This window comes from Nonomuraea sp. NPDC050478 (genome assembly GCF_044458265.1).
GTDB lineage: Bacteria > Actinomycetota > Actinomycetes > Streptosporangiales > Streptosporangiaceae > Nonomuraea > Nonomuraea ferruginea.
Map to the genome: position 1 here is coordinate 974,445 of NZ_JBITHT010000004.1, position 55,221 is coordinate 1,029,665.

Sequence of the window (55,221 nt, forward strand, 5' to 3'; positions counted from 1 at the left end):
CATAGTCACATAGTGTCATCTCTCCTTGCTCTGAGTGGGGAGATCATGGCTCGTTCCGGAACGGCACCCACCAGGACCGCCGGAGGGACGAACTGCCCGATACAGGAGCCATAGCAGCACTGCCAAAGGCATGACCACGAACACGATCGCCAGAAGAATCAGCGAAATTCCAATCTCCACGTCAATCCCTGTCAGCCGTACGACTTGTAGCTGGTCCTTGCCATAAGCTCCGACCTCCGGACCAAAAGTGGTTTCCGGATCAGGCCGTTCATGAATAGACCCTGGAAAAGGCGTCCGTCAAGATCAAGGGCGTCCCGGCGATGAGCAGGGACGCCCTTGTCGGCGTCATAGCGCGCCTGGGGACGCGGTGGTCAGTTGAAGGGGTTGTCGTACGTGATGCTGCTCCTGGTGCGCATCATGTATCCGCTGCTGCTGAACCAGCCTCCGGTCACGTCGAAGCGGACGTTGCTCACGGTGCCGCCGAACTGCACCTCGGCGTTGTACAGGAAGACCCGCTGGCACCCGGGAGCGGTCGTGGTGCCGGACTCCACGGGCCATGTCGAGTTCGCGCCGTTGACGATGATCTGGAAGTAGGGCGCGGGGTAGGCGCTCTGCCAGCACAGGCGCAGCGCGTAGCGGTACTTCGTGTTCCCGTCGTCGAACGCCACCGTGCCGTCCAGCAGGGCCAGCGCCCCGTAGCCGCCGGTCGCGTTGAGCTGCACGTAGACTGGCTGGTCCGGGCCGTATGCCGCGTGTGCGGGGCTGATCGGCAGGAGTGCGACGGCCAGGGCCGCGAGGGCGGCGGCGATCGACGCCGCCAGACGACGTCCTTTCGAGCGTACGGTCAATTCACACCTCTCCGTTTCGGAAGTGCCAGGTGCCCGGAGATTAGGAGGGCGTCGCAGGCCGGTCCAGCACGGCGCGTCGATGCGGCCGATCCGGTCAGCCGCTAAATGCCACTTCAAGGGCGTCCTTGGGAACGCTGTTCATGGTCACCTGGGAAGAGAGGCAGGGCTTCCGGTCGAAATTTGCGACATTACGGTGAAAGTTTCACAGGCCACCCGAGTCCTTCTTCAGCCGTAAAGCTGGTCGTCGTCCTTGGGCCAGGCGGCGGGAACGCATTCGCCGTGTTCATCGTCTTCGCAGTGATCCCGGGTCCGCACGATGTACATGGTCTTGACATGGTTCAGCTTCAGCAGCTTACGCAGAAGAACCGGGTTCGCGTCCTGCTCGATGTAGCCGTACGACTTTCCACTGGCCGCCTTTCTGAGCCGGTCGAGGCTCAAGCCGAAGTGACGCAGCGCCGGCTCGTCAGATGGCTCCAGGCGGTTCACCCAGGCCTCGAAGCTCTGCGTCATCCTGTCGGAGCTACCCTGACAGCTCTGGCAGTACGGCCTCGGGCTGTAGTCCCAGTAGACGATCGGGTCGCGCCGAGTGGGAGGCGCGAGAATCGCGTTGTCGAAATGCAGATGTTTCCTGCTCCGGACGTCCTCAGCGGTCATAGGTTTCTTCCATTCGACGACCGCGGTCACATCCTTTGTCCGGCCGATCTCTTTCAGCACCTCGTCGACTTCCTTCTTCGCCGGTACGGTCTCGGCTCCGGACCTTCCGAGGCGGCGAAGCGTCATGGTCAACGCGGTGGTGTCAGGCAGCGTGTCGAGTTCATGAAGAACGTTCTCGACCTGCAGATGCGCGCGGCCATAGGGTTCCGTGTAGTAGAGGCGTCCTGAGTCGCTGTCCTGGCGGATGAGGAAATTCGCGGAGGCGCCGGTTTCGGGGCCGAGGAGCGGCTCGATGCCCAGTTCGACGGCCATCTCGCCCTCCTCGCGTTCCCATGCCCAGTCGGCGCGCGTCAGCGAATATTCGGGGTGGGTGATCCGGAAGGCGTTGGCGACGACGTGGCCGAACTCCGTGATGTCGGAGTAGCGGTGCCGAGGTTCACCTCGGTCCTGGTCGAGGAAGCCGCACGACATCAGGGTCGCGCAGCATAATCCGGCCAGTACCGGCCGGCTCCATCTTGTGAACATCACGCTCCTGAACGGCCGTTCCTGGATTTCCGGCACCTTCCAAGAAAGGTAGGCGGTGCGGATGACGGGGATTTCCATCAGGCCGAGCAGTTCGTCCCGTCCGGCCACCGTCCTGAGCCGGGACAATAGATGCTTACGGCCGCAGCGGAAAGCCCCCGACTCCGAGTGCCTTGAGAGCCAGGGGCATAGCTGTGCGCGTTACCGGCCGCTCGTCAGTTCGCGGGGCTTGGGGCCGCCGTAGAGGGGGTTGAGGGGCACGCGTTCCTCCGACACGATGAGCCGGACCACGCCGTCGGCGTGCGGTTCGGCGTCCCAGACGATCCAGTCGTCGCCGACGGGAAGCGACTGGTCGTCAGGATCGAGGCCGAATCCCTGGCCGCCCCGGTTCGGCTCGATGATCTGGTAGACCACCTGGAGACCGCGCCGCTCCGCTTCCTTCCGCACCACGCTCACGGGCCGCTCGTCCACCCGGAAGCCGCTCAGCATCCCGCCCGCCTTGGTGGCGGTGCCGTGCGACTTGTACACCTCACCGGGCTTGGCCGCCCGGCCGAGCCTGATGTAGGCGCGGCCGCTCAGGTTCTCGTCCACCTTGATGACCAGATGGCAGCCTTCCTCCCCGATCAGGCAGCCGTCCGGCTCGATGCCGGTGACCAGGGTGTTGGGACCTCCCGACGTCATTACGGACCTTCCCCCACCGAGGTGATGGCCCACGTGGTCGGGTGCGGCCGGCACGATCTCCAGCGTCACGTCGACCCCCACCGCGCGGAACGCCTCCTCGTACAGAGCCCAGTCGGCGTGCGGGTCCTTCACCCTGGCGACCCAGAGGCCGTCCCGCAGTTCGATGTGCATCGCCGCGTTGGCGTACGAGGTCGCGCCGTGCTGGCCGGCCACCAGGGTGGGGCCGACGACGAGGGCCGACGTGAACGCGGCGGCGACCGCGAGCCCGAGGAGCAGGCGGCGCCTCGGCCGGCGCGTCCTCGCCGGGGACGGAGGCTCGGCGGTGAGGATCGCGTCGAAGAGGGCTCGGGCCGCCGGCCCGGTGGATCGGCCCGCCAGGTCCTCGTCACGGACGCGGGCGAGCCCTTGCAGTTCGTTCATGTCGGCTCCACGGCGAATCGGTTGGCGGTGATTCCGTCGTCTTCCAGCGCTTGGGAAAGGCGCTTGCGTGCCCGGTGCAGGCGGATCCGGACGGCGTTGCGGGAGATGTCCAGGACGGTGGCGATCTGGCCGTGGTCCAGCCCTTCCCAGGCGACCAGCGCCAGCAGTTCACGGTCGGCGTCGGGCAGGCCGGCGAACGCCCGCGCGATCACGTCCCGTTCGGCGGCGCCCTCCGGTGAGCGGGTGTAGACGTCGGCGATGTCGGCGGTCAGCGTCGCCAGTCTCGACTGCCGGTGCGCCTGGCCCCGGCGGTGGTTGGCGAGCACGTTCCTGGCGACCCCGTACAGCCACAACCTGGCCTCGTCGCCGCGCGGCAGGGAGTCGACGCGCCGCCAGGCGGTGGCGAACGTCTCGGCCACCACGTCGGCGGCGTCCTCGGGAGTGGCGCAGCGCCGTACGGCGTAGCCGAGTATCTGCTCGTAGGTCTGCTGGTACACGGCCTCGAACCGGCGCCTCCGGTCGTCATCCACGGGCGGTCCCCATGGTCGGCCCCCTCATCTCCAGGAATTGTCAGGACATCCCCTACATGTCGGCGAGCGAGGCACCATTTCACCCTTCCGCAATCGACTCCGGGTCTTCACACCCGCTGCCGGGTTCTGTAAGACAGAGGTGCGATCATCTGACTGGCGAGGTGTCCGGTGACTCCTCCGTTCCCTGAAGGGAGCGGCTTCTCGCTAAGCCGCTTCCGCAGCCTGGCGAAGGGCAAGCCCTGCCCTCACGATGTTGACCGCCGCGTTCACGTCGGCGTGCGCGGCATGCCCGCACGCCGTACAAGCGAACGCGGCCTGGGTGACGCGGTTCTCCTTCGCCACGTGCCCGCAACGCGAGCACGTGCGGGAGGTGCCGGCGGGGTTCACCGCGATCAGCTCTCGACCGGCGCTTTCAGCCTTGTGCGACAGGATCGTCAGGAACACCCCCCAACCCGCATCCAGAATCGAACGGTTGAGACCGGCCTTCTGAGCGACGTTCCGGCCGGGAGCCTCGATCGTGCCGGACGCCGACCGGGTCATGTTCGCGATCCGCAGGTCCTCGTGCACGATCACGTCGTAGGCGCGGACCAGGACGAGCGCGGCCTTGTGCGCGTGATCGAGGCGCTGACGGCGGACCTTGCCGTGCAGCGCCGCGACGCGGGCCACGGCCTTATGCCGCCGCCGGGAGCCCCGCTTCTTGCGGGCGAGGTCCCGCTGCGCCGTCGCGAGGCGTCCGGCGGTGACGGCCAGGTGACGCGGGTTGGCGACGTGCTCCCCGTCGGATGTGGTCACGAGCGAGGTCACGCCCATGTCGATCCCGGCCGCCGCGCCCGTGGCGGGCAGCGGTCCGGCGGGCACGTCGTCACACGACAGCACCACGTACCAGCGGTTGCCTTCCCGCTTCACCGCGATCGTCTTCACCCGGCCCTTGACCGGGCGGTGCTGATGCACCCGGACGTGTCCGATGCCCTGCAGCCGGACGTAGGTCGCGGTGGGGTGCCCGGGCTGGGAGTCCCAGCGGCAGCCGTCGCCGTCCTTCGGCCACTGCGCCGTGTCGAACCGTCCGCGCCCCTTGAACCGGGGGAAGCCCGGCGTCCGTCCCGTCTTGACGCGGTCGAAGAACGCGCGGAACGCCTTGTCGAGGCGTCGCAGCGTGGCCTGCTGGGAGGAGAACGACCAGCGGCCCTGCCCGCCGATGTCGTCACCCCGGATGTGCTTCAGCTCGGCGGACTGGTCGCCGTAGCGGACGCTCACTCCTGCTTTGGCGTAGGCGGTGCGGCGGTGCTCCAGCGCGGCGTTGTAGAGCTGCCGGTGGTCTTCCAGGCACGCCGCCAGCGCTGCCGTCTGCTTGGTGGTGGGGCGGAGCAGGAATTCGAACGACCTGCGCACACCCCACCCCTCGTCACGTTCGGTAACGACAGCACCACGATAGCGGCTGGCGCCGACAAAGCCCGGGAAGGAGAACGGTGATGCACGGGCCTGGCAGGTCAGGGCACGCTCGGGCCCTGGCGGCCCTCCCGCTCCCGATTCCCCCGTCGCCTGAAGGCGCCGGTCCCCTCGGGAAGATCTGATGGATCTGCGGCACATCAGGTACGCGATCACGATCGCCCGCGCCGGGAGCCTGCGCCGGGCCGCGGCCGTCCTGCACATCGCCCAGCCCACGCTGTCGGAGCAGCTCAGGACGCTGGAGAAGGAGATCGGGGTGGAGCTGTTCACCCGGTCCTCCAGCGGGGTCCGGCTCACCGTGGCCGGGGAGGCGTTCCTGGCGCAGGCGACGGTGGCGGTGGCGGCGTTCGAGCGGGCGGTGGCGGCCGCGCGGCGCACGGATCAGTGCACCCGGCTGGGGGTGGCGGACGGGCTGGGCGACGTGGTGGCGCGGCTGCTGTCGCCGCTGCCGGACGCGCCGCTGCGGGTCGCGCCGATGGGCACGGCGGAGCAGCTCGTCTCGCTGATGGATGGAACGCTTCAGGCGGGGCTCGGGTACGCGCCGGGCTCGCTGCCGCGTGGGGTGGCGCGCATGCTCGTGCATCGCTCCCCCGTGCGCGCCCTGCTTCCCCGCGACCATCGGCTCGCGTCGCGTGGGCGGCTGCCGCTGGCCGCGCTGGCGGCGGAGCCGCTGGTGATGCCGGAGTCGGAGGCGGTGGCGGGGGCGCGGCGGTTCCTGGAGGCGTTCGTGCGGCACCGGCTGCATCCCCGGCTGGGAGCTTCGGGTTCGACGCACGAGCTGGTGATCGCCATGGTGGCCGACGGCGCCGGATACACGTTGTGTGTGCGGGAAGGGACGCCGGTGCCGGAGTCGCTGGCGTTCGTGCCGATCGCGGAGGATGTGCCGCCGATCGAGATCGTGCTGTTGTGGAACCGGCAGGCGGAGGTGCACGATCTACTGGGAGCGGCCCGGCATCTAGCACGGCATGGATAGTGCTACTATCCAACAGATGCGGATGTCCGAGCTGAGCGCCAGGTCCGGCGTCGCCATACCCACGATCAAGTACTACCTGCGCGAGGGGCTGCTCCACCAGGGCGAGCAGGTGGCCGCCACCCGCGCCGAATACGACGAGTCCCACCTGCGCAGGCTCCGCCTGATCAGGGCCATGGTGGAGGTCGGCAGGCTGCCGATCGCGGCCGTCAAGAAGGTGGTGGCCGCGATCGAGGACGAGTCGCTGCCCTTCCACCACATGCTGGGCACCGCCCACTACGCGCTGAGCCCTCAGGTCGAGCCGGAGCCGACGCCCGAGTGGGAGGCCGCGAAGGCCGAGGTGGACGCGCTCATCACCGACCTCGGCTGGCAGGTGAACGCCGAGGCGCCGGGCAGGAACGAACTGACCCAGACCATGGCCAGGATGCGCCGGCTCGGCATGGGCGACGACATCCGCAGGTACGCCGAGATGGCGGAGCGGCTGGTGCGGGAGGTGGAGCTCGACGCCATCCCGGCGAGCGACGACCGTGACACCGCCGTCGAGGCGCTGGTGCTCGGCACGGTCCTGTACGGGCGGGCACTGGAGGCGCTGCGCCGCCTCGCACAGGAGTCGGAGTCGGCCCGCCGCTTCACGCCCGAGGGGCCCGATCAGCCCACGTGAGGCGCGCGGGCGGCCGACGACCCCTCGCGGACCAGCTCGCCCGTCAGGTTGCCGTTGGCCGCCGAGCCGAGGAAGACCACGAGCCTGGCCACGTCCTCCGGATCCGACAGCCGCCGCGTCGGCACGCCGGCCGCCAGCTCGTCGATGATCTTCCGGGGGAATCCGGAAGCCTTCTCGGTCAGCGTGAAGCCGGGCGCGACCACGTTGACCAGGATGCCGTCGCGCCCGCCCTCCCACGCCAGCGCGCGGGCCATCCCGTGCAGCCCCGCCTTGGCGGTCCCGTACGGACCGGGACCGGGCAGGCCCTCCTCCGCGACACCCGAGGAGATCAGCACAATCCGCCCCCAGCCGCGGGCGCGCATGCCGGGCAGCACGCCCCGCACGGCGGCCGCGGCGCCCACCAGGTTGGCGCCGACCATGGCCAGCCACTCCTCGACCGGCACGTCCTCGAACCGGACCGTCGGGTCGGGCGCGTCGCCGCCCCAGCGGACGGCGTTGGCCACGAGCACGTCCACCCGCCCCCAGCGCGCCAGCACGGCGTCCACGGCGCGCCGCGCCGACGGCAGGTCCTCCAGGTCCATCGGGGTGACGAACGGCTCGCCGCCCGCCTCCGTGATCGCCGCCGCGACCGCGCGGGCCGCCTCTTCCCCCTTCCGGTACGTGATCGCGACCTTCGCGCCTTCACGGGCGAAGGCCACGGCGGTGGCGGCGCCGATGCCGGACGACCCTCCGGTCACCAGGACGACGCGCTCTCGCAGGCCGGTGTCCATGCCTGCTCCTCTCGTTCGGACCGATTCGTTGGCGTACGAGATAGATGCAATCATAAATCGTCTCAAAGGCAAATTATTTGCCGCTGATACGCTTTGCGGTATGTGTGGTCAGATGGGCAGCCCGCTCCGGCGAGACCTGCACTGGCTGGCCGCCCGGCTCAAGATCGGCCTGCACGGCATCGAGGAGCGGATCGCCGCCCGCCACGGCATGAGCCTGTGGGGCTACACGGTCCTGGTCGAGGTCGTGAGCGGCCCGGCCCGCACCCAGCTCGCGCTGGCCGCCGCCGTGCCGGTGGACAAGACGAAGCTGGTGGCCATCCTGGACGAGCTGGAGTCGTCGGGCCTGGTGCGCCGCCGCCCCGACCCGCGCGACCGGCGGGCTCGGCTGGTCGACCCGACCGACGCCGGCCGCGAGGCCTGCGAGGCCGCCTCCGCCGAGATCAGGGCGGTCGAGGACGACCTGCTCTCCGACCTCGAACCCGGCGAGCGTGAGCGGTTCGTCGACGCGCTCCAGCGCATCGTGCTGACCCGGTTGGAGGACCTGTCCGGCCACGTGCCGGGTGGGCAGGGCTGTCCCTGACGCATCCCGGGCCCGCCGCCGGGTAGAGCGGGCCGGATGTTCGACGGATTCGCGGAGAGCCGCGTGGACACCGGCGAGGCGGAGCTGTACGTCAGGCACGGCGGCGACGGGCCGCCGCTGCTGCTCCTGCACGGCCACCCCAGGACGCACGCCACCTGGCACCGGACGGCTCCCCTGCTCGCCGCCCGCCACACGGTGGTCTGTCCTGATCTGCGGGGGTACGGGCGCTCGTCCAAGCCGCAGACCACTCCGGGCCACGAGCCCTACTCCAAGCGCGCCATGGCACGGGACCTGGTCGCCCTCATGCGCGCGCTGGGCCACGACCGGTTCGCCGTGGCCGGCCACGACCGGGGCGCCTACGTGGCGCACCGGCTGGCCGCCGACCACCCGGACGCGGTGACGCACCTGGTGATCATGGACGCAGTCCCCATCGGCGAGGCGCTGGCCCGCTGCGACGCGGAGTTCGCGGCGCGCTGGTGGCACTGGTTCTTCCTCGGTCAGACGGCCAAGCCCGCCGAGCGGGTGATCAACGCCGACCCGGACGCGTGGTACGGCTCCGGTCCCGAGCAGATGGGCGCGGAGGCGTACGAGGACTATCGCCGCGCCATCCACGACCCCGCGACCGTGCACGCGATGTGTGAGGACTACCGGGCCGGGCTCGGCCCGGACCGCGCCGCCGACGACGCCGACCGGGCGGCGGGCCGCAGGATCGGCTGCCCGGTGCTGGTGCTCTGGGCGACCCGCGACGACATGGAGGAGTTGTACGGCGACCCGGTCGGGGTGTGGCGCTCGTGGGCGGACGACGTGCGGGGCCACGCCGTGGAGGGCGGGCACCACCTGGCCGAGGACGCGCCCGCCGAGCTGGCGGCGGCCCTCGCGGGCTTCCTGAAGGAGTCAGCGGCGGGCTAGGGCGAGATAGCGGGTGAAGGCGTCCTGGCCGTCGGGGGTGAACGGCCAGCGCCAGACGGCCAGCCGCAGCTCGCCCTCGCTCATCCACCCGTGCCACGGCACCCGCTCGGGGTCGGGCCGCGGCTCCCCCGCCAGGACGGCCTCGTGCACCCCCAGCCAGTAGGAGCCGGACACGCCCCGGCACAGGAACCTGACCACGGGCCGCACCGGCACCCGCGCGCCCAGCTGCTCGGCCAGCCCGCGCGCCGCCGCCTGCTCGTAGGACTCCCCTGGGGTGACGGCCCCGCCCACCGTCACGTCGTAGTAGCCGGGGAAGCGGTCGGCGCGGTCGGAGCGGCGGAAGACGAGGATCCGGCCCTCCTCGTCACGGCAGATCGAGGTGGCGACGCGGTGCAGCCAGCCCCGCCTGGCGGCCTCCGCGCGGTCGGCCACGCCGAGCACATCGTCCTGTTCGTCGACGCGTTCCACGAGTTGGTTCACCCGCCCACGATCGCAGGCGGGTGTGACGTTTTTAGTCTCGGACCGTGACCGGCCGTTTCAGCAGCCAGAGCGCGGCACGTTGCAGCAGTGTCCGGTGGACCTCGTTGTCGTAGGCGCGGGTGTCGTGGCCGAGCGCGTCGTAGAAGACCCGGCCGCGCCGGACCGGGCGGGCCCACATGAGCGGCTGGCCGTTGGACGAGGCCAGCGGCCGCACGTCGGGCAGCAGGTCGAGGTCGCTGTAGACCTCGTCCACGACGTCGAAGTCGCGCAGGCCCTCCACGACCGGGTGGCCGCCGTGGACGCGCACGCCGGTCCAGCCGAGCGGCGGGTGGTGGGACTTGGGCCAGGCCCAGCAGCCTCCCAGGACGCGCGGCCAGCCCTGCCAGTCGTCGAAGCAGATGGCCGCGGCGTGCATGCACAGCAGGCCGCCGCCCTGCTCCAGGTGGTCGAGCAGGGTGGTGCGGGCCTGGGCGGGGAGCGTGAAGCGCCACCGGTCGCGCAGATCGGCGAACCGGTCGAGGTCCATCTGCCAGCGCAGCGCGTTGACGGTGATGAGCTGGACCTCCGGCGGCTCGCTCAGCGCGCCGGCGATGTCTTCGGTGACCTCCGACTCGACCCCCACCTCCGCGAGCACCTCGGCGAGCGCCGCCGAGGTCGCGTCGAAGTCGTGGAACGGGCCTCCTGACAGGATCAGATTGCGTGCCACCCGCCAAGCTCATCACGCCCGCCCCGGGTTTTCCACCCGGTGCCCCGCCACATCCGGCTCCGCTCGCCGGCGAAGCGGATGCGCCCGGCGGAGGAGCGGCGGTCCATGACGGGTACGCTGCGCGGCATGACGGTGGACGACTTCGAGGCCTACCGTCCCATGCTGATCGGGCTGGCCTACCGCCTGCTGGGCAGCATGTGGGACGCCGAGGACGTGGTCCAGGACGCGTGGTTGCGCTGGTCGGCGACGGACCGGGAGGACGTGCGTGAGCCGCGGGCGTTCCTGATCACCGTGGTGTCACGGCTGGCGCTCGACCAGTTGCGCTCGGCCCGGGTGAAGCGGGAGGCCTACACCGGCCCGTGGCTCCCCGAGCCGGTCGCGGACGGCGACGCCGGGCCGATGGACACGGCCGAGCTACGCGACACGGTGTCATTCGCGACCCTGCACATGATGGAGCGCCTGTCGCCGCCCGAGCGCGCGGTGTTCGTGCTGCGGGAGGCGTTCGAGCTGCCGTACGACCAGATCCGCGAGATCATCGGCGTGTCCGTCGCGAACGCGCGCCAGCTGCACCACCGCGCCACCCGCCGGCTGGCCGAGGGGCGCGACCGGTTCCGGCCGTCGCCGGAGGAGCACGCCGAGCTGTTCAACCGGTTCATCGCGGCGGCCGCGGAAGGCGAGCTGGAAGCGCTCGCGGAGCTGCTCCACGACGACGTGGTGTTCTACGGCGACGGCGGCGGCAAGGTCCGCTCCGCGCTGCGCCCGGTGGTCGGCCGCGACAAGGTGGTGCGCTTCCTGGCCGGGCTGTGGACGCGCTACCCGTACGGCAGGGCCGCGATCGGCTCGGCCAACGGCCAGCCCGTGCTCTGGAGCCTGCTGGGCGACCACATGCAGCTGCTCGCGGTGGACGTGCGCGACGGCCGGGTCCGCACGATGTACGGAGTGCTCAATCCGGACAAACTCACCCGCGTGCGCCCGCCGATGTGAGAGTCCGTCCGGCTCTATAGTCCAGTCATGGATCTCGGTATCTCAGGCAAGGTCGCACTCGTCACGGGCGGCAGCGCGGGCATCGGGCTCGCCGCCGCCAAGAGCCTCGCGCGGGAGGGCTGTGACGTGTGCGTCGCCGCGCGCAACCCGGAACGCCTCGCCGACGCGGTGGTGGAGCTGCAGGAGTACGGCAAGGTGGTGCACGCCGTGCTCGCCGACGTGGAGGACCCGCAGTCGGCCGAGCGGCTGGTACGCGAGACGCGCGACGTCCTCGGGCCGATCGACATCCTGGTCGCCAACGCGGGCGGGCCGCCCCCGGGCCGGTTCGTGGACGTGACCGCGGCCGAATGGGACGTGGCGGTGCAGCGCAACCTGCTCGGCACCGTACGGCTGATGCGGGCCGCGCTGCCGGAGATGCGCGCCCGCGGCTGGGGCCGGATCGTCACCGTGACCAGCAGGTCGGCCAGGGAGGCCATCGACGGGCTGGCCCTGTCGAACGCCACCCGCTCGGCCGTGGCCGGCATGGTGCGCACCCTCGCCCGCGAGGTGGGCGGCGACGGCGTGCTGGTCAACAACGTGATGCCGGGGCCCATCGACACCGACCGGCTGCGTGACCTGTCCGGCGGCGTGGAAGGGCTGGCGGAGCGGGGGGCGAACGTGCCGCTGGGGCGCGTCGGCCGGGCCGAGGAGGTCGGCGACGTGGTGGCGTTCCTCGCCAGCGAGCGCGCCTCGTTCGTCAACGGGATCTCGCTGCTGGTGGACGGCGGCGAAAGCCGCGTCATCGCTTGACCCGACGGGCGGGAAAGAAGGCATCCTGCACATAGGGGACAAATGGAAGGCAGGGGCATGGACAAGCCGGTCATCGTGACGGTCGACGACGACCCGGGGGTGTCGAGGGCCGTCGCTCGCGACCTCCGGCGCCGTTACGGGCAGCACTACAGGATCGTCCGCGCCGAGACGGCCGTGCAGGGGCTGGAAGCGGTCCGTGAGATGCGGCTGCGGGGTGACGAGGTCTGCGCCATCCTCGCCGACTACCGCATGCCGCAGATGAACGGGGTGGAGTTCCTCGAAGCGGCGATGGACATGTACCCGTACGCCCGGCGGGTGCTGCTGACGGCCTACGCCGACACCGACGCGGCGATCCAGGCCATCAACGTGGTCGACCTCGATCACTACCTGCTCAAGCCGTGGGACCCGCCCGAGGAGAAGTTCTACCCGGTGATCGACGGCCAGCTCGACGCCTGGCAGCGCACCGACCGGGTGGAGGTGGCGGAGCTGCGGGTGGTGGGCGACCGCTGGTCCCGGCCGTCCTACAAGGTGCGTGAGTTCCTCGCCCGCAACCACGTGCCCTACCAGTGGATGCTGGCCGAGGACCCGGAGGGCGCGCAGCTCGTCGCGGCGGCCGGCGACGACTGCCACCTGCCGCTGGTGGTCACCGCCGACGGGTCGATGCTGCAGGCGCCCGACCAGTCCACACTGGCCTCGACGGTCGGCCTGTCGACCACGCCGGCCACCGACTTCTACGACCTGATCGTGGTAGGCGGCGGCCCGGCCGGGCTGGGCGCGGCCGTCTACGGCGCCTCCGAAGGGCTGCGCACGGTGCTGGTGGAGGCGCACGCCTCGGGCGGGCAGGCGGGCCAGAGCTCGCGCATCGAGAACTACCTGGGCTTCCCCGACGGGGTGTCCGGGCAGCAGCTCGCCGACCGGGCCCGCAGGCAGGCGCTGCGGTTCGGCGCCGAGCTGCTGACCACGCGCAGGGTGACCCGCCTGGAGCCGCGCGGGCAGGCGCGGGTGGTCGGCTTCGAGGACGGCGGCGAGATCGCCGCGCACGCGGTCATCCTGGCCACCGGCGTCGCCTACCGCCGCCTCGACGCGCCCGGCCTGGACGACTTCGTCGGCCGGGGCGTCTTCTACGGGGCGGCGCTGACGGAGGCGCCGTCGTGCCGCGGTCAGGACGTCTACATCGTGGGCGCCGCCAACTCGGCCGGCCAGGCGGCCGTCTACCTGTCGGGATTCGCCAGGACCGTGCATCTGTTGGTGAGAGGTGACGGTCTGGAGAAGTCCATGTCCCACTACCTCATCGAGCAGATCCAGGCGGTCCCCAACATCGAGGTCCACCTGGAGACGCGGGTGACCGGCGGCAAGGGCGACGGGCACCTGCAGCACCTGACCCTGTCGAGCGGGGGCCAGGAGCGCGTCGTCGACGCGCAGTGGCTGTTCGTGTTCATCGGCGCGCAGCCGTACACCTCGTGGCTGGACGACACGGTCGAGCGTGACGAGAAGGGGTTCGTGCTCACCGGGCCCGACCTGGTGCAGGGCGGGCAGCGGCCGCGCAACTGGACGCTGCGCCGCCAGCCCTACTTCCTGGAGACGAACGTGCCGGGGGTGCTCGCGGCCGGTGACGTGCGCGCCGAGTCGATCAAGAGGGTGGCCTCCGCCGTCGGGGAGGGCGCGATGGCCGTCGCGCTCGTACACCGCTATTTGGAGAAGCAGTGACAGACACAGTCGACATCGACGAACTGCGCAAGCTCTTCCTGTTCGAGCGGCTGACCGACGAGCAGCTCACCAAGCTCGCCACCAGCGGCCGGATGACGACCGCCGAGCAGGACGAGGACGTCGTGTGCCAGGGCGAGCCGGCCGACTGCTTCGTGGTGCTGATGGAGGGCGAGGTGCAGATGATCTCCGAGACCGTCAGCGCCGGCACCGTCGCCATGCCCCGCACCTCGCAGCCCGGCGTCTACGGCGGCGCCACCTCCGCCTACCTGGGCGACCGGGCGCCGCAGACCTACCAGCACACGCTGCGGGCCACCGCGCCGTCGCGGCTGTTCGTGCTCCCGGCCAAGAAGTTCGCCTACATCGTGACCGAGTGGTTCCCGATGGCGATGCACCTGCTCGACGGGCTGCAGTCCGGCGGGCGCATGCAGCGCGAGATGATCGACAGGCGGCAGCGGCTCACCGCGCTCGGCACCATCACGGCCGGGCTCACCCACGAGCTGAACAACCCGGCGGCGGCCGCGGTCCGCGCGGTGAGCGAGCTGCGCTCACTCGTCAGGTCGTCGCGGGTGGAGCTGGCCCAGCTCGCCGAGAACGGCATCCCGCCCGAGCGGCTGCGCGCGCTCATCGAGATGCAGGAGGCGTGCATGGAGGCGGTCGGCAAGCTGCCCTCCCGCAGCCCGCTGGAGATCTCCGACGCCGAGGACGAGCTGGGCGACGCGCTGGACGAACTCGGCGTCGAGGACGCGTGGGACCTGGCTCCCGCCCTGGTCAGCGCCGGGTTCGGCACCGAACACCTCGACAAGGTGCGGCGCGAGGCCGGCGCGGAGCACGCGCCGGCGGCGCTGCGCTGGCTGTCGGAGGCGGTGGAGATCTCGCAGATGCTCAACGAGGTCACCGAGGCCACCGAGCGGATCACCACGCTGATCCGCTCGGCCAAGGAGTACTCCCAGATGGACCGGGCCCCGTTCCAGGTGCTCGACCTGCACGACCTGCTCGACAGCACGATCGCGATCTTCCGCGGCAAGCTGCCGCCGGGCATCACCGTGGTCACCGACTACGACCGGACGCTGCCGCCGGTGCCCTGCTACGGCGGCGAGCTCAACCAGGTGTGGACCAACCTGATCCACAACGCCCTCGACGCCATGGACGACGAGGGCACGCTGACCATCCGCACCGCGTACGACGAGGACGAGGCGATCGTGGAGATCGGCGACACCGGCCACGGCGTGCCGGAGGAGATCAAGGATCGGATCTTCGAGCCGTTCTTCACCACCAAGTCCGTCGGCCAGGGCACCGGGCTGGGGCTCGACATCTCGTACCGGATCGTGGCGGGGCGGCACGGCGGCGAGATCAAGGTGCGTTCGGTGCCGGGCGAGACCTGGTTCGAGGTGCGGCTGCCGCTGCGTGAGGCTAACGGGGGTCGATCACCATCCGCATGAGCCGGGGCACGATCTGATCCGCGGCGACGCGGAACCCGTCGTGCTCGAACTCGTTGGTCACCCACACGCGCAGGTTGCCGACCCTCCCGGCGGTCTCCAGCGACAGCCCGGCGTCCACGAACATGTCGTCGTGGTAGACGACGGCGGCGACCGGCACCTCGTTGGCGGCCAGCCGGTCCAGGTCGTAGAGCGGCGGCCAGTCGCCGGCGGCGGCGAGCAGCTCGGCGGCGCCCTTGAACGGCCGCAGGGACCGGATCGCGTCGAACATCCAGGGATAGACCATCTCGCCGGTGAACATGCCGAACGTGCCGAAGTCGGCGGGGAACAACCGCTCGGCCGCCCAGCGGGTGGCGGCGCCCTGGGCGTAGATGATCTCCTGCAGCACGGCGTAGAGCGGGTTGCCGACGAACCCGGTCTCCGTCATGACCTCGTACAGGAACGGGTCGGCGAGCCGGTCGCCGTCCCAGGCCTCCGCGAGCTGCCAGTGGAGGCGCTCCGAGCCGTCGCCCATGCCGAGCTTCATGCCGAGGGTACGGAAGCGCTCCACGGTCAGCCGGTCGCCGTCGGGCAGCAGCACCTCCTCCCCGGCCAGGTGCTCGGCGACGCGCCGGGCCGCGGCCTCGTCCCCGGGATAGCGGAGGTGGTGGCGGCGGACCTTGGCGCGGACCCGCTCGTAGGTGCGGGCGTAGACGTCGTCGGCGGTGGCGTCGAGGCCGGGCAGCCCGCCGGTGACGTGGCACGCCCTGAGCCCTTCCGGCGCCCTGGACAGGTAGGTGAGGGTGATGAAGCCGCCGTAGCTCTGCCCCCACGTCTCCCACTTCTCGACGCCGAGCGCCTTCCTGATGTGCTCGCAGTCGTCCACGATCGCGTCGGCGCGGAAGTGCCGCAGGTAAGCCGCCAGTTCCTCGTCCGTGCCGACGGGCGAGACCGGGGTGCTGCGGCCGGTGCCGCGCTGGTCGAGCAGGAGCACGCGGTGGGTGCGCAGCAGCGGCCGCCAGTGGCCGGGGCCGGTGGGCCTGGGCGAGCTGCCGCCGGGGCCGCCCTGGAGGAACAGCGCCCACGGCAGGTCGCCGGTGACGGCCGGGTCGCGGATCTCCCGGGCGAACACCTGGATGGTCCGGCCGCCGGGGTCGGCGTGGTCGAGGGGGACGGTGAACACGTGGTCGGCGACCGTGATGCCGGGCATGGTGACTTTCACGCTTGGATGGTCTCACCTCTGAAGGAAGGAACCCCATGTCGATCGAGGAGTGGTCCCGGCAGGCGCTGCCCGCGATGCTGGACGACATCAGGGCGCTGGTCGAGCTGGAGACCCCCAGCCACGACAAGCCCGCGCTCGTCCGCGGGCTGCGCGCCGTCCGCGAGCTGACCGCCGAGCGGCTCGGCCCGCCCGCGGGCGAGACCCTGCACGACGGCGGACAGTACGGGGACGTGCTGGAGCTGCGGTACGCGGGCACCGCGCCGGGTGAGGTGCTGCTGCTCGGCCACTACGACACGGTATGGCCCGGGGGCACGCTGGCGGCCTGGCCGTTCTCGATCGAGGACGGGCGGATGACCGGGCCCGGCGTGTTCGACATGAAGACGGGGCTGGTGCAGGCGATCTGGGCGGTGCGCGGGCTGCGTGCGCTGGGGTTGCCGCATCCGGGCGTGCGGTTCCTGTTCAACGGTGACGAGGAGATCGGCAGCCTGGCGTCACGGCCGCGCATCGAGGCCGCGAGCGAGGGGATGCTGGCCACCCTCGTGTTCGAGGCGTCGCTGCGGGGCGCGCTGAAGACGTCGCGCAAGGGGGTGGGCCTGTTCGACGTGACGGTGACCGGTGTGGAGGCGCACGCGGGGCTCGACCCGGCGGCGGGCGCGAGCGCCATCCACGCGCTGGCCGAGCTGGTCAGCCGCATCGCCGCCGGGGCCGCGCCTGAGCGTGGCACGACCGTGAACGTCGGCCTGATCAGCGGCGGCTCCGGCCGCAACGTGGCCGCCGGCCTGGCGACGTGCGGGGTGGACGTACGGGTGAGCGACTTCGCGGAGATGGCCAGGGTCGACGAGCTGTTCGCCGGCCTCGACGCCGCGGACCCGCGGGTGACGGTGTCGGTGACCGGCGGCTGGAACCGGCCGCCGATGACGCCGAACCCGCCGTCGCAGCGCCTGTTCAAGGAGGCCCAGGCGGTGGCCGCCGGGCAGGGCTGGACGCTGGAGGAGGCCGCGGTGGGCGGCGCCAGCGACGGCAACTTCGTCTCCGGGCTGGGCCGGCCGGTGCTCGACGGCATCGGCGCGGTCGGCGACGGCGCGCACGCCCGGCACGAGCACGTCCTCGTCGGCCACATCCCGGAACGCACCGCCCTGACGATCGGCCTCCTCACCGCCCTGGCCTGAGGCGGCCCGCTCCGCCGTGGCGGAGCGGGCGCCCTTCTTCCGGTGGCGGTCCTCGGTTGCGGGCTGAGCGGGCCGCGCTTCTCAGGTGCGGCGCTCGCCGAGCAGGACCGGCAGGCTGCGCGTGCTGTTGCCGAGCACGGATCCGAGCGGGCGGGTGCCCGCGTCGGGCCCGGCGAGCCGCATGTCCGGGAAGGCCTCGAACAGGGCGGCCAGCGCCACCTCGCCCTCCAGCCTGGCCAGCGGCGCCCCCAGGCAGAAGTGCCGGCCGTGCCCGAACGACAGGTGACCGGGCTGCTCCGCCACCGCGTCGAACCGGCAGGCCCGCGCCCCGTACCGCTCCGGGTCGCGGCCGGCCGAGGCGAAGCAGGCGACCACCGCCTCCCCCTTGCGCACCCGTACCCCCTCGATCTCCAGGTCGCGGACCGCGTACCGCATCGGGAAGTGCGCGATCGGCGAGTCCCACCGCATGGTCTCCTCCACCACGGCGCTCCACGCCAGCTCGCCTGCGAGCGCGAGGGCGAGCTGGGCGGGCTCGCGCAGCAGGGCGCGGGCGCCGTTGGTGAGCAGGTTGACGGTCGTCACGTGCCCGGCGATGAACACCAGCTCGACCGTGTCCAGCAGCTCCTTCCCGGTCAGCTCGCCCTCCTGGACGAGTGCGCTGATCAGGCCGGGCCCCGGCGTGCGGCGCAGGCCCTCGATGATCTCGGCGACCATCCCGTACAGGACCTTCCTCGCCTCGGTGACGTCCACCGGCGTGTCGCCGACGCCGGCGGCCACGTCGGTCAGCTCGTGCACCCGGGCCCGCATGGCCGGCGGGATGCCCATCAGCTCGGTGATGACGTCCCTGGGTATCGGGTAGGCGAACTGCTCGCGCAGGTCCACCGGCCCCGGCGGCAGCGTGGCCAGGTGGTCCACCCGCTCCGCGGCCAGCCTGGCCACCCACGGCCGCAGCTCCTCGACCCGGCGGGCGTTGAAGACGCGGGCCATCGGGCCGCGCAGCCGCCGGTGCTCCTCCCCCTCGGCGTTCAGCATGGACGTGTCGAAGGTGATCCGGCGCACCGCGGTGCCGTCGCGGACGGCGGCCCGGCCTGCCGGGTCCCAGTAGGCGATGTCCCTGGACAGGTCCGGGTGGGCGAGGACCGCGGCCAGGGTCGCGTGCCGGGTGGCGGCCCAGGCGTGCACGCCCTCCATCTCCACCCGGACCAGCGGCCCCAGCTCCCGCAGCCGCTCACAGTCCGCGTGCACGTCGAGGGTGGCCGGGTCGAGCACGAACTCAACCCCCGCGCCCCTCTCGGCGCCCGTATCGGCGTCCGTCGTGGCGTCCACGGCTCAGCCCACCCCTTCCCGCGTGACGGCGAGCGTGGCCGTGTCGAGCCACGGCTCGCGCCCCAGGTAGAGGTCGCGGACCAGCTCGCCGGCGGCGGGCGCGTTGCACAGCCCGTGCCCGGAGAACCCGGCCGCGTACAGGAACGCGGGCGGCCCCGGCCGGTGGCCGATGAACGCGGTCCTGTCCGGGCTGGCGTCGCGCGCGCCGGTGACCGCCGTGTGCAGCCGGACCCCGCTCAGGCTCGGGTACGTGACCGCGAGCTGGGCGGCGACCCCGGCGCGCCAGGCGGCCCTGTCGTTGTCCGGGTAGCCCATGCCGATCAGCAGCCGGTCGCCGCGCAGCCGCACCAGCAGCCGGCTGGCGGCGTCCAGGGTGATCGGGAGCTCGGGCAGCGCTTCCAGCGGGTCGGTGACCAGCAGCTCCTGGGTGACCGGCTCTGGCAGCGGCAGATCGACCCCGGCCGACCTGGCCAGCGGCGCCGACCAGGCGCCGGCGGCGCACACCACGGCGTCGGCCGTGATCGTGCCGCCGGGCGTCTCGACCCGGCCGTCGTGGACCGCGAGCGCCGGGCAGCCGGTGCGGATGCGCACCCCGGCCATCCTGGCGCCCTGCGCGTAGCCGTCGACGATGGCCGCGGTGTCGGACACGTACGCCTGCGGCGACCAGGCGGCGGCCAGCAGCGGCAGGTCGCCGCCGATCAGCGGGTTGAGCCGCCTGGCCCTGCGGGCGTCGATCAGCTCGACGTCCACCCCGACGGCCCGCTGCGCGGGCAGGTCGGCCTCGAACGCCGCCACCTGGTCCGCGTCGGTGAACAGCACGAGGTAGCCGACCTGGCGCATCGGCAGCCGGGCGCCGGGCCGCGTGGCGAAGTCGCGGTAGGCGTCCAGGCTCCGCACGGCCAGCGCGGAGCTGACCGGGTCGCCGGCGAAGTAGGCGCGCAGCACGTCGGCCGTGGCGCGTGACGCGCCGGAGCCGAGCGTGCCGCGCTCCAGCAGCACGGTGCCGACGCCGGCCTCGGCCAGGTGGTAGGCGACGGACAGGCCGATCACGCCGCCGCCGACGACCACGACCCGGCCGCTCATTCGAGCGACCCCTTGCGGCGCAGGTGGTCGCCGAGCTGCCACGGGAACAGCTGCAGGTTCCAGCTGCCCAGGCAGTTGACGTACAGGGCCAGGTGCGCCATGAGCGCGGCGAAGTCGTCGCGGTTGTCGATCCGGTCCAGCCCGGCGAGCGCCCTCGTGGTGAAGTCGTGGAGCTTGCCGAGCCCGCAGTAGCCGAGGAACTCGGCGGGGGTGGCGGCCAGCAGCTGCGCCATGTGGCGCAGCGACTCCAGAGGCATCTCCTCGTACGCGGCCCGGACCAGCCCGGTGAAGCAGGAGTAGCCGAGCGGCCGGGTCTCGCCGTTGACGAACACCAGCGTGGTGAGCACCGTCTCGAAGCTGCCCGCGCACGACGGGATGCGGCCCTCGTGCATGTCGGCCAGGTCGTCGGGCGGGCTCAGCCAGATGCGCTCGGTCTCGGCGTGCACGTCGCCGATGAGGGCGTCGATCTGCGGGTCGGTGACGCTCAGCCGGGTCAGGCGGTGGCCGCCCGGCTCGCCGGCCCGCCGGACCTCGGCGATGACGACCTTCTTGGTCCGGTAGACCGACTCCCAGATCTCGTGCCCCGACTCGACCAGCGTGTCGAGGTGCTCCGGGAGCACCTGGCCGATGGGTACGGCGGGCATCGGCTCGGTCAGCTCGCCGTACTTGATGCCGAGGTGCTGCAGCCGGGAGGCGAACAGCGTGCCGTCGGGCGCCTCGCGACGGTCCACCTTGTGCGTGCCCTGCACGTGCAGCAGGCCGTGGACCGGGGCGACGTGGTAGAGGTGATGGCCTGCCACCAGGGCATGCCCCTGCAGGCTCCGGTACGGCAACGCGTCCCACACGCTCTGGGCCAGGACGGCGTTCCGTTCGTCCAGTTCGGCGATCACGGCGGTGCCCAGCGTGGGCCAGCCGATTTCTACTCGTCTAGTCACAATCTGTGACTCTATCAGCACATATTGTGATATTGAGGGATGGCCCCCCACCTGTCCACGCACGTGACAATCGCGACCTCCGGTGAGACGGTCGGAAACAGATCGGCTGCCGTTCCGGAGGGGTTGGACGTGGTCCCTGGTTACCGCGATGTACGTCAGCTTGACAGCGGGCGCACCGGCCGGGTCTTCCTGGCCACGTACCAGGAGACCGGCGCGTACGTCGCGATCAAGTACCTCAACGCGACCCTGCGCAGGGACGACGACTTCATGACCCGCTACCGGCAGGACGCGGCCGAACTGGTGGAGATCGACCACCCGCACGTGGTCAGGGTGTACGAGTACGTCGAGACGCCCAGGCGGGCCGCGGTCGTGATGGAGCTCGTCGACGGGGTGTCGCTGCGGGAGATCCTCAGGGAGAACGTCCGGGTCAGCCCGGAGGCGGCGCTCGTCGTGGTCAAGAGCACGCTGGAGGCGCTGGCGGCCGCGCACGGGCACGGCGTGGCCCACCGCGACGTGCGGCCGGAGAACCTGCTCGTGCAGGCCGACGGGACGGCGAAGCTCTCCGGCTTCGGCATCGTGACGCACGCCGAGGAGCCCGGCGTGCCCGCCGGCAGCCCGCCGTACATGGCTCCCGAGCTGTGGACGCGGGGCGAGGCGGGCCCGCTCGCCGACCTGTACGCGGCGGCGTGCGTGCTGTTCGAGGCCGTCAGGGGGCGCGCGCCGTACCGCGGCGAGGACCTGGCGGCCCTGCGCGACAAGCACCTGGTGGAGCCGCCGCCGCTGGAGGTGGTGCCGGATGCGCTGCGCGGGCTGCTGCGGCACGGGCTGGCCAAGGCCCCCGCTCTCCGGTACGCGTCCGCCGTGGAGTTCCTCGCCGAGCTGGAGCGCGACGCGGTCGCCGGCTACGGGAGGGAGTGGGAGCAGCGGGGCCGCCGCCATCTGGCCGAGCCGGCGACCGCGCTCGCGCTGCGCTTCCCGCTGGCCAGGACCGAGCGCGAGCCCGCCCCCAGGGCCGCCGCCCCGCGTCCGCTGCCCGCGCTGCCGCCCTATCTGTGGCTGGCGGTGGCGACCGTGGTGGCGGTGGCGATCTCGCTGCTGGCGTCCGGCGGGACGTTACCCCCGGGGCCGGCCACGGCGCTGATGCCCCCGGAGACCACCGCGGACGTCCCCCCGCCCGCCACGGACCCGCCGCCGGACCCCTCCGGCACAGCCTCCCCCGGCCCGCCGTCTGCGGACCCTTCCGGCACGGCGTCCCCTGAGTCGTCCCCCTCCGGCCGGCGCCCCACCGGCCCTCCTCCCTCGGACAGCCCGGGCCGGCCGCGCCCCGATCCGACCACGCGGCCCAGCGTCGCCCCCACGACCTCCAGAGCCCCCGCCTCCCCGCCGCCCCGCGGGAACACCGCCGTGACAGGGATCGGCATCCTGTCCTGGGACGGTTCCACGGGCTCGGTCCGGGTCACCGCCGACGGCCCCGGCAGCGTCCGGCTGCGGCTGTCGTACCTGCGGCGCGACGACGGCGGCGTGTCGCGCGAGGTGGCCGGCGAGAGCCGCACCCTGTCCGGCGGCACCGACTACACCAGCCGGGCCCGCCGCGACCTCGGCCAGGTGGCGTGCGGCCACCGCGCCCACCTGACCCTGGTGGCGATGACGGAACCCGCGGCGGCGAACGGGCCGCAGATCAGCGAGGTGGCCGTGGACGGCCCCGCCTGCGCCTCGCCCTCCCAGCCCACTCCCACACCGGACGGCCAGGCGGCACTGCGCCCCGTCAGGCCTCCTGCGGGAGCCAGCCCGGGGTGATGAAGAGACCGGTGGCCTCCACCAGGACGGTTCCGTCGGGGAGGGCGATGCGGCCTTCCGCCCAGGACTTGCGGCCCTCCGACCGGGTGTACTCCGCCGTCGCCACGACGAGGACCCCCAGCGGGACGGGAGCGCGATAGCTCATGGTGAGCGAGGCGGTCAGCCCGACGCGCCCGGCCACGCCGACCGCCGTGCCCAGCAGGTGGTCGAGGACCATCGCGCTGACCCCGCCGTGCACCAGCCCCGGCGGGCCCTCGTGCAGCGGCCGGAAGACCTGCTCGGCGCGGACCCCGCCGCCGGGCGGGTACTCGACCTCGACCGGGGGCGCGAACGGGTTCGCGGCTCCGACGGCGGCGTTGCCCAGGAGCCACCGGGGCTCGCCGAACTCCACCGGGGGCCGCCGGGCGGCGTCGAGGCGGGCGGTGATGGCGCGCAGTTCCTCGGTGACGGCGGCCAGTTCGTCGTCGTCGGCGCCGGTCGCGAGCACCGCGTCCATCAACTCACGGGTCTGCGCGGCCAGGGCGAGGAGCGCCGCGTGGGTGGCTTCGGACGTCACGTCGATCGACATGGGACATCATCTTAGAACGAATTCTACCGAATTTCATTCTAGAGCCGGGGAACGGTCCATGAGATCCGTCACGCTCCGCACGGTCACGACGGCGTAACGAAGTAGTCACATAGATCTTTTGGGATTAAATCCTCTTTGGGGCGTTCCATCCGGAAGACTGCTGACCTGCCGGTTGAAGCAGAGGATCTCGTGACGATTTCTTGACGCAGGCTTGACCTGGCCATCCGTGACGGTAGCCTCCTTCATCACGGATGACTACTGGTATCCGGTTTCGACACAAGTGTCCCGGGGTTCCCCGCTGTACCCCTGGTCGCTCGTACGTAACTGGTCTCCTGGAAGGATTGGCCCCCGCACTTCCATGACCCCAGAGATGCGGAAGTTCATCGAGCTTCTCGAGAGCCAGCTCGGCTACTCGGAGAAGTCCGGTGCGTACACCAAGTTCGGCAACTGGTACGGCGAGAACATCGAGTTCGACGCCGACTACAGCTCCGCCCCGTGGTGCGACATGTTCCTGGGCTGGGCTGCGACCAAGCTCGGGTACGAGGAGTGGATGGGCCAGTTCGCCTGGACCGTGGCGCACGCCAAGTGGTTCAGGAAGCAGGACGCCTGGGGCACCAAGCCGGAGCCGGGCGCGTTCGTCTTCTTCGACTGGGGCGGCTCCGACAGCATCGCCCGGATCGACCACGTCGGTGTGGTGACCAAGGTCGCGGGCGGCCGCATCCACACCATCGAGGGCAACATCGACGGCGGGGTCGCCAAGCGCAAGGTGCGTGACACCGGCAAGGTCGTCGGCTACGGGTACCCGTGGAAGATCAAGGAGCGGCTGGACGCCGAGGCGGCCCAGAAGGCGGCGGACGAGGCCGCGGCCATGGAGGCCAAGGCCGGGGTCGGCACGCAGGACGGCAGCGGGCTCGCCATCGTGGTCCCGCACGTCGAACTGGACGGACAGCAGAAGGTCCCGTCGGCCACCCGCCCCGAGAAGGAACAGAAGAAGAAGGACGCGACCCCGCCGAAGGCCGGGAAGTCCGACACCGGGAAGGCCGAGCCCGCCCCCGAGGCCGTCCCCGGCGCCGCCGACTCTCCCGCGCCGAAGTCCGGCAAGCACGCCAAGCCCACCACGGCCGACACCAGCGCCGTCACGACCGGCCCGCTGCCCGTCATCACGGACGCCTCCGCCACCTCCCCGTCCGTCACGGTCGACTCCCCCGCGCTGCTCACCTCCGCGCTGGTGGCCGCCCTCGCCGTGCTGGCGGTGGCCAAGGCCAAGACGTTGCGGCTGCGGCCCGCCACGGCCGGAGCGGCGGTCGCGCAGGACTCCGCGTCCCGCTCCCACCGCCGCCGCAAGTCACGCAAGCAGGCCCGTACCGCGTCCTCTCGCCCGCTGCAGGAGCCGATGGAGCTGGAGGCGCCACGGCCGCTGGTCGACGTCGCGGAGCCGGTCACCGCGCTCAGGTCCCTGCGGGCGCTGTTCCCCCACGAACCGATCGTCATCCCGGAGGCGACCAGCGAGTTCGACGCCTTCTCCCGCCCGCGCCGGCCCGCCCCCGCGCCCGAGCGGCCGATCACGCTCGTCTGGGAGGACGACGGCTCGACCCGCCGGCTCATCACCGACACGGGGCCGATCGAGATCCCGCGCGAGCCGGGGCTGTACGAGCTGCCCGACCCCTACAGCGCCTTCCACCTCCTGGGCGGCGCGTCCGGACCGTTCCCGATCCGCGAGGAGCCGGTCCTCCCTCTCGCCTCCGCCGACCGCAGGGAGCCGGTCCTCCCCCTCGCTGCCCCCGACCGCGGGGAGCCACTACTCCCGCTCGCCTCCGCCGACACCCACCCCGGCCGTCGCCGGCGGGACCGCCCGGCCGCACCGTCCCGCGTCCGCCCGGAGGAGCGTCCCACGGCGGACACGCCCCTGCGCGGCCGCCGCCACCGGCAGTCCGTCGACATCCAGCGCCTGGAGCCGTTCGTCCCGGACGCCCCGCTCCGCGGCCGCCGCCACCGCCCGCACGACCCGGCTCACGGCACCCAGCACGCCCGCACCCACGCAGCGTCCCAGAATGCCCCGTACGAGCCCGCAGGCCCGATCTCCACACGGACGTACGAGCCCGCCCTGACCGGCACCCCACGCTCAGCCGACCGCGCGCCCGCCGCCCGGGACATCCGCGGCAACGCCGAGGGTCGCAGAGGCCCCCGCCGAGGCCGCCACCGCGCCTGACCCCCCGGCGCCCTCGCCCGGCCGCGCCTTCCGCGGGCCACGGCCGCCCGGCCGTCGATCATCTTTCCCCCTTCCGCACCGGCCTGTCAGCCGTTAATCTAAAGAACGTTAGAAAACGAGAGGAGCCCCCCATGTCCTACCCAGACGCGCGCTACCTCGACGAGAACGGCGAGGCCAGCGGACGGCTGCGACGCACCACCCAGGGCCCGGACCTGGTGATCGGCAAGGACCCCGGAACGCAGGTGCACTACCTGGGCACCGGCGAGTCCACCAACGGCGCGTTCGGCCTGTACCGGTGGGAGATGGGCCCGCGCCCCGGCGGCCCGCAGCCGCACTTCCACCGCACCATGACCGAGTCGTTCTACGTCCTGTCCGGATCGGTGCGGCTCTACAACGGCAAGGAGTGGGCCGACGGAAACGCCGGCGACTTCCTGTTCGTCCCCGAGGGCGGCATCCACGCCTTCAGGAACGAGTCGGGCGAGCCCGCGTCGATGCTGATCCTCTTCACCCCCGGCGCCCCGCGCGAGGCGTACTTCGAGGAGCTGGCCGCCATCGCCGCCGAGGAGCGGCAGCTCAGCCCCGAGGAGTGGACCGAGCTGTACCGCCGCCACGACCAGTACATGGTCTGATGTTCCCCGAGGAGCCCGTCTACCAGCAGCTCGCCCGCATCGGCAAGGCGCTGGCCAGCCCGGTGCGGCTGCGCCTGCTCGACGTGCTGGACCAGCAGGAGCGCACCGTCGAGGAGCTGGCGCGGGAGGCGGGCGTCCCGCTGAAGAACACCTCGGCCCAGCTCCAGCAGTTGCGCGCCGCCCAGCTGGTGACCGCCAGGAAGGAAGGCACCCGGGTCTACTACCGGCTGGCCGACGAGCGGGTGTCGCGGTTCCTGGGCGCGTTCCAGGGGTTCGCCCAGGACCGGCTGGCCGACCTGCGGGACGCGGTGGCCGGCCTGCTGGGCTCGTACGAGACGGTGACGGCGGACGAGCTGGCCGCCAGGCTGGCGGACCCGGCGACTCTCGTGCTCGACGTGCGCTCGCCCGGCGCCTTCGCCGCCGGACACGTGCCGGGCGCGGTGTCGGTGCCGCTGCGCGAGCTGGAGGAGCGCCTGGGCGAGCTGCCCGGCGGCAAGGAGATCATCGCCTACTGCGGCGGCCCCTACTGCGTGGTGTCCCCGCGCGCGGTCGAGCTGCTGCGCGGGCACGGCTTCCGGGCCCGGCCGCTGGAGGGCGGGCTCACCGCGTGGCGGCGGTCGGGACGGGCCGTGCGGGGACTTTAGTCCTGCCCGCCACGGCCTTTGGGCCCGTCCCCTTTCCCGCCGGGGACAGTACCGTGAGGCGGCGGAGGTGGTGGCGGAGTGACCTGGTGGGCGGTGGTGCGCTTCCTGCACGTGCTGTCGGCCGCGCTGTGGGTCGGCGGGCAGCTCACGGTCTCGCTGGTGGTGCTGCCGCTGGCCCGCCGCATCCTGGACGAGGAGCGGCGCGGCCAGGTGATGAACGCGGTCGGGCGGCGGTTCGGCATGTTCACCGGCGCGGTGTTCCTGCCCCTGCAGATCGGCACCGGCGTGGCCATCGCGTGGCACAAGGGCGTCACCTGGGAGTCGCTCGCCGAGCCCGGCTACGGCCGGATCCTGGCCGCCAAGCTGGCGTTGTTCGCCGCGGTCATGGCGGCGGCGGCCCTGCACGGCTGGGCCACCGGCGCCGGACGGCGCGGTTTCGCCCGCGCCATGGCGGTGACGTCGCTGGTCGGGTCCGTCGGCGTGATCCTGCTGGCCACCGCCCTGCCCGCGACCTAGACCCTCAGATCAGCCCCAGCGCGAGCATCGCGTCCGCCACCCGGCGGAACCCGTCGATGTTGGCGCCGGCCACGTAGTTGCCGGGCATCCCGTACTCGTCGGCGGTCTCGAGGCAGCGGTCGTGGATGTCGCTCATGATCTCCTGCAGCCGGTGCTCGGTGGACTCGAAGCTCCACGAGTCGCGGCTGGCGTTCTGCTGCATCTCCAGGGCGCTGGTGGCGACGCCGCCGGCGTTGGCGGCCTTGCCCGGCCCGAAGGCGACGCCCGCCTCCAGGAACACCTTGATGCCCTCGGGCGTGGTCGGCATGTTGGCGCCCTCGCCCACCGCGACGCAACCGTTCTCGACCATGACGGCGGCGTCGCGGCCGGTGATCTCGTTCTGGGTGGCGGACGGCATCGCCACCTCGCACGGCACGTCCCACACGCTGCCGCCCGGCACGAACGTCACGTGGTCGCCGCGGCGCGCCGCGTACGCCTCCAGCCGGCCGCGCTCCACCTGCTTGACCTGCTTGAGCAGGTCGAGGTCGATGCCCTTCTCGTCCACGACGTAACCGGAGGAGTCGGAGCAGGCCACCACCACGCCGCCGAGCTGCTCGACCTTCTCGATCGTGTAGACGGCGACGTTGCCGGCGCCGGACACCACGACCCGCTTGCCGTCGAAGGACGTGCCGCGCGACTTGAGCATCTCCTCCACGAAGAACGCGCACCCGTAGCCGGTGGCCTCGGTGCGTACCTGTGCTCCCCCGTACACCAGGCCCTTGCCCGTGATCACGCCGGACTCGTAGCGGTTGGTGATGCGCTTGTACTGGCCGAACAGGAAGCCGATCTCGCGTCCGCCGACGCCGATGTCGCCCGCGGGCACGTCGGTGTACTCGCCGATGTGCCGGTAGAGCTCGGTCATGAAGCTCTGGCAGAACCGCATCACCTCACGGTCCGAGCGCCCCTTCGGGTCGAAGTCGGAGCCGCCCTTGCCGCCGCCGATGGGCAGACCGGTGAGGCTGTTCTTGAAGATCTGCTCGAACCCGAGGAACTTCACGATGCCGAGGTAGACCGACGGGTGGAAACGCAGACCACCCTTGTACGGGCCGAGCGCGCTGTTGAACTCGACCCGGAAGCCGCGGTTGATGTGGACCTCGCCGCGGTCGTCCTCCCATGGCACACGGAAGATGATCTGCCGCTCGGGCTCGCAGATGCGCTCGATGATCTTCGACTCGGCGTACTCGGGGTGCTTGCCGAGAACCGGGCCGACGCTCTCCAGCACCTCCCGCACCGCCTGGTGGAACTCGATCTCCCCCGGGTTACGGCGCAGGACGTTGTCATAGATCGACGACAGTTTCTCGTGCAACACGGACTCTCCCAGCTTATGTGCGATACGCGTCCTCACCTTACGAGGAAGCCTCCTGTGAGTCGTACGCGCCCCCCGCAGTGACCTGCGACTACCCGGCACGACCGGTAAGAATCCAGGTCAGGCCCCCGCGCCTACCCTGGGCCGGTCGGCCCGCACCGGCGGCGCGGGCTCCTCCTCGTGCCCCTCCACCGAAAGGTTGGGCAGCAGCCGGTCCAGCCAGCGCGGGCACCACCAGTTGGCCCGCCCCAGCAGCACCATGGTCGCCGGCACCAGGAATCCTCTGATCAGCGTGGCGTCCACGGCGATCGCCACCGCGAGGCCGACGCCGAACGTCTTCACCATCGAGTCGGGGTAGGCGATGAACGCGGTGAACACCGCCACCATGATCAGCGCCGCCGACGTGATGACCCGCCCGGTCGACCCCAGCCCCTCGGCCACCGCCCTGGCGTTGTCGCCGTGCTTCAGGTACGCCTGGCGGACCGCCGTCAGCAGGAAGACCTCGTAGTCCATCGACAACCCGAACAGCACCGCGAACAGCATCAGCGGCACGTAACTCTCGATCGGCACCGAGAAGAACAGCGCCTGCACGTACGAGGCGTTCACGGGCGGGTCCATGCCCACCAGCCCGCTGCCCACGCCGAAGGAGAACACCGCAGCCAGCGCGCCGAACGCGGCCCCGAGCGAGATGAGGTTCATCAGCGCCGCCTTGATCGCCACCACCGGCGCCCGGAACGCCAGCAGCAACAGCAGGGCGCTGAGCAGCACGACGACGCCGATGACGAGCGGGGTGCGCTCGGTCAGCCGGTCGGCGGCGTCGGTGAGCGCGGCGACCTCGCCTCCCACGTGCACCTCCAGCCCGTCGCCGTCGAACGTCCTGATCTCGCGTACGAGGTCGGCGGCGCGCGGGTCGCTGGGCGGATAGTCGGGGATGACCTGGATCATGGCCGCCCGCCCGGCGTCGTTCAGCTTGGGCTCGGCCACATGGGCGACGCCGCCGAGGTCCCCGATCCGGTCGGCGAGCCGCTCGGCGGCGGCCTCCGTGACCTCGCCCCGCCCGCTCGCCACCACGGTCAACGGCCCGGTGCTGCCGGGCCCGAACCCGACCGACATCAGCTCGTACGCCCGCCGCGGCTCCGACCCGTGCGCGCCGTACCCGTCGTCGAGCGTCCCGAGCTTGAGCGAGAGAGCGGGCGCGGCGAGCGCGGCCAGCACGAGCACGCTGCCGACGAGCACCCACCACGGCCGCCGCGCCACCCACATGCCGAGCGCGGTCCACCCCAACGACTCCGGCCGGCGGCCGAGGAACGGCACCTTCAGCGCGTTCACCCCGTGGCCCAGCAGGCCGAGCTGGGCCGGCACGAGCGTGATCGCGGTGAGCACGGCCATCACGACGGAGATGCCGGTGATCCAGCCGAGCGTGGCCAGCAGCGGGAACCCGGCGAACATGAGCGCGGTGAGCGCGATGACGACCGTGCCCCCCGCGAACACCACCGCCCCGCCCGAACTGGACACCGCCCCGCGCACCGCCTGCTGGACGGGCAGGCCCGAGGCGAGCAGCCGCCGGTAGCGCGACAGCAGGAACAGCGCATAGTCGATGCCCACGCCGAGGCCGATCATCGTGGCCATGATCCCGGCCTGCTTCGGCACGTCCATGACATGCCCGAGCAGCCCGATCACGCCCAACCCTGTGGCCACGCTGACCAGCGCGGTGAAGATCGGCACGAGCGCGGCCGTGAGCGTGCCGAACGCGAAGATCAGCACCAGCAGGGCGCAGATCACGCCGATGATCTCACTCGGCCCGGTCTTGATCTCCTTGTCGGCGGGCGTCGAGCTGTCGTTCGCGACGACCTCCAGCCCCGCGTCGCGGGCCGGCTCGGCGGCCGCGGAGATCCGCTGCGTGTTCTCGGCCACCTTGCTGCTGTCGTGGCCCTCCAGCCGCACGGTGATGACGCCGATCTGCAGGTTCGAGGCGATGCCGCCCTGCCGGAACGGCGAGTCGGCCTCCTTGACGTGCTCCTGCTCGCGGATGTTCGCGACCGCGTCCTCGACGGCCCCCTTGCGCGGCTCCTCGATGAGCGGCCCGTCCGGGGAGTAGACGATGAGCTGTACGGTGCCGCCGGCCTGGAACCCCGGCCCGAAACCGTCACGCATCAGGTCATGAGCGCGCTGGGCGTCCGTGCCGGGGATGCTCACCTCGGTGCTGACGGGACTGCCCAGCACCAGGCTGCCGCCCATCGCGGCCACGGCCAGCGTCACCCATAAGGCCAGAACGGCCCTCCCGTGCCGGGCGCACCAGCCACCGAGCCAGCCCAGAAAGCGCGCCATCGCGACCCCCAGCCTCGAACGCCCGTCCTGTACGGTCGTACAGCACTACGATAAAGGGCGATAAAAGGGGGAAGGTTGCGCGAACCCGGAAATGAGATGATGACCACAGCCGACGACACCCGCAGCCGCATCCTGGCCGCCGCCCGCGAGCTCTTCGCCGAGCGCGGCTACGCCAACACTTCCCTGGCCGACATCGCCGCCGCCGTGGGCCTGACCAAGACCGCGATCGCGTACCACTTCCACCCCAAGGACAGGCTCGCCGCCGAGCTCATCGCCCCGGCGGCGGAGGACATGATCGCCCTGCTGGGCGCCGACTTCGCGGGCGACCGCCGCGCTTTCGTGACGGCGCTGGCCGGCTTCATGGTGCGGCACCGGGCGGTGATGCGGCTCTTCATGGAGGACCTCGGCACCGCCGACGCCGCCCCTCCGGGCTCGACGGGCGAGGCGGTCAGGACCTTCCGCGACGAGATCTACCTCAAGCTCGTCGGCCCCCGCCCGGACGAGGCCGCGACGGTGCGCGGCTGGGCCGTGCTCGGCGCCCTGCAGTCGGCCGTCGTGCACACCATGGACCTCCCCCAGGACGAGGTCCACGCCACCCTCCTGCGGGCCGCCCTCGCCATCGAGAACCTCTAGTCAGTCGAAGAGCTCGTCGACGGTGGCGACGCTCATCGCGCGGACGAGCCACGTGTCGAGCCGCGCCACCTCGGCGCACCCCTCGATCCGCGCCCGCGCCGCCTCGTCCACGGCCACCCCCCTGCGCTCCAGCAACAGCAGAATCGACCTCGTCTCCCCCCGGACCTGCCCTTCCTCCCGCCCTTCCTCCCGCAACTGCTGGGCGAACTCGGACTGGTAACGGTACGTCCCGGTGGACATCATCTTCCTCCAGAGCTGCCGGGCTGTGGTGTCGCCGAGGCCGACTTCGATGAACTCGGCGAGGAAACCCGCATCATCGACGTCGAGGGTGTCCAGCGCTGGTGCCAGCGCCTCCAGTATGGCATTCACGCTACGTGAGAGGGCGTGCGCGAGCGCGGAGAACACGGCGAGGACCACGTCCTCCGCCGCCACGGCGGGATCGACGACGGCGGGGACGTTGTCGGGGCCCAGGGCGATCGGCCACATGGTCATGGTCGGCATGCCGGGAAGGCCGATCGACTTCGGGCCCCGGACCCAACGCGCGGTGGACGCGTGCTGACAGATGACGATCAGCACGACCTCGCGCCGGAACTTCGCATGCAGGTAGCTGATGTAGTAGGCCCAGGCGGGAGGCTTCTCGTGGTCCCGCTTCCCCTGTGACTCGATGATGACCAGGTGTTCGCCGAGCTCGGACTTCACCTGGAGCAACGTGTCGACGCGTCGCTCGATCGGCAGGATCTCCGTGAGGTCGGTGTTGACCACCGACAACGAGCTGACTTCGGGGAACGGGATGTCCAGCGCCTTGAGGGTGCGGGAGAAGAGCGAGGGTTCCTCCTGGAAGATGCGGTGGAGGGCCTCGTGCGGCGCCGATGGCATGCGCTCTACGTTACCAGTTGATTACTGTGGGTTGAACGAGGCGGCACCCCCGGGAGTCACGCGAGCCGACGTCACTTCGGCAGGTGGGTGGCAGCGGTGGCCGGGGCTTTCAGCATGGCTTCGCGGACCTGCGCCGGGGGGAGGCCGTGGCGCAGGGCGACGACCGCGGCGGCGCTGACCGCGCCGATCGCCGCGCCGGCGACGGCCGCCGCCGCCACGGGGTCCAGCTCGTCCGGGTACGCGCGGTGGAGCGCGTCGGCCAGGGCGGTCTGGGCGGTGGCCATGCGCTGCAGCAACCGCGCCTGGACCGCCGGCTCGGTCGCCACGAGCCGGGCGCGGGCGGCGGCCAGGCCGGTCGGGAGGTCCTTCGCGGAGGCGTCGGCGACCATCGCGCCGATCGCCCGGACCAGCGCGTCACCCGGAGTCTCGCCGGGCCGCCGGTCGCCGAGCGCCGCGACGCCCAGCTCCACCCTGGGGACGCTGTTGGCCAGCAGCACGTCCTCCTTGGCCGCGAAGTGCAGGAAGAACGTGCGCGTCGAGAGCTGGGCCGCGGCGGCGATCTGCGCGACCGTCGTCCGCTCGTACCCCTTCTCCTCGAACAACCGGACGGCGGCCTCGACCAGCGCCTCCCGGGTTCGTTCCTTCTTCGCCTCACGCAACCCCATGACCGCGACTTTACTACATCGCATGTATTGCTACATTGAGTGTATTAATGCACGAGTGCAGCGAAAGGAGCTGTCATGGGCACCCTGGACGGACGGGTCGCGCTCATCACCGGCGCGGGACGCGGGATCGGCAGGCAGGAGGCGCTCTTCTTCGCCTCCGAGGGAGCGAAGGTCGTGGTCAACGACCCGGGCGTCACGCCGGAGGGCACCGGCGGCGACGCGGGCGTGGCCGGGGCCGTGGCCGACGAGATCAGGGACGCCGGAGGCCAGGCCGTGGCCAGCACCGACGACGTCACCGACTGGGACGGGGCCAGGCGGATGGTCCAGACCGCGGTGGAGACGTTCGGCGATCTGGACGTGGTGGTCAACAACGCCGCCATCCACCGCAGGCGGGCACTCGTGAACATGACGGAGGACGAGTTCGACGCCGTGCTGGCGGTGCACCTCAAGGGGACGTTCGCGGTCACCAGGTGGGCCGCCCGCCACTGGCGCGACCAGGGGGACACCCGCGACCGCGCGGTGGTCAACACCGTGTCCGCGTCGGGGCTGCTGCTGCCCGGGATCACGCAGGGCAACTACGCCGCGGCCAAGGCCGGCATCGCGGCCCTGACCACCGCCCACGCCGTGGAGCTCGCCCGGTACGGGGTGCGGGTCAACGCCGTGTCCCCGTCCATGGCCCGTACCCGGCTCACCGAGGGCGTCCCCGGGATGTCCGGCCCGCCGGACGTACCCGGGATGTCCGGCCCGCCGGACGGCGCGTTCGACCCGCTCGACCCCGCGCTGACGGCTCACGTCGCGGCCTACCTGGCCACGCCGGGGTGCCCGGTCAACGGGCAGGTGCTGGCGGTACGGGGGACGTCGGTGACAGTCCTGAACGGGTGGAGCGCCGGCGAGAGCGTGACCAAGGACGGCGCGCCCTGGACGGTCGCCGAACTCGGCGAGGCCATGGCGGCGCTTCCCCGGCGGGACCCGCTGGCGGAGGCGGTGGCGATGGTGGGAGGCAGTCTCGGCGACGGCAACCGCGACAAACTGCTGGCCATGGTCGACGCCATGCTCGCCGACCCCCGCTAACCCGGCCCCCGGTGAGGAGAGGCCCTGTCAGGGCTCGGTCGAAGGTTCCGGGGTGGGGGTGGGAGGGGTGGGGGTGGGAGTGGGCTCGGTGGGGTCGGGGCCGTCGGGAGGCCGGGCGCCGACCGTGATCGAGACGCGGGCGCCGGGTTCGGCGCAGGTGCCAGGGGCGGGGTCCTGGGCGATGGCGACGTTCCACTGGGACTCGTCCTCGACCACCTGCGTGCGTACCACCGGGACGAGGCCGGCGGCGCGGAGGGCCGCGAGCGCGCCGTCGCGCGACTGACCGGCCACCGGGGGCACGGGGGCGCCGCGGCGGGCCACGACCAGCGCGACCGGGGTGCCGCCCGAGACCCTGGCGCCCGCCTCCGGGGCCGTGGACAGGACCTGACCGTCCGGTTTCGCGGCGCAGGAGGCGGAGACCTTGCCCACCTTCAGGCCCGCGCCGGTGACCGCCGCCTCGGCCGCCTCGCGCCGCTCGCCGGTGACCGCGGGCACCTTCACCCCCGCCGACACCTCCAGCGCGACGGCCGAGCCCTTGGCGACGTGCGTGCCGGCGGCCGGTCGGGAGGCGAGCACCTGGCCGATCTTCCGCGGGGAGTCGGCCTTGGTGATGTCGCCGGCGGCGAGCCCGGCGCGTTCGAGCGCCCTGACGGCGGCGGCCCGGGAGAGCCCGGCCAGGGCGGGCACGGCGATCTCCACCGGTTTCCGGACGGGCGGCTCCTTCGACGCCGGGGTCCGGTCGTCCTGCGAACGTTCCTCCGTCGGCGGCCGCTCCTTGGCGGGCTGGTCGTCGGCCGCCTGACCGGACGGCTCGGCGGTGGGTCCGGAGGTCGGCGTACCGGCCCGTACCCGCATGCCGTCCTCCCTGAACAGCGGCACGAACAGGCTCACCAGCACAGCGGCGGTCACCAGCAACGCCCCGACCACAGCCAGCCCCGCCTTCCCCAGCGCCCGCCGCGGCGACCCGGACCCGCCCGTCCCCACCCGCGAACCAGCCTCACGCCCCGACGACTCGGCCGAGTACGGCTCGGGCGGAGCCTTCCCCGCCCGCAGACCACCCTCGCGCCCCGGCGGCTCGGCGGAGTACGGCCCGCCCGTCCCCACGCGCGGCGCAGCCTCACGCCCCGACGACTCGGCCGTGTACGGCCCGGACGTCCCCGCCCGCAGACCACCCTCGCGCCCCGACGGCCCGGCCGTCCCCACCCGCGGACCAGCCTCGCGCCCCGCCGAGTCGGCCGAGTACGGGAGGCCAGGCGGAGCCGTTCCCACCCGCTCGGGCGGGGCGGGCTCGCGTGGCACTCGTTCGACGGGATACCCGGCGGGTGACCCGCGATAGGCGGCCCCGCCCAGCCTCGGCCTCGCCTCCCGCCCAGAACCACCTGCCCCGGCGCCGTCCGCCGCCGGAGGCGATGCGTCGTCTCGGCTCCCTCCTGCCGAAGCCGGGGCACCCGACCCGCCGTCACCTGGTCGGCTGGACGAGGGAGCGGGTGGTTCCGGCAGGTGGTAGTCGTCCGGGGTGCCCGTGGTCTCCGGTTCCGCGAGAGGGACCGGGCGGGAGTCGGCGACCGGCGGGCGGGGCGGGGGGACGGCACGGAGGATGTGCGGCGGAGGCGAGCGCAGCACCTCCGCCGGCACGCCTTCCGACGTACCCAGCAGTTCCAGCAACAAGTCCCGGCTGGTCGGCCGGTTTCTGGCGTCCTTGTCGAGGCACGCCTCCACCAGTGCCCTGAGCGGCCCTTCCAGGCTCCCCAGGTCGGGCGGCGCGGTGAGGATGCGGTGCAGCACCGGCGCCACCGAGTCCTGCCCGAACGGCGCCGTCCCGTTGGCGGCGAAGCAGATGGTGGCGCCCCACGAGAACACGTCCACCGCCCCGGTGACCGCGCTCGCGGTGATCTGCTCGGGAGCCATGTACGCGGGAGTGCCGACGCTCCTGTTGGACAGCGTGGCGGCCGCGTCGAGCGCCCTGGCCAGGCCGAAGTCGATGACCCGCGGCCCGTCGGGCCCGAGGAGCACGTTCTGCGGCTTGAAGTCGCGGTGCACGATGCCCGCGCGGTGGATCGCCGCGATGGCCGTGACGGTGCCGACGGCGAGCCGCTCCAGCCCGCCGCCGCGCCGCGGCCCGGTGAGCATGACCTCGCGGGCCAGCGAGGGCCCGTCGACGTACTCGCTGACGATGTACGGCCTGCCCTCGTCGAACCCGGCGTCCACCACCTGCGCGGTGCAGAACCTGGCCACGTGCTTGGCCAGCTCCACCTCCCGCAGGAACGCCCCGCGCCCGTCGCCCACCGGCCCGTGGAGCAGCTTGACCGCGTAGCTCTCTCCGGCGAGGGTGCCGAGGAACACCACACCCTGGCCGCCCTCGCCCAGACGCCCGGACAGCTCGTAGGGCCCGAGTGTCCGTGGATCCCCCGTCCTGAGCGGCTGCGCCGTTGGCACGGGGCGCCTCCCCTCGCCGCCACCCCACCTACCCTTCCCACTGAAGCAGCCGGTGGCGGAGAGTCAACGGCGGCCGGGCCATCGCCACCTGACCGTGACCGTTCGAGGTCAGGACGACCGGGCGACCTTGCCCGAATACGTCACTTCTTCCTCACCCTGGCGGGTGACCGTGATGACCATCTGGCCACTGTCGCCGATCGGCCGCATCCGGAGCGTTCCCGGATGGCACGCGGTGCCGGCGACGTGCAGCAGCTCGTACACGAGGTCGCCGACGGGCCGCAGGATGCCGGAGCAGTGCAGATCGGCGCCCCACCGCATGCTGGACTCCCCGCCCTCATCGAGCCGGATGTCGACGGGGAACACCCGCCCGGCGCTGGGATGCGTCGCCGAACCGGTCCAGCGCCCCGCCCGGCCCTCACCCTGCGGCCAGAGCACGAACGCGGTCACCGCGCACGCCGCCACCAGCGCCCCGGCGACGACGGGCCACTTCGCTAATCGCCGCTTGACCGGCCGAGCCTGCCGAACGGGCGCGGCGGTGTCGACGAGCCGCGCGAGCGCCCGGCTCCCGGTGAGCTCGGGCCGGCCGGTCAGAGGCACCCGCCACGCCACGGTGGCCGGCCCGTCGGTGCCCGCGTCATCTGATGGAACGGGCCGCGTGCCACCGGGCGGCACGGGACCGGAGGCGGACCCGAGCGCGGCCATGGCGCCCGAGGTCAGCACGTCGCCGGTGGCGTCCTGGCCGAGCAGGCGCCGCAGCACCTCCTCCGCGTCCGGCCGGTCGCCGGGCTCGGGCGCCAGGCAGGCGTCGACGATCGCCCTGAGCGGCCCGGACAGCGTGCCCAGGGCCGGCTTCCCGTACAGGATGCGCGCCATGACCTCCTGGACCGTCGCCGCCGTGAACGCGTGGCGGCCCGTGGCGGTGAAGGCGACGGTCAGCGCCCACGCGTAGAGGTCGGCGGGCGGCCCCGCGGGCTCGCCCTTGATGCGCTCGGGGGCGAGGTACGAGGGCGTGCCGACGGGGATCTTGCCGGTGGTCGCGGTGCCGTCCATCAGCCGGGAGACGCCGAAGTCGATCACCCGCGGCCCGTCGAGGCTGAGCAGCACGTTGCCGGGCTTGAAGTCGCGGTGGACGACCCCGGCCCGGTGGATGGCGCCCAGGGCGGTGGCGGTGCCGATGGCCAGCCGGTGGAGCGAGCCGCCGGTGCGCGGCCCCTGCTCGGCGATGTGCTCGCGGAGCGAGACGCCGTCGACGTACTCGCTCACCAGGTAGGGCCGGTCGCCTTCGAGGTCGGCGTCGAGGAGCTGGGCGGTGCAGAAGGGCGCCACCCTGCGCACCGCCTCGACCTCGGCCAGGAACCGCCGCCGCACCGCCGGGTCGGCCGACAGGCTGGCGTGCAGCAGCTTGACCGCGACCTGCGCGCCCTGGCCGGTGTGGCCGAGGTAGACGACGCCCTGCCCGCCCTGGCCGAGCCGCGCCGAGAGCCGGTACGCGCCCAGCAGGCGCGGGTCATCGGCTCGGAGCTCGGACATAAGGCGTCATTATTGCAGGATCATGGAGGCCCGGACGGGTCGTTCCCGGTCAGCCCGAGCTCCGCCATGGCGAGACCGGCCAGGTCGTCGGGCATCTCCCGGATCGTCCCGATGCGCACGAGGGCGGCGACGCCGAGGTAACCACCGTAGGCGGCGAGCACCCGCCGGCGCGCCTCCTGCCGGGGCAGCCCGAGCTCGCGCAGTACGCCCTCCATGTAGGCGAGGCGCCGCTCGCTCACCCGGCGCGCCACCTCACCGACCAGCGGGTCGTCGGCCTCGCTGATCAGCCGGAACGCGATCGCGGCGTCCCGTCCCTCGCCGAACGCCCGCTCCAGCAGCACGCGCATGCGCTCCAGCGGGCCGGCGACGTCCTCCAGCCGGGCGATGACCCGCTCGGTCTGCGCCTCCCAGCGCCGAAGCGCGGCCTCCAGCAGCGCCCGCCGGTTGGCGAAGTGCCAGTAGAAGCTGCCCTTGGACACGCCCAGCCGGGCGGCCACCGGCTCCACGGCGACGGCGGCGACGCCGCCTTCCGCCAGCGCGGCCAGGGCCGCCTCCGCCCAGTCGTCCGCACTCAGTCGTCCCACCCGGCCAGCCTTCCATACGGTGGCGTATAGTCCGGACCATACGCAACCGTACGGAGGCTCCAGTGGTCACCAGCGCCGCCCGGCTCATCCCCCGGCCCGACATGTCCGAACGGCACACGATCCTGATCGACGCCTCCCGGGAGCGCGTGTGGGAGGCGCTCACCGGCATGAGCGCGGACGACGTCCCCCTGGCCAAGCCCCTCTTCGCCGCCCGGTCGCTGGTCTCCCGCCTGGTCCACGGCCGCACGCCGCAGCCCGGCCCCGGCTTCACCCCGCTGGTCGTGGACCCGGGCCGGGAGGTGGTGCTCGGCCTGATCGGCCAGTGGTGGCGGCTGGGCAGATCGCAGGACGTCCCGGTCGGCTCGCTTGAGACATTCGAGGCGTTCGACCGGCCCGGGTTCGCCAAGGGCACGTTCGCCTTCTCCTTGGCGGATGAAGGCGGCCGCATCCGGCTGACGACGGAGACGCGGGTGGTCGCCACCAGCCCCGACGCGCTGCGCGCCTTCCGCCCGTACTGGATCGTCATCCGGCCGGGCAGCGGGCTCATCCGCCGCCTCATCCTCTCGGCGGTGCGCTCCCGGGCTCTGCGGTCTTGAGGTTGTCCAGCATTCGCCGGAGCAGGCCGGCCATCTGAGCCATCTCCTCCCCCGAGAACCCGGCGAACACCCGCCGGCTGATCGTGCCGAATATCGGCGTCAGCTCCGGCACCAGCGCCTGGCCCTCGGGGGTGAGCTCGATGACGACGGACCTGCGGTCGCCGGGGTGCGGGGCCCGCCGCACCAGCCCTTTGGCCTGCAGCCGGTCCAGCAGCCTGGTCATGCCCGCGGTGTCGGTGCCCAGGTGGTGCTTGAGCTCACTGGGGGTGGCGTTGCCGGCGGCGGCGTTCCCCAGCAGGGCGGCCTGCTGCACGGTCAGGCCGTACGGCGCGAGCAGGCGTTCGGTCTCGGTGTTGAGCTCCCGCCCGACGAGGGCCAGCAGGGAGCCGCCACCCAGCACGAGAGCGATCGAGGCTTCGGTCATGCGCCGATGATAGCTGTTCGAACAGTTACTGTCGCAACAGCTATTTAGCCCGCGCTGCTCGGCGCGATAGGTTTTGCGGGTGCTGGAACAGGTTGTGGCGACGCGTTACGTGACGCCGCTGCGCGAGGGCGGGTCGTTGCCCGGGGTGGTCGAGGGCGACGACCTCGGCACCTACGTGGTCAAGTTCCGGGAGGCCGGCCAGGGCCGCAGAGTCCTGGTCGCCGAGATCATCGCCGGCGAGCTGGCCCGCCGCCTCGGTTTCCGCACCCCCGAGCTGAAGATCATCGACGTCGACCCGCAGCTCGGCGCCCGCGAGCCCGACGAGGAGGTGCAAGACCTGCTCAAGGCGAGCGCGGGCCGCAACCTGGCGGTCGACTTTTTGCCGGGCGCGCTCGGCTTCGAGCCGCTCGCCTGGGCCCCCGACCCTGCCTTCGCGGCCCGGCTGGTCTGGTTCGACGGCCTGATCCACAACCTCGACCGCACCTGGCGCAACCCCAACCTGCTGCTCTGGCACGGCGACAGCTGGCTGATCGACCACGGCGCGGCACTCTGGTTCCACCACAACTGGAAGACGGCCGACCCGCAGCGCCCGTTCGACGCCGGCGACCACGTGCTGGCCCCGTTCGTCGAGGGCGCCGAGAGCGTCGAGGAGGCGGCCGCCGCCCTGTCCGCGCCGATCACCCGCGAGCTGCTCCAGGAGGTGACGGCGCTGGTGCCCGACGAGTGGCTCGACGGCGAGCCGGGCTTCGCCTCACCAGGAGCCGTGCGCGAGGCGTACGTCGATCACCTGCTGCGGCGCGCGCACGGTCCCGGCCGGTGGCTGACCAGCGCGGCGCCGAAGGCGCAGCGGCCGGGCCCGGGGTCGGTCGGCGAGTTCTGGCGAGGTGGGCGCGGGTGAGCAGGGACGTCTACGAGTACGCCGCGATCAGGGTGGTGCCGCGGGTGGAGCGCGGCGAGCTGATCAACGCGGGCGTGCTGCTCTACTGCCAGCCGCGCGCCTACCTGTGCGCGCGGGTCGAGCTGGACGCGTCCCGCCTGCGCGCCCTCGACCCCGAGGCCGACGTGGCGCGGGTCGAGGAGGCGTTGAGCGCTTACGCGCTGGCCTGCGGCGACGAGGCGGGCCCGCTGTCGGCCGAGTCGCTGGGCGGCAGGTTCCGCTGGCTGACCGCGCCCCGCAGCACGATCGTGCAGACCGGCCCGGTCCACGCCGGGCTCACCGCCGACCCGGAAGCCGAGCTGACGCGCCTGTTCGACAAGCTCGTCCGGATCTGACCCCCGCCCGGCCCTTCCCGCAGGGGACGAACGTACGTAAATGACGTAAAATCCGGTCATGGCGGTGCGGCAACCCCGGCGGGTCGCCTGGGAGGCTGCCCGGATCTTCGTGCCCGCGGCCGCCACGGAAGTCTACTGGTGGCTCGGCGAGGCGGTCGGCCACTACCTCGGCGTCATGTACGAGCTCAAGCTGGCCGAGACCCGCCTGCGGCTGGCGGAGGAGCCGGGAGCGACGCCCCTGGAGATCATCACGTGGCGGATCAGCCTGGACGAGCTGCTCGACGAGCGGCCGGGCGAGCTGTCGATCCTCGCCCAGCTCGCCGAGGAGACCGCCGACCGGGTCAGAAGAGCACGGACATGAACGTGTCGACCTCGTGGAAGCCCACCCGGCGATAGACCGCCCTGGCCGAGTGGTTGAAGTCGTTCACGTACAGCGTCACCACGGGCGCGAAGCAGTCGAGCGCGGCCTCCACGATCGCGGCCATGCCCGACACCGCGTAGCCCCGCCCGCGCAGGTCGGGATGGACCCACACGCCCTGGATCTGGCAGGCGTGCGGGGTCACCGCGCCGATCTCGGCCTTGAACACCACCCGGCCGCCCTCGATCCGCGCGTACGACCGGCCGATGCGGATCAGCTCGGACACCCGCGTGCGGTAGAGCGCGCCGCCGTCGCCGAGGTTGGGCGAGACGCCCACCTCCTCGGTGAACATCGCCACGCAGGCCGGCAGCAGGATCTCGAACTCCTCCGGCCGCACCCGCCGCACCAGCGGGTCGGCGGGCACCGGCGGCCTGCGGGAGGTCGCCATGACCGGCTGCGCCCAGCGGATCGCGCGGGCCCGGCCCCAGTGCGGCTCCAGCCGCTCCCACAGCTGCCCCACCGCGTCGGCGGGACCCACGATCGAGGAGCAGCGGCGGCCCTGCTTGCGCGCGCGGTCGGCGAAGGCGTGCACCGCTTCGGGGCCCGCGTTGATCGGCACCAGGTTGGCGCCCGCGTAACAGAGGGACACGAGCGCGCCGCGCGGCCCGAAGCCCCACATCTGCCCGCCGAGCCGGGCCGGGTTGAGCCCCACGCTCCGCACCCGGGACGCGACGAAAACGTTCGCGACCGGGTCGGTGTCGAGCAGAGCGAGCACCTCGTCCCGGTCGCTGTCGTCGAGGACGCGCGACGCCGATGTACGCAGCATCACATGGTCAGACTACGCGAACGACCACGGAATAGCTCATCTGGCTAGCACGTCGGTGAGCCTTTCGTGACCTAGAGAGGAGCGGGACTTCATGCGGGCCTTCGGTCGCGGCTCCGGCTTGGCCGCGCACCGCGCCCCCTGGGCGGGTACGGTGCCGTCCTGCAGGTAGGCCACCAGGTGGCGATCCACGCACCGGTTGCCGGCGAACGAGATGCCGTGGTCGCCGCCCGTCTCGACCACCATGCGCGCGGTCGGGAACCTGCCGCGCATCGTGACCGCTCCCGCGTACGGGGTGGCGGCGTCGTCGCGCGACTGGAGCATGAGGATCGGCGGGAGCCGCCACGAGCCGCGCACCTTGACCGGCTCCCCGCCGCGCACCGGCCAGAACGCGCACGGCGCGTTGAACCAGGCGTTCGGCCAGGTGAGGAACGGCGCCTCCTGGTGCAGCCTGGTCATGTCGCGGCGCCAGGTGTTCCAGTCGCGCGGCCAACGCGAGTCGCGGCACTGGACGGCGAGGTAGACGGCGTAGCCGTTCTCGTCGTCCGCGTCGTTCTTGCCGTGCTTCTCCCAGGCGGCGACCAGCGGCTTCGGGTCGCCCTCGCGGACGTACGCGGACCAGGCGGCGATCAGCTCGGGCCAGACCCTCTCGCTGTAGCCGGCGATCGTGAAGGTGTCGTCCAGCTCGCTCGGGCCGACCACGCCGCCCGCAGGCTGCTCCGCCAGCCGGGAGCGCATCGCGTACCAGGCGAACCTGGTCTGCCTGGCGGTGCGGCCGAGCTGGTAGGTCCGGTTGTGGCGGGCCGTCCACGCCATGAGCGCGCGGTGACGCTTCTCGAAGGCGCGGTTCTGCGTCAGGTTGCTCCGGTACCACTCGCCGTCGGGCTCCACCACGCTGTCCAGCACCAGCCGCTTGACCCGCTGCGGGAACAGGGTGGCGTAGACGGCGCCGATGTAGGTGCCGTAGGAGTAGCCGAGGTAGCTGATGCGCTGCTCGCCGAGCGCGGCGCGGATCCGGTCGAGGTCCCTGGCGACGTTCTCCGTGTTCATGTGCGGCAGCAGCCACGACCAGGCGCTGCCGCACCGGTTGGCGTAGTCGGCGGCCCGGCTGAGCAAGGTGTTCTCGTCGGCGCGATCGACCGGCACCGAGTCGGGACGGGGCGGCCGGTGGTAGACCTCGGGGTCGACGCACCGCATCGCCGGCTGGCTGGCGCCCACCCCGCGGGGGTCGAAGCCGACGACGTCGTAGCGGTCGCGCAGCTCGCGCGGCAGCGCCGCGGCCACGTACACGGCCAGGTCGCGGCCGGACGCGCCGGGGCCGCCCGGGTTGACCACCAGGGTGCCGAGATGGTTGCCGTCACGGGGCTCCTTGGCCTTGATCCGGTTGACGGACAGCCTGATGGCGTGCCCCAACGGCTCCCGGTAGTCGAGCGGCACCCGTACGGTGCCGCACTGGGTGCCGAGGCTCTCCGCCAACGTGGTGAGCTTCTTCTCGCCCTTCTTCGGGCAGGCGCCCCACGTGACCCGCGCCGGCGGGGTCTCCGGCTTCGCCTCGGCGCCCACGCTCGCCGGCGCCACGCACACGCCCAGCATGGCCATGCCGCCCACCATGCCGCCCACCAGTGTCACGAACCGCTTCATCCGGCTCCTCCCCCATTCCATAGGCGAGGAATACTGCCGTACGTAGCGACTCGGTGACGGACGGTATGGAGAATTGCTTGCCATTCCGTGATGCCGCCCTGGTCTCCGGCGCGGGGTCCTCGTCAGTAGAGGTTCAGACGGTCGTAGGCGGGGCGCCACTCGTCGCGGTACGCCTCCCGGAGGGCGGCGGGCATGCCGTCGAGGATGGCCGCCACCACCCGGGGGTCCTTGTCGTCGAGCAGCCAGGGCAGATAGGTCGGGGCGTCGCCCCCGATGCGCTCGCGGTGGGTCTGGCCGAACCGGCTCCACTGCTCCTCGCCGAGTGTGGCATCGATGAGCGCGAGCCCTTCGGACTCCTCGTGCCGCAGATGCCCGCCCAGACCGGTGACCAGGGCGTCGACCAGGCCGCCGAGCCGCTCGGCGCCGCTCTCGCGGTCGGCGAGAGCGGCGTCCACGCCGTCCAGCAGCGGGTCGATGGCGGCGTGCTCGTCCTCCATCGCGTCGAGCAGCGCCAGACCGTCGGCGCTCACGGCGTCGCGCATCGCGGGCCAGAGCGCGACGTCCTCGGACGTGTGGTGCACCCGCAGGAACTTCTTGAACAGCTCCCATCCGACGGCGGCCCGCAGGATCCGCCGCGGGTCGTCGCCGGTCTTGGCGGCGACGCGGGCGACGCGCTCCAGCTCGCGCCGGAGCGCGTCGTGCATCGCGAGCATCATCGACATGTCCAGCCGGTAGGTCATGGCTGCCTCCTCGTTCAGGTGTCAACCACGCTAACCGTCACTATGGCCAATCGTCAACATGCCAACTATTTGTGCGCTTAACCATCAGCTCCATGGGTAAGCTGCCTTGCCGGAGGTGTGCCGCATGCAGGACAGGACGCTCGCGGAAACCCTGAGCAGGTCTCCAGGGAGGCTGCTGCGCCGGGTCTACGCCCGCTTCACCGCGGAGGCGCTGAGCGACGACCCGCGCTCGCGCGACTTCGTGGTCCTCGACACCCTCGCCGACCAGGACGCCGACTCCCAGCTCGAACTGGCCGAGCGGCTCGGCATCAACCGGACGATCATGGTACGGCTGGTCGACAGGCTCCAGCAGGCCGGGTACGTCACCCGTACCCGCAACCCCGCCAACCGGCGCTCCTACGTGCTGTCGATCACCGAGGAGGGCCGCAAGGCACGCGACGCCATGCGCGAGGCGGTCGCCGAGCGGGACGCCCGCGTCACCGCGTCACTGACCCCCGGCGAACGCGAGCGGCTCAACGAGCTGCTCAGCCTGCTGCTGCCCGAGCCGGAGCCGCTCCGGACCACCGCCTACCTGGTGGCGCAGGCGCACTACCGGCTGCGCCGCATGGGCGACGCGCTCCTGGCCGGCTCGGGCCTGCGCACCCGCCACTTCGGCAGCCTGGCCGCCCTGGAGACCCTGACCCCGTGCGCCCAGCAGCAGCTCGCCCGCCGCCTGGACATCACCGAGCCGGCCGCCGCGCAGATCGTCGACGAGTTGGTGCGCCTCGGGCTGGTCGCCCGCGGTCAGGACCCCGCCGACCGCCGCCGCTACGCGCTGGAACTGACCCCCCTCGGCAGGCAGCGCCTCACCACCGTCCGCGAAGCCGCCGAACACCTGCAGGCGGAGATCCTGTCTCTCCTGGGCCCCGAGGCCGAGCACGAGCTCCGTGTCCTCCTCACCAAGCTCCTCCCGGACCCCTGAGAGTCGCGGGAGGCACGGGGTCAGCGCACGACGACCTCGGGCCCGGAGGCGTCGTCGTCGAGGTCGACCGCCACGCCCATCTCCTCGGCCAGGCGGAGGGCCTCCTCGATGAGGGTCTCGACGATCTGCGACTCCGGCACGGTCTTGATGACCTCGCCCTTGACGAAGATCTGGCCCTTGCCGTTGCCCGAGGCCACCCCCAGGTCGGCCTCACGCGCCTCGCCTGGGCCGTTGACGACGCAGCCCATCACGGCCACCCGCAGCGGCACCTTGAGCCCTTCGAGCCCGGCCTGGACCTGGTCGGCCAGCGTGTAGACGTCGACCTGGGCGCGCCCGCACGACGGGCAGGACACGATCTCCAGCCCTCGCTCGCGCAGCCCGAGCGACTCCAGGATGGCGGTGCCGACCTTGACCTCCTCCACCGGAGGCGCCGACAGTGACACCCGGATGGTGTCGCCGATCCCCTCGGCCAGCAGCGCGCCGAACGCCACCGCCGACTTGACGGTGCCCTGGAAGGCCGGGCCGGCCTCGGTGACGCCGAGGTGGAGCGGGTAGTCGCACTGGGCCGCGAGCAGCCGGTAGGCGTTGATCATGACGACCGGGTCGTTGTGCTTGACCGAGATCTTGATGTCGCGGAAGCCGTGCTCCTCGAAGAGCGAGCACTCCCACAGCGCCGACTCGACCAGCGCCTCGGGCGTGGCCTTGCCGTACTTCTGCAGCAGCCGCGGATCGAGCGACCCGGCGTTGACCCCGATGCGGATCGGCACGCCGTGCTCGGCGGCGGCCTTGGCGATCTCGCCCACCTTGTCGTCGAACTTCTTGATGTTGCCCGGGTTGACCCGCACCGCCGCGCAGCCCGCCTCGATGGCGGCGAAGACGTACTTCGGCTGGAAGTGGATGTCGGCGATGACCGGGATCTGCGACTTCTTCGCGATGATCGGCAGCGCCTCCGCGTCGTCCTGGGACGGCACGGCCACCCGGACGATCTGGCAGCCGGACGCGGTGAGCTCGGCGATCTGCTGCAGGGTGGCGTTGACGTCGGCGGTGACGGTGGTGGTCATCGACTGCACGGAGACGGGCGCGTCACCGCCCACGGGCACGCCGCCGACCATGATCTGGCGGGAGTGTCGGCGTTCGGCGAGCGGCTTGGGACGGACCGTGGGGATGCCGAGTGCTACAGGAGACATTTCAACCCTTGTGTGTCGACGACGCTTCCCAGTCTAGGGAGCTAGCGGGACTGCCCGGCTGTGAGCTCCGCCGCACGGGCGCGGGCCCACGCGTCGGCGGCGAGCACCTCCTCGACGGAGCCGGCCGGGGTGACCTGATGTTCTTCGACGACCTTGGCGACCGTGTCGACGATGCCGAGGAACGGCAGCCCGCCCTTGACGAACGCCTCCACGCACACCTCGTTGGCCGCGTTGTAGACGGCCGGGGCGGTGCCGCCCGCCGAGCCGACGTGGCGGGCCAGCGCGACCGCCGGGAAGGCGGCGTCGTCGAGCGGCTCGAAGGTCCAGGTGTGGGCCCTGGTCCAGTCGACCGGCGGGGTGGCCGCGGGGACGCGCTCGGGGTGGCCGAGCGCCAGGGCGATGGGCAGCCGCATGTCGGGCGGGCTCGCCTGGGCGATGGTCGAGCCGTCGACGTACTCCACCATCGAGTGGATGATCGACTGCGGGTGGACCACGACCTCGATCCGGTCGAAGCCGAGGTCGAACAGCAGGTGGGCCTCGATCACCTCCAGGCCCTTGTTGACCAGGGTGGCCGAGTTGATGGTGATCACCGGGCCCATGGACCAGGTGGGGTGGGCCAGCGCCATCTCCGGCGTCACGCCGGTCATCTCGGCGCGGGTGCGGCCGCGGAACGGGCCGCCGCTGGCGGTGACGACCAGCCGCTTGACCGCGCCAGGATCGTGGCCCCGCGGACCCGACGCCCACAGGCACTGCTGCAGCGCCGAGTGCTCGGAGTCGACCGGCACGAGCTGACCTGGCCTGGCCAGGCGCTTGACCAGCGGCCCGCCGACGATCAGGGACTCCTTGTTGGCCAGCGCGAGCATCCGCCCGGCCTCCAGGGCCACCAGCGTGGAGGTCAGGCCGAGCGCGCCGGTGATGGCGTTGAGCACGGTGTCGCACGGCCGGCCGGCCACCTCGGCGACCCCGTCGGCGCCGGCGAGCACCTCGGGGCTCGCCCCGAGCGCGGCCAGCGCCTCGCGCAGCGCGGGCACCGCGGCGGGATCGGCGACGGCGACGACCTCGGCCCCGGACTCGGCCGCCTGGCGGGCGAGCAGGTCGGCCCTGCCGCCCCCGGCGGCGAGGCCGGCGACCCTGAACCGGTCGGGGTTGGCGGCGATCACGTCGAGGGCCTGGGTGCCGACGGAGCCGGTGGATCCGAGGACGGTGACGGAGCGGAGGGTCGGTGCGCGCACCCGTCCATTGTCCCCCGACACCGCACGTGCCCGCGCACAGAACCCGCGACCCGCCATGAGGAATTTCACGGAAAGTAGCCGCAAGGACACATCTCGTGGTGCACACTCGGTGGGCATGACCCTGAGCACCCCCTTGCTCGCGGCGGCGCCCCTCGTCGCGGGCCTGCTGGGCCCCGCCCTCGTCGGGGCAACTCCCGAGCGACACTCGAGCGTCGTCCCGCCGCCGCCCGCGGCGGCCACCCGCCTGCCCGAGGCCCAGGCGCCCGCCGACGTCGTCGAGCACATCGCGGCCCGCGGCGCGGCCGACCACCTGCGCGTGCTCTCCTACTGGACCCCCGACCGCATGGACAACGCCCTGCCCATCGACCTGCCCGGTCTGGTCACCGAGGGCGGCCTGCTGAGCGGCCTCACCGGCGGCACCGGCCTCGGCGTCGCCCCCGGGGTCACCGGCGGCGACGTCCGCCTGGTCCCGCCCCGGCATGGCACGCGGGCCGAGGCCCGCCACCAGTCGGCCCGCCCGCTGGCCCAGACCTCCGGTTCCCGCTGGGCGGTCGGGGGCGCGGTGGCCAGGACCACCGGCCGCGTCTTCCTCACCATGAACGGCGTCGACTTCGTCTGCTCGGCCAGCACCGTGCGCAGCCGCAACCGCGACGTCGTGGTCACCGCCGGCCACTGCGTCAAGGACGGCTCCGGCGCCTGGGCCAAGAACTGGACGTTCGTCCCCGGTTACGGCACGAACGGCGCCAAGCCGTACGGGCAGTGGACCGCGCGCCGCATGTTCGTGGCCGGGCCCTGGTCGCGGGGCTCCGACGACAGCTACGACGTGGGCATGGTGGCGCTGGCCCCCTCACGCGGCCGGCACGTCGCCGACGTGGTGGGCGTCCAGGACATCGCCTTCAACGCCCCGCGCGGCGGCCACGCGATCGGCTTCGGCTACCCTGCCGACCCGCCCTACGACGGCCGGCACCTGGTCTACTGCGCCGGCCGCCTGCGTGACGACCCCTACGGAGACACCCACGACCAGGGGCTCGGCTGCGACATGACGGCGGGCTCCAGCGGCGGCCCGTGGCTGACGCGCTTCGACACGTCCACCGGCAGGGGCACGATCACGTCCGTGAGCAGCTTCAAGTACAGCGACGACCGCCGCACCATGTACGGCCCCATCCTGGGCGAGCCCGCCAGGAAGCTCTTCCATACCGCGGAGCGCGCCTGAAGGCCGGGCCCGCGCCCGTCTGTCAGAGGCTGAGCCCCGTCAGCACCATGACCTTCTCGTACGTGAGATCCTCCATGGCCGCGCGCAGGCCCTCGCGCCCGACGCCGGAGTCCTTCACCCCGCCGTACGGCATCTGGTCGGCTCGGTAGGACGGCACGTCGCCGATGATCACGCCGCCGACCTCGAGCTCGCGGTTGGCCCGGAACGCCGTGTCCAGCGACCTGGTGAACACCCCGGCCTGCAGCCCGTACGCGGAGTCGTTGACCGCGGCGAAGGCCTCGTCCACCGAGTCGACCGGCTGCAGCACCATGACGGGGCCGAACACCTCCTCGCGGCAGACCTTGGCGTCGGCGGGGACGTCGGCGAGCACCGTGGGCGCGAACGTGGCGCCCACGCGGGTGCCGCCCGCCAGCACGCGGGCGCCGCCCTCGACGGCCTCGCGCACCCACTCCTCGACCCGCTCCGCGGCGGCCTCGGAGACCAGCGGCCCCACCTGGGTCTTCTCATCGGCCGGGTCGCCGACGACGAGCCCGGCGACAGCGGGGAGCAGCCGCGCCACGAAGTCGTCGTACACCGGCCGCTCGACGATCACCCGCTGCACGGCGATGCAGCTCTGGCCTGCCTGGTAGTTGGAGAACAGCGCGACGCGCCGGGCCGCCCAGTCGAGGTCGGCGTCGGCCAGCACCACGGCGGCGGCGTTGCCGCCCAGCTCCAGCGTGACGTGCTTGCGCGGCACCTGGTCGGCGATGGCGTAGCCGACGGGGGCGGAGCCGGTGAACGACACCACCGGCAGCCTCGGGTCCAGCACCAGGCCGGAGGCCCGCTCGTTGGCGACCGGCAGCACCGAGAACATGCCCGCGGGCAGCTCGGTCTCGGCCAGGATCTCGCCCAGCACCAGCGACGACAGCGGCGTGGCCGGGGCGGGCTTGACCACCACGGGGGCGCCGACGGCGATGGCCGGGGCGACCTTGTGCGCGACCAGGTTGAGCGGGAAGTTGAACGGCGTGATCGCCAGCACCGGACCGTACGGGACGCGGGACACGTAGGCCATCCGGCCGGCGGCGGCGGGCTCGGTGTCGAGCCGCTGCACCTCGCCCGACCAGCGCCGGGTCTCCTCGGCGGCGAAGCGGAAGGTGGAGACGGCGCGGCTCACCTCGCCGCGCGCCCAGAAAATCGGCTTGCCGTTCTCGGCCGTGATCAGGTGGGCGATCTCGTCGGACCTTTCGGCCAGTCGCCGGGAGACGTGGGCGAGCGCCTCCGCGCGCACGTGGATCGGCAGCGCGGCGGCTTCGCGCGCGACCGCCTTGGCGGCGGCGACGGCCTCCTCCACCTGGGCATCTGTCGGCACGGAGACCCGGCCGACCTCGCGACCGTCGTCGGGATTGGTCACGGTGAGCTCGGCGTCGCCTGTGGCGGGGCGGCCTGCGAGCCAGAAGGTACGCACGTCCATGCCTCCGACGTTATGCCAAGCCCCGCGCGGGGGAATTGCACCAGGGTGCACAAGACCGCCGGGCGGCTTCTGCCGTCATGTACAACCTGGTGGTATACCCGGCTTGTAACAGAAGTAGGCCTAATTCGGGATGTTTAGCATGCGAAGCGGTTTGAACGATCTCCGCCATGGCTAAGTCATCGATGCGGGTCTCCCAGAGCGGCGGGCCCTCGGCAGAAAGGCGTGGGCCCATGACCTCCTCGGCGCCGCTTGGGCTTCAGGGCGCCTACTTGCAGGGCGAGCGGGCCAACCATGACGAGCTCCGTTCCAGGCTGCTCGACGTCGCGGTCAACGTCCTGGTGGCCGACGGGCCCGACAGCCTGACGATCCGCCGGATCGCCACCGAGGCCGCCTGCACGACCACCGTCGTCTACACGATGTTCGGCAACCGTGAAGGCCTGGCCGAGGCGCTCTACCTCGAAGGCTTCGAGCGCTTCCGCCGCCTGCTGGAGCGGGTGCCGCAGCGCCGCGACCCCTTCGAGTACCTGAACGCGCTCGTCCCCGCCTACCGCCAGGCGTGCCTGGCCGAGCCCGGCTACTACAGCCTCATGTTCGAACGGGCGATCCCCGGCTTCGAGCCCAGCGAGCGCGCCAGGACCCTCGCCAGGGCGGCGCTCAACATCCTCGACCGGGTGATCTCCGACTGCATCTCCGCCGGCTACCTCGGCCCCACCCAGCCACGCAAGATCGCCGACGCCCTGTGGGCGGCCGCCCAGGGCGCGATCAGCCTGGAGCGCTCGGGTCACCTCCGCGACGCGACCAGCTACGAAGCCGTCACCCAGGCGACGATCGCCTACTACGCGGCCGACAAGGACTGACAGCCACTCAGGGGTGCGCCGCGCCGTTCGAGGACCTGCCGCCGGCCGCCTGCAGCGCGAACCAGAGCTCGGCCCGCACCCCCGGGTCGTCCAGGTCGCGCCCGAGCAGCTCGGCGACGCGCCGCATCCGATAGCGCAGCGTGTGCCGGTGCACGCCCAGCCGCTGCGCGGCCGCGTCCCAGTGACCGTTGCTCTCCAGGTACGCGCGCAGCGACTCCACCAGATCGGCCCGCGACCCGTACGCGGCGAGCGGCGCCAGCAGCGCGGCGGCGAACGCCCCCGCCGCCTCCGGCTCGACCAGCGCCATCAGCCCCTGCCCGGCCAGCTCGCCGAACCTGAGCACCTGCCCCCCGGCGTGCTCGTAGGCCTGCCGCGCCTGCTCCACCCCCGCCCGCAACTCCCGGTACGAACACGGCCCCCCGATCCCGACACCCCCACCGGCCGCCCGGACGACCTCCCCCTCCGACCCTTCTTCCACAAGCACCACCACGACACCTCCCCCACTCCCCCGCCCGGAGACCGCCGCCCTTTCACCGCCACCCCGCACGGAGGCGTCGCGCCTCTCTTCGGACGGGAGGGAACGCGCCCCTGATCCATCACGCCGCCCCTCACCCGAGCCGGGGTGCCGACCGGCCCCTGCGGCCCTTTGCCCCACGGACGCCCGCACCCCGGGCACATCACGCCGCCCGGACGCGGCCACGTCCCGTCCACCGCTCTCCCCCACAACCGGCCGCTCACCCCGTGAGGTGTCGCGCCGATCATCCGGCCCGGAAGCAGCATCCTGCCCCTCATCCGAAACCCGCAGGCCCCCCGCCGGAGCACGGCCCGGCCCGTCGCCTTTTGAGGTGCCGCGCCGATCGTCCGGGGTGGGGAGGCGGGCGGTGAAGGCGAGGGGTTCCAGGGGTTCCAAGGATTCCTCGCCGACGGCCAGGACCACGAAGGGCTCGCCGGGAAGAGCCGGACCGAGGGGCCCGAGGACCGTACGGGCTTCCGGCAAGGCCGACGGCCGCTCGGACAGCAGCAGCCGCAGCACCGCGTCCCGGACCCGGCGCTCGCCTTCGAGGTGGGCCCGCCCCTGCTCCAGGGCCAGCGTGAGCAGCGACCCGGCGGCGTTGACGACGGTGTGGGAGACGGGGGTGAAGGCCCGCGCGGTCCCGACGGCGAAGAACCCGCGGGGCCGCGGCCCGCCGCCCACCGGCTGCACCACGACGTTCTCGCCGGGCCACGCCAGCGCCAGCGTGGCGGGCGCCCGCTCCGCCTCGCCGTCCTTGCGGGCCGCCGCGGGCCCCCGGCCGCCGCGCAGCCGCCTGATCTCGGCCGCCACCGTCCGGACCTTGGCGCCCCGCGTGGCGTGCAGCGGCTCGCCGGCGTCGTCGAACAGCGCCGCCCACCCGCCCAGCTCCTTGGCCAGCCGGTCGATGACCGCGTGGGTGCCGTCGGGGTGGAGCGCGGCGCGGGTCAGCCGGCCCTGGGCGGCGAAGGCGCGGGTGACCTCCTCGTACTGCTCGGCCGCCAGCAGTTCGCTGACCACCTTGGTGACCGCGATGAACGGCGTCTCCCTGGGCACCTCCAGCAGCGGCAGCCCCGCCGCGCCGGCCGCCTCGACCAGAGCCGGCGGCACCTCGTCGTGGGTGAGCCCGACCGCGACGCCCAGCCCGGCCACCCCACGCGCCATCAGCCGCCCGACATATCCGGCGAAGTCGTGGGTCAGCCGCATCCCGGTGGTGAGCACCAGCTCGCCGCCCTCCAGGAACGGCGTGGGATCCTCCAACTCGCTGACGGCGACCCAGCGCACGTCGCGGTCGGGCGGTCCGGCGAGCAGGCGGAGCCCGGTCCGACGGGCCACGACCTGCAACGATGGTGCCATCCGAATTTTTATCCATTCAGGCGAGACAAGCACCTTCAGTGTGACATATCGACGTATCGGGAGTGGTCGGCGGTCACCGTACCGTCGGAGGCATGAGCATTCCCCAGGAGCGGCGCGTCGTCACCGCGATCCCCGGCCCGAAATCGCAGGAGCTGCTGGCCCGCAAGCAGGCCGCCGTCCCGCCCGGCATCGGCACCACCCTGCCGGTCTTCGTCACCCGCGCCGGCGGCGGCGTGCTGCAGGACGCCGACGGGAACTCGCTGATCGACTTCGGCGCCGGCATCGCCGTGACGAACGTCGGCAACGCCGCGCCGAAGGTGGTGGAGCGGGTCAGCAAGCAGGTCGCCGACTTCACCCACACCTGTTTCATGGTCACCCCGTACGAGTCGTACGTGACCGTCTGCGAGAAGCTGAACGAGCTCACCCCGGGTGACCACGACAAGCGCACGTTCCTCGTGAACAGCGGCGCCGAGGCGGTGGAGAACGCGGTCAAGATCGCCAGGCACGCGACCGGCCGCCAGGCGGTCGTCGTGTTCGACCACGGCTACCACGGCCGCACGCTGCTCACGATGACGCTCACGGCCAAGAACATGCCGTACAAGCACCGGTTCGGCCCGTTCGCCCCTGAGGTGTACCGGGTGCCGCTGGCCTACCCGTTCCGCTGGCCGACGGGCCCCGAGAACTGCGCCGAGGAGGCCGCGGCCGAGGCGATCGACATGATCAACAAGCAGGTCGGCGCGGAGAACGTGGCGGCCGTGGTGATCGAGCCGATCGCCGGCGAGGGCGGCTTCATCGAGCCGGCCAAGGGGTTCCTGCCGCGGATCGCGGAGTTCTGCCGGGAGAACGGCATCGTGTTCGTGGCCGACGAGGTGCAGACCGGCTTCGCCCGCACCGGCACCCTGTTCGCCTGCGAGGACGAGGGCATCGTGCCCGACATCATCACCACCGCCAAGGGCATCGCGGGCGGCCTGCCGCTGGCCGCGGTGACGGGCCGGGCGGAGCTGATGGACAAGGTGCACGTGGGCGGCCTCGGCGGCACGTACGGCGGCAACCCGCTGGCGTGCGAGGCCGCGCTGGCGGTGCTGGAGACGATCGCCGAGGAGGACCTGGTCGCCAGGGCCCGCAGGATCGGCGAGATCATGCTGCCCCGGCTGCACGCCATGAAGGAGCGGTTCGACGTGATCGGCGACGTGCGGGGGCGCGGCGCCATGATCGCGATCGAACTGGTGGTGCCGGGCACCAAGGAGCCGAACCCGGCGGCGGTCCAGGAGATCGTCAAGCGCTGCCACGCCGAGGGCCTGCTGGTGCTGACCGCGGGCACGCACGGCAACGTGCTGCGCTTCCTGCCGCCCCTGGTCATCCCCGAGCACCTGCTGGAGGAGGGCCTGGGGATCCTCGAAAAGGCGGTCGCCGCCCTCTGATATACCCATGAATCGGGCATCCGGCTTGTAGCTGGATGCCCGATTTTGTGGTGTAAAGCAGGCGTCTTGGGTAGAGAATTCACCCTTACTTGACACGGAACTAGACGATCACGGATCCGGCCGGGGTTATAACGGATCCGACACGAGGACGGGCGACCTCTGCGGGGAGCGCGATGAACTGGGGTCCCACCAGAACGGCACCGGACATGCTGACGTTCGACCCTGAGGGCATGACGAGCGCCCAGCGCGACGGCGAGGCCTGCGTGGTCTGCTACAAGAGGTGGCCGCGCCCGAGAGTGCGCGTGGGCCGGTTCCCCGACGACACGACGGCGATGGCGTGCGCCGACTGCGCCGAGGCGCTGGTCCCCGCCCCTCTGGCCACGGTGGTGGCCTTCCCCACCCGCTGAAGGCCCGCGGACGGCGAGACGCCCCGGGACGGGGGGAAGGCCCGGGGCGTCTCAGCAGGTCGCGCCCAGCGGGGGTTGGGCGCGCCCGCGGCATGGTCACGCGGGGCGGCGGAAGCCGGCCCCGCTACTCGATG

The 55,221-nt window shown here is 72.3% G+C and carries 55 protein-coding genes (2 of these 55 running past the window's edge); 25 read left to right on the top strand and 30 right to left on the bottom strand.

Annotation, left to right across the window (positions count from 1 at the left end; translation table 11 throughout):
* From ACIBF7_RS24425 to ACIBF7_RS24450, 6 genes are all read right to left on the bottom strand, one after another.
* Positions 1-3, bottom strand: partial view of an AAA family ATPase gene (locus tag ACIBF7_RS24425; RefSeq protein ID WP_397198221.1) — the start only. Its footprint begins 1,596 nt before the window's first position; the window shows 3 of its 1,599 coding nt (coding positions 1-3); it begins with the start codon at positions 1-3; its stop codon lies off the left edge, out of view.
* A gap of 368 nt (positions 4-371) precedes the next feature.
* On the bottom strand, positions 372-848 hold the full coding sequence (locus tag ACIBF7_RS24430) for a hypothetical protein (protein WP_148033661.1): 477 nt from the start codon (positions 846-848) through the stop codon (positions 372-374).
* Between the two features lie 225 nt (positions 849-1,073).
* Positions 1,074-2,135 carry a hypothetical protein gene (locus ACIBF7_RS24435; RefSeq protein ID WP_271276010.1) on the bottom strand — a complete coding sequence of 354 codons (1,062 nt, stop codon included), beginning with the start codon at positions 2,133-2,135 and terminating at the stop codon, positions 1,074-1,076.
* 90 nt (positions 2,136-2,225) lie between these two features.
* Complete coding sequence (locus tag ACIBF7_RS24440) at positions 2,226-3,125, bottom strand: hypothetical protein (protein WP_271276011.1); 900 nt, start codon at positions 3,123-3,125, stop codon at positions 2,226-2,228.
* Positions 3,122-3,655, bottom strand: a complete 534-nt coding sequence (locus tag ACIBF7_RS24445) for an RNA polymerase sigma factor (protein WP_148033664.1) — start codon at positions 3,653-3,655, stop codon at positions 3,122-3,124. The genes ACIBF7_RS24440 and ACIBF7_RS24445 overlap by 4 nt, the downstream gene beginning before the upstream one ends.
* 204 nt (positions 3,656-3,859) lie before the next feature.
* Positions 3,860-5,044 carry an RNA-guided endonuclease InsQ/TnpB family protein gene (locus ACIBF7_RS24450; protein WP_397198222.1) on the bottom strand — a complete coding sequence of 395 codons (1,185 nt, stop codon included), beginning with the start codon at positions 5,042-5,044 and terminating at the stop codon, positions 3,860-3,862.
* A 181-nt stretch (positions 5,045-5,225) separates the two neighbouring features.
* Here ACIBF7_RS24450 and ACIBF7_RS24455 point away from each other — a divergent pair, with 181 nt between their 5' ends.
* Both ACIBF7_RS24455 and ACIBF7_RS24460 read left to right on the top strand, forming a co-directional pair.
* A complete protein-coding gene (locus ACIBF7_RS24455; RefSeq protein ID WP_397198223.1) occupies positions 5,226-6,074 on the top strand; it encodes a LysR family transcriptional regulator in 849 nt (282 codons plus the stop codon).
* Positions 6,075-6,090: 16 nt separating this feature from the next.
* Complete coding sequence (locus ACIBF7_RS24460) at positions 6,091-6,732, top strand: MerR family transcriptional regulator (RefSeq protein WP_397198224.1); 642 nt, start codon at positions 6,091-6,093, stop codon at positions 6,730-6,732.
* On the opposite strand, the gene ACIBF7_RS24465 is transcribed toward ACIBF7_RS24460, so the two are convergent.
* The gene (locus ACIBF7_RS24465; RefSeq protein ID WP_148033667.1) at positions 6,720-7,502 is read right to left on the bottom strand and encodes an SDR family NAD(P)-dependent oxidoreductase; all 783 of its coding nucleotides are present in this window, start codon (positions 7,500-7,502) and stop codon (positions 6,720-6,722) included. The two genes, ACIBF7_RS24460 and ACIBF7_RS24465, sit on opposite strands and share 13 nt — an antisense overlap.
* Positions 7,503-7,602: 100 nt before the next feature.
* Here ACIBF7_RS24465 and ACIBF7_RS24470 point away from each other — a divergent pair, with 100 nt between their 5' ends.
* A complete protein-coding gene (locus ACIBF7_RS24470; protein WP_397198225.1) occupies positions 7,603-8,082 on the top strand; it encodes a MarR family winged helix-turn-helix transcriptional regulator in 480 nt (159 codons plus the stop codon).
* Between the two features lie 36 nt (positions 8,083-8,118).
* Complete coding sequence (locus tag ACIBF7_RS24475; RefSeq protein ID WP_397198226.1) at positions 8,119-8,991, top strand: alpha/beta hydrolase; 873 nt, start codon at positions 8,119-8,121, stop codon at positions 8,989-8,991.
* Here the strand turns inward: ACIBF7_RS24475 and ACIBF7_RS24480 are convergent.
* Both ACIBF7_RS24480 and ACIBF7_RS24485 read right to left on the bottom strand, forming a co-directional pair.
* Positions 8,977-9,471: an NUDIX hydrolase gene (locus ACIBF7_RS24480; protein ID WP_148033670.1), complete on the bottom strand. Its 495-nt coding sequence runs from the start codon at positions 9,469-9,471 to the stop codon at positions 8,977-8,979. The genes ACIBF7_RS24475 and ACIBF7_RS24480 overlap by 15 nt on opposite strands.
* Positions 9,472-9,502: 31 nt before the next feature.
* Positions 9,503-10,177: a ThuA domain-containing protein gene (locus ACIBF7_RS24485; RefSeq protein WP_271276017.1), complete on the bottom strand. Its 675-nt coding sequence runs from the start codon at positions 10,175-10,177 to the stop codon at positions 9,503-9,505.
* Positions 10,178-10,282: 105 nt separating this feature from the next.
* Here ACIBF7_RS24485 and ACIBF7_RS24490 point away from each other — a divergent pair, with 105 nt between their 5' ends.
* The 4 genes from ACIBF7_RS24490 to ACIBF7_RS24505 are packed head-to-tail and all read left to right on the top strand — an operon-like array spanning position 10,283 to position 15,096.
* On the top strand, positions 10,283-11,161 hold the full coding sequence (locus ACIBF7_RS24490) for an RNA polymerase sigma-70 factor (RefSeq protein WP_261808772.1): 879 nt from the start codon (positions 10,283-10,285) through the stop codon (positions 11,159-11,161).
* 27 nt (positions 11,162-11,188) lie between these two features.
* Entirely contained in the window at positions 11,189-11,950 is a 762-nt protein-coding gene (locus ACIBF7_RS24495; RefSeq protein WP_148033673.1) for an SDR family NAD(P)-dependent oxidoreductase, read from the top strand.
* A gap of 57 nt (positions 11,951-12,007) precedes the next feature.
* The gene (locus tag ACIBF7_RS24500) at positions 12,008-13,657 is read left to right on the top strand and encodes an FAD-dependent oxidoreductase (RefSeq protein ID WP_148033674.1); all 1,650 of its coding nucleotides are present in this window, start codon (positions 12,008-12,010) and stop codon (positions 13,655-13,657) included.
* Positions 13,654-15,096 carry an ATP-binding protein gene (locus tag ACIBF7_RS24505; protein ID WP_148033675.1) on the top strand — a complete coding sequence of 481 codons (1,443 nt, stop codon included), beginning with the start codon at positions 13,654-13,656 and terminating at the stop codon, positions 15,094-15,096. Before ACIBF7_RS24500 ends, ACIBF7_RS24505 begins: the two co-directional genes overlap by 4 nt.
* Here the strand turns inward: ACIBF7_RS24505 and ACIBF7_RS24510 are convergent.
* Positions 15,068-16,294, bottom strand: a complete 1,227-nt coding sequence (locus tag ACIBF7_RS24510) for an alpha/beta hydrolase (protein ID WP_261808773.1) — start codon at positions 16,292-16,294, stop codon at positions 15,068-15,070. The genes ACIBF7_RS24505 and ACIBF7_RS24510 overlap by 29 nt on opposite strands.
* A 35-nt stretch (positions 16,295-16,329) precedes the next feature.
* On the opposite strand from ACIBF7_RS24510, the gene ACIBF7_RS24515 reads away from it, so the two are divergent.
* The gene (locus ACIBF7_RS24515) at positions 16,330-17,463 is read left to right on the top strand and encodes a M20 family metallopeptidase (RefSeq protein ID WP_397198227.1); all 1,134 of its coding nucleotides are present in this window, start codon (positions 16,330-16,332) and stop codon (positions 17,461-17,463) included.
* 81 nt (positions 17,464-17,544) lie between these two features.
* On the opposite strand, the gene ACIBF7_RS24520 is transcribed toward ACIBF7_RS24515, so the two are convergent.
* Genes ACIBF7_RS24520 through ACIBF7_RS24530 form a run of 3 tightly spaced genes read right to left on the bottom strand, consistent with a single transcriptional unit; the run spans position 17,545 to position 20,807 of the window.
* The gene (locus ACIBF7_RS24520) at positions 17,545-18,789 is read right to left on the bottom strand and encodes a cytochrome P450 (protein ID WP_397198228.1); all 1,245 of its coding nucleotides are present in this window, start codon (positions 18,787-18,789) and stop codon (positions 17,545-17,547) included.
* Between the two features lie 3 nt (positions 18,790-18,792).
* Entirely contained in the window at positions 18,793-19,872 is a 1,080-nt protein-coding gene (locus tag ACIBF7_RS24525) for an FAD-binding oxidoreductase (RefSeq protein WP_148033678.1), read from the bottom strand.
* Positions 19,869-20,807: a hypothetical protein gene (locus tag ACIBF7_RS24530; protein WP_261808774.1), complete on the bottom strand. Its 939-nt coding sequence runs from the start codon at positions 20,805-20,807 to the stop codon at positions 19,869-19,871. The genes ACIBF7_RS24525 and ACIBF7_RS24530 overlap by 4 nt, the downstream gene beginning before the upstream one ends.
* 129 nt (positions 20,808-20,936) lie before the next feature.
* On the opposite strand from ACIBF7_RS24530, the gene ACIBF7_RS24535 reads away from it, so the two are divergent.
* Positions 20,937-22,604: a protein kinase gene (locus ACIBF7_RS24535; RefSeq protein WP_397198229.1), complete on the top strand. Its 1,668-nt coding sequence runs from the start codon at positions 20,937-20,939 to the stop codon at positions 22,602-22,604.
* Here the strand turns inward: ACIBF7_RS24535 and ACIBF7_RS24540 are convergent.
* Positions 22,573-23,172, bottom strand: a complete 600-nt coding sequence (locus ACIBF7_RS24540; RefSeq protein ID WP_397198230.1) for a PaaI family thioesterase — start codon at positions 23,170-23,172, stop codon at positions 22,573-22,575. The two genes, ACIBF7_RS24535 and ACIBF7_RS24540, sit on opposite strands and share 32 nt — an antisense overlap.
* A gap of 370 nt (positions 23,173-23,542) precedes the next feature.
* On the opposite strand from ACIBF7_RS24540, the gene ACIBF7_RS24545 reads away from it, so the two are divergent.
* The 4 genes from ACIBF7_RS24545 to ACIBF7_RS24560 all read left to right on the top strand — a co-directional run bounded on the left by ACIBF7_RS24545 (position 23,543) and on the right by ACIBF7_RS24560 (position 27,170).
* Entirely contained in the window at positions 23,543-25,381 is a 1,839-nt protein-coding gene (locus ACIBF7_RS24545; RefSeq protein WP_397198231.1) for a CHAP domain-containing protein, read from the top strand.
* 131 nt (positions 25,382-25,512) lie between these two features.
* Positions 25,513-26,010, top strand: coding sequence for a cupin domain-containing protein (locus tag ACIBF7_RS24550; protein ID WP_271276025.1), 498 nt, complete (start codon positions 25,513-25,515; stop codon positions 26,008-26,010).
* Positions 26,010-26,654, top strand: coding sequence for an ArsR/SmtB family transcription factor (locus ACIBF7_RS24555; RefSeq protein WP_397198232.1), 645 nt, complete (start codon positions 26,010-26,012; stop codon positions 26,652-26,654). The genes ACIBF7_RS24550 and ACIBF7_RS24555 overlap by 1 nt, the downstream gene beginning before the upstream one ends.
* A 78-nt stretch (positions 26,655-26,732) precedes the next feature.
* Entirely contained in the window at positions 26,733-27,170 is a 438-nt protein-coding gene (locus tag ACIBF7_RS24560) for a DUF4149 domain-containing protein (RefSeq protein ID WP_219550207.1), read from the top strand.
* A 4-nt stretch (positions 27,171-27,174) separates the two neighbouring features.
* Here ACIBF7_RS24560 and gdhA read toward each other — a convergent pair whose 3' ends face one another.
* Together gdhA and ACIBF7_RS24570 are read right to left on the bottom strand one after the other, a co-directional pair.
* Positions 27,175-28,518, bottom strand: a complete 1,344-nt coding sequence (gene gdhA, locus ACIBF7_RS24565) for an NADP-specific glutamate dehydrogenase (protein WP_148033685.1) — start codon at positions 28,516-28,518, stop codon at positions 27,175-27,177.
* A 117-nt stretch (positions 28,519-28,635) separates the two neighbouring features.
* Complete coding sequence (locus tag ACIBF7_RS24570; RefSeq protein WP_397198233.1) at positions 28,636-30,843, bottom strand: MMPL family transporter; 2,208 nt, start codon at positions 30,841-30,843, stop codon at positions 28,636-28,638.
* Positions 30,844-30,939: 96 nt separating this feature from the next.
* On the opposite strand from ACIBF7_RS24570, the gene ACIBF7_RS24575 reads away from it, so the two are divergent.
* Positions 30,940-31,476: a TetR/AcrR family transcriptional regulator gene (locus ACIBF7_RS24575; RefSeq protein WP_397198234.1), complete on the top strand. Its 537-nt coding sequence runs from the start codon at positions 30,940-30,942 to the stop codon at positions 31,474-31,476.
* Here ACIBF7_RS24575 and ACIBF7_RS24580 read toward each other — a convergent pair whose 3' ends face one another.
* On the bottom strand, positions 31,477-32,352 hold the full coding sequence (locus ACIBF7_RS24580) for a hypothetical protein (RefSeq protein ID WP_397198235.1): 876 nt from the start codon (positions 32,350-32,352) through the stop codon (positions 31,477-31,479). It lies immediately after the preceding gene.
* Positions 32,353-32,423: 71 nt separating this feature from the next.
* Positions 32,424-33,017: a TetR/AcrR family transcriptional regulator gene (locus tag ACIBF7_RS24585; protein WP_397198236.1), complete on the bottom strand. Its 594-nt coding sequence runs from the start codon at positions 33,015-33,017 to the stop codon at positions 32,424-32,426.
* Positions 33,018-33,092: 75 nt separating this feature from the next.
* On the opposite strand from ACIBF7_RS24585, the gene ACIBF7_RS24590 reads away from it, so the two are divergent.
* Positions 33,093-34,088: an SDR family NAD(P)-dependent oxidoreductase gene (locus ACIBF7_RS24590; protein ID WP_397198237.1), complete on the top strand. Its 996-nt coding sequence runs from the start codon at positions 33,093-33,095 to the stop codon at positions 34,086-34,088.
* Positions 34,089-34,115: 27 nt separating this feature from the next.
* On the opposite strand, the gene ACIBF7_RS24595 is transcribed toward ACIBF7_RS24590, so the two are convergent.
* The 3 genes from ACIBF7_RS24595 to ACIBF7_RS24605 form a co-directional block, all read right to left on the bottom strand.
* Positions 34,116-36,524, bottom strand: a complete 2,409-nt coding sequence (locus ACIBF7_RS24595; RefSeq protein ID WP_397198238.1) for a PASTA domain-containing protein — start codon at positions 36,522-36,524, stop codon at positions 34,116-34,118.
* 108 nt (positions 36,525-36,632) lie between these two features.
* Positions 36,633-38,054, bottom strand: a complete 1,422-nt coding sequence (locus ACIBF7_RS24600) for a serine/threonine-protein kinase (protein ID WP_397198239.1) — start codon at positions 38,052-38,054, stop codon at positions 36,633-36,635.
* A gap of 20 nt (positions 38,055-38,074) precedes the next feature.
* On the bottom strand, positions 38,075-38,638 hold the full coding sequence (locus ACIBF7_RS24605; RefSeq protein WP_397198240.1) for a TetR/AcrR family transcriptional regulator: 564 nt from the start codon (positions 38,636-38,638) through the stop codon (positions 38,075-38,077).
* A gap of 62 nt (positions 38,639-38,700) precedes the next feature.
* Here ACIBF7_RS24605 and ACIBF7_RS24610 point away from each other — a divergent pair, with 62 nt between their 5' ends.
* On the top strand, positions 38,701-39,234 hold the full coding sequence (locus ACIBF7_RS24610; protein WP_397198241.1) for a hypothetical protein: 534 nt from the start codon (positions 38,701-38,703) through the stop codon (positions 39,232-39,234).
* On the opposite strand, the gene ACIBF7_RS24615 is transcribed toward ACIBF7_RS24610, so the two are convergent.
* A complete protein-coding gene (locus tag ACIBF7_RS24615) occupies positions 39,194-39,658 on the bottom strand; it encodes a MarR family winged helix-turn-helix transcriptional regulator (protein ID WP_397198242.1) in 465 nt (154 codons plus the stop codon). The two genes, ACIBF7_RS24610 and ACIBF7_RS24615, sit on opposite strands and share 41 nt — an antisense overlap.
* Before the next feature lie 79 nt (positions 39,659-39,737).
* Here ACIBF7_RS24615 and ACIBF7_RS24620 point away from each other — a divergent pair, with 79 nt between their 5' ends.
* The 3 genes from ACIBF7_RS24620 to ACIBF7_RS24630 are packed head-to-tail and all read left to right on the top strand — an operon-like array spanning position 39,738 to position 41,291.
* Positions 39,738-40,556: a HipA family kinase gene (locus ACIBF7_RS24620; protein ID WP_397198243.1), complete on the top strand. Its 819-nt coding sequence runs from the start codon at positions 39,738-39,740 to the stop codon at positions 40,554-40,556.
* Positions 40,553-40,930 carry a DUF3037 domain-containing protein gene (locus ACIBF7_RS24625; protein WP_271276037.1) on the top strand — a complete coding sequence of 126 codons (378 nt, stop codon included), beginning with the start codon at positions 40,553-40,555 and terminating at the stop codon, positions 40,928-40,930. The genes ACIBF7_RS24620 and ACIBF7_RS24625 overlap by 4 nt, the downstream gene beginning before the upstream one ends.
* 58 nt (positions 40,931-40,988) lie before the next feature.
* Positions 40,989-41,291, top strand: coding sequence for a hypothetical protein (locus ACIBF7_RS24630; protein ID WP_397198244.1), 303 nt, complete (start codon positions 40,989-40,991; stop codon positions 41,289-41,291).
* Here ACIBF7_RS24630 and ACIBF7_RS24635 read toward each other — a convergent pair.
* From ACIBF7_RS24635 to ACIBF7_RS24645, 3 genes are all read right to left on the bottom strand, one after another.
* Positions 41,272-42,114 (bottom strand): GNAT family N-acetyltransferase, encoded by an 843-nt coding sequence (locus ACIBF7_RS24635; RefSeq protein ID WP_148034860.1) that lies wholly within the window; start codon positions 42,112-42,114, stop codon positions 41,272-41,274. The genes ACIBF7_RS24630 and ACIBF7_RS24635 overlap by 20 nt on opposite strands.
* 36 nt (positions 42,115-42,150) lie before the next feature.
* Entirely contained in the window at positions 42,151-43,752 is a 1,602-nt protein-coding gene (locus ACIBF7_RS24640; RefSeq protein ID WP_397198246.1) for an alpha/beta hydrolase, read from the bottom strand.
* 122 nt (positions 43,753-43,874) lie between these two features.
* Entirely contained in the window at positions 43,875-44,492 is a 618-nt protein-coding gene (locus tag ACIBF7_RS24645) for a hemerythrin domain-containing protein (RefSeq protein ID WP_271276040.1), read from the bottom strand.
* A 124-nt stretch (positions 44,493-44,616) separates the two neighbouring features.
* On the opposite strand from ACIBF7_RS24645, the gene ACIBF7_RS24650 reads away from it, so the two are divergent.
* Positions 44,617-45,453 carry a MarR family winged helix-turn-helix transcriptional regulator gene (locus tag ACIBF7_RS24650; RefSeq protein ID WP_148033699.1) on the top strand — a complete coding sequence of 279 codons (837 nt, stop codon included), beginning with the start codon at positions 44,617-44,619 and terminating at the stop codon, positions 45,451-45,453.
* Between the two features lie 20 nt (positions 45,454-45,473).
* Here ACIBF7_RS24650 and ispG read toward each other — a convergent pair whose 3' ends face one another.
* Both ispG and dxr read right to left on the bottom strand, forming a co-directional pair.
* Positions 45,474-46,640: a flavodoxin-dependent (E)-4-hydroxy-3-methylbut-2-enyl-diphosphate synthase gene (ispG, locus tag ACIBF7_RS24655; RefSeq protein WP_219550183.1), complete on the bottom strand. Its 1,167-nt coding sequence runs from the start codon at positions 46,638-46,640 to the stop codon at positions 45,474-45,476.
* A gap of 41 nt (positions 46,641-46,681) precedes the next feature.
* Positions 46,682-47,872 (bottom strand): 1-deoxy-D-xylulose-5-phosphate reductoisomerase, encoded by a 1,191-nt coding sequence (gene dxr, locus ACIBF7_RS24660; protein WP_397198247.1) that lies wholly within the window; start codon positions 47,870-47,872, stop codon positions 46,682-46,684.
* 115 nt (positions 47,873-47,987) lie between these two features.
* Between dxr and ACIBF7_RS24665 the strand changes: the two genes are divergently transcribed.
* A complete protein-coding gene (locus tag ACIBF7_RS24665) occupies positions 47,988-49,085 on the top strand; it encodes a trypsin-like serine peptidase (RefSeq protein WP_397198248.1) in 1,098 nt (365 codons plus the stop codon).
* A gap of 22 nt (positions 49,086-49,107) precedes the next feature.
* Here ACIBF7_RS24665 and ACIBF7_RS24670 read toward each other — a convergent pair whose 3' ends face one another.
* A complete protein-coding gene (locus tag ACIBF7_RS24670; RefSeq protein WP_148033703.1) occupies positions 49,108-50,535 on the bottom strand; it encodes an aldehyde dehydrogenase family protein in 1,428 nt (475 codons plus the stop codon).
* 230 nt (positions 50,536-50,765) lie between these two features.
* Here ACIBF7_RS24670 and ACIBF7_RS24675 point away from each other — a divergent pair, with 230 nt between their 5' ends.
* Positions 50,766-51,392 (top strand): TetR/AcrR family transcriptional regulator, encoded by a 627-nt coding sequence (locus tag ACIBF7_RS24675; protein ID WP_148033704.1) that lies wholly within the window; start codon positions 50,766-50,768, stop codon positions 51,390-51,392.
* Positions 51,393-51,399: 7 nt separating this feature from the next.
* On the opposite strand, the gene ACIBF7_RS24680 is transcribed toward ACIBF7_RS24675, so the two are convergent.
* Positions 51,400-53,238 carry a PucR family transcriptional regulator ligand-binding domain-containing protein gene (locus ACIBF7_RS24680; RefSeq protein ID WP_397198249.1) on the bottom strand — a complete coding sequence of 613 codons (1,839 nt, stop codon included), beginning with the start codon at positions 53,236-53,238 and terminating at the stop codon, positions 51,400-51,402.
* Between the two features lie 113 nt (positions 53,239-53,351).
* Between ACIBF7_RS24680 and gabT the strand changes: the two genes are divergently transcribed.
* Together gabT and ACIBF7_RS24690 are read left to right on the top strand one after the other, a co-directional pair.
* A complete protein-coding gene (gene gabT, locus ACIBF7_RS24685; protein ID WP_397198250.1) occupies positions 53,352-54,680 on the top strand; it encodes a 4-aminobutyrate--2-oxoglutarate transaminase in 1,329 nt (442 codons plus the stop codon).
* A 173-nt stretch (positions 54,681-54,853) separates the two neighbouring features.
* Positions 54,854-55,087 (top strand): hypothetical protein, encoded by a 234-nt coding sequence (locus ACIBF7_RS24690; protein WP_261808779.1) that lies wholly within the window; start codon positions 54,854-54,856, stop codon positions 55,085-55,087.
* A 124-nt stretch (positions 55,088-55,211) separates the two neighbouring features.
* On the opposite strand, the gene ACIBF7_RS24695 is transcribed toward ACIBF7_RS24690, so the two are convergent.
* A protein-coding gene (locus ACIBF7_RS24695) for an extracellular solute-binding protein (protein WP_397198251.1) crosses the window boundary here: on the bottom strand, positions 55,212-55,221 show its end. The gene runs 1,133 nt beyond the window's last position; only the last 10 of its 1,143 coding nucleotides appear in the window; its start codon lies beyond the right edge, outside the window; the stop codon is at positions 55,212-55,214.

Excerpts from the sequence above, each read along its gene's own strand:
- ACIBF7_RS24440 (WP_271276011.1), bottom strand. The coding sequence starts at position 3,125 with ATGAACGAACTGCAAGGGCTCGCCCGCGTCCGTGACGAGGACCTGGCG.
- ACIBF7_RS24455 (WP_397198223.1), top strand. The coding sequence starts at position 5,226 with ATGGATCTGCGGCACATCAGGTACGCGATCACGATCGCCCGCGCCGGG.
- ACIBF7_RS24460 (WP_397198224.1), top strand. The coding sequence starts at position 6,091 with ATGCGGATGTCCGAGCTGAGCGCCAGGTCCGGCGTCGCCATACCCACG.
- ACIBF7_RS24465 (WP_148033667.1), bottom strand. The coding sequence starts at position 7,502 with ATGGACACCGGCCTGCGAGAGCGCGTCGTCCTGGTGACCGGAGGGTCG.
- ACIBF7_RS24470 (WP_397198225.1), top strand. The coding sequence starts at position 7,603 with ATGTGTGGTCAGATGGGCAGCCCGCTCCGGCGAGACCTGCACTGGCTG.
- ACIBF7_RS24475 (WP_397198226.1), top strand. The coding sequence starts at position 8,119 with ATGTTCGACGGATTCGCGGAGAGCCGCGTGGACACCGGCGAGGCGGAG.
- ACIBF7_RS24490 (WP_261808772.1), top strand. The coding sequence starts at position 10,283 with ATGACGGGTACGCTGCGCGGCATGACGGTGGACGACTTCGAGGCCTAC.
- ACIBF7_RS24495 (WP_148033673.1), top strand. The coding sequence starts at position 11,189 with ATGGATCTCGGTATCTCAGGCAAGGTCGCACTCGTCACGGGCGGCAGC.
- ACIBF7_RS24500 (WP_148033674.1), top strand. The coding sequence starts at position 12,008 with ATGGACAAGCCGGTCATCGTGACGGTCGACGACGACCCGGGGGTGTCG.
- ACIBF7_RS24515 (WP_397198227.1), top strand. The coding sequence starts at position 16,330 with ATGTCGATCGAGGAGTGGTCCCGGCAGGCGCTGCCCGCGATGCTGGAC.
- ACIBF7_RS24525 (WP_148033678.1), bottom strand. The coding sequence starts at position 19,872 with ATGAGCGGCCGGGTCGTGGTCGTCGGCGGCGGCGTGATCGGCCTGTCC.
- ACIBF7_RS24540 (WP_397198230.1), bottom strand. The coding sequence starts at position 23,172 with ATGTCGATCGACGTGACGTCCGAAGCCACCCACGCGGCGCTCCTCGCC.
- ACIBF7_RS24545 (WP_397198231.1), top strand. The coding sequence starts at position 23,543 with ATGCGGAAGTTCATCGAGCTTCTCGAGAGCCAGCTCGGCTACTCGGAG.
- ACIBF7_RS24550 (WP_271276025.1), top strand. The coding sequence starts at position 25,513 with ATGTCCTACCCAGACGCGCGCTACCTCGACGAGAACGGCGAGGCCAGC.
- ACIBF7_RS24555 (WP_397198232.1), top strand. The coding sequence starts at position 26,010 with ATGTTCCCCGAGGAGCCCGTCTACCAGCAGCTCGCCCGCATCGGCAAG.
- ACIBF7_RS24570 (WP_397198233.1), bottom strand. The coding sequence starts at position 30,843 with ATGGCGCGCTTTCTGGGCTGGCTCGGTGGCTGGTGCGCCCGGCACGGG.
- ACIBF7_RS24575 (WP_397198234.1), top strand. The coding sequence starts at position 30,940 with ATGATGACCACAGCCGACGACACCCGCAGCCGCATCCTGGCCGCCGCC.
- ACIBF7_RS24580 (WP_397198235.1), bottom strand. The coding sequence starts at position 32,352 with ATGCCATCGGCGCCGCACGAGGCCCTCCACCGCATCTTCCAGGAGGAA.
- ACIBF7_RS24585 (WP_397198236.1), bottom strand. The coding sequence starts at position 33,017 with ATGGGGTTGCGTGAGGCGAAGAAGGAACGAACCCGGGAGGCGCTGGTC.
- ACIBF7_RS24590 (WP_397198237.1), top strand. The coding sequence starts at position 33,093 with ATGGGCACCCTGGACGGACGGGTCGCGCTCATCACCGGCGCGGGACGC.
- ACIBF7_RS24600 (WP_397198239.1), bottom strand. The coding sequence starts at position 38,054 with ATGTCCGAGCTCCGAGCCGATGACCCGCGCCTGCTGGGCGCGTACCGG.
- ACIBF7_RS24615 (WP_397198242.1), bottom strand. The coding sequence starts at position 39,658 with ATGACCGAAGCCTCGATCGCTCTCGTGCTGGGTGGCGGCTCCCTGCTG.
- ACIBF7_RS24630 (WP_397198244.1), top strand. The coding sequence starts at position 40,989 with ATGGCGGTGCGGCAACCCCGGCGGGTCGCCTGGGAGGCTGCCCGGATC.
- ACIBF7_RS24635 (WP_148034860.1), bottom strand. The coding sequence starts at position 42,114 with ATGCTGCGTACATCGGCGTCGCGCGTCCTCGACGACAGCGACCGGGAC.
- ACIBF7_RS24640 (WP_397198246.1), bottom strand. The coding sequence starts at position 43,752 with ATGAAGCGGTTCGTGACACTGGTGGGCGGCATGGTGGGCGGCATGGCC.
- ACIBF7_RS24645 (WP_271276040.1), bottom strand. The coding sequence starts at position 44,492 with ATGACCTACCGGCTGGACATGTCGATGATGCTCGCGATGCACGACGCG.
- ACIBF7_RS24650 (WP_148033699.1), top strand. The coding sequence starts at position 44,617 with ATGCAGGACAGGACGCTCGCGGAAACCCTGAGCAGGTCTCCAGGGAGG.
- ispG (WP_219550183.1), bottom strand. The coding sequence starts at position 46,640 with ATGTCTCCTGTAGCACTCGGCATCCCCACGGTCCGTCCCAAGCCGCTC.
- ACIBF7_RS24665 (WP_397198248.1), top strand. The coding sequence starts at position 47,988 with ATGACCCTGAGCACCCCCTTGCTCGCGGCGGCGCCCCTCGTCGCGGGC.
- ACIBF7_RS24670 (WP_148033703.1), bottom strand. The coding sequence starts at position 50,535 with ATGGACGTGCGTACCTTCTGGCTCGCAGGCCGCCCCGCCACAGGCGAC.
- ACIBF7_RS24675 (WP_148033704.1), top strand. The coding sequence starts at position 50,766 with ATGACCTCCTCGGCGCCGCTTGGGCTTCAGGGCGCCTACTTGCAGGGC.
- gabT (WP_397198250.1), top strand. The coding sequence starts at position 53,352 with ATGAGCATTCCCCAGGAGCGGCGCGTCGTCACCGCGATCCCCGGCCCG.
- ACIBF7_RS24690 (WP_261808779.1), top strand. The coding sequence starts at position 54,854 with ATGAACTGGGGTCCCACCAGAACGGCACCGGACATGCTGACGTTCGAC.